Source organism: Streptomyces sp. NPDC102462 (assembly GCF_044765425.1).
Classification (GTDB): Bacteria; Actinomycetota; Actinomycetes; order Streptomycetales; family Streptomycetaceae; genus Streptomyces.
The window spans coordinates 114046-168681 of sequence record NZ_JBIWKB010000010.1 but is presented as its reverse complement, the minus strand read 5'-3'; the positions used below and the strand labels follow the sequence as shown (position 1 = coordinate 168681).

The 54636-nt window shown below is 73.8% G+C and carries 54 protein-coding genes and 2 pseudogenes (2 of these 56 cut by a window edge); 24 read left to right on the top strand and 32 right to left on the bottom strand.

The window, feature by feature from the left end:
• Window positions 1-89, bottom strand: the 5' portion of a protein-coding gene (locus ACIRFL_RS12105) for an acyl-CoA synthetase (RefSeq protein WP_404026904.1). The gene continues 1462 nt to the left of window position 1, outside the view; the window shows 89 of its 1551 coding nt (coding positions 1-89); it begins with the start codon at window positions 87-89; its stop codon lies off the left edge, out of view.
• Window positions 86-1198, bottom strand: coding sequence for a nitronate monooxygenase (locus ACIRFL_RS12100; RefSeq protein WP_404026902.1), 1113 nt, complete (start codon window positions 1196-1198; stop codon window positions 86-88). The genes ACIRFL_RS12105 and ACIRFL_RS12100 overlap by 4 nt, the downstream gene beginning before the upstream one ends.
• 171 nt (window positions 1199-1369) lie before the next feature.
• On the opposite strand from ACIRFL_RS12100, the gene ACIRFL_RS12095 reads away from it, so the two are divergent.
• Complete coding sequence (locus tag ACIRFL_RS12095) at window positions 1370-3154, top strand: serine hydrolase (protein ID WP_404026900.1); 1785 nt, start codon at window positions 1370-1372, stop codon at window positions 3152-3154.
• A gap of 72 nt (window positions 3155-3226) precedes the next feature.
• Here the strand turns inward: ACIRFL_RS12095 and ACIRFL_RS12090 are convergent, their stop codons facing one another.
• The 4 genes from ACIRFL_RS12090 to ACIRFL_RS12075 all read right to left on the bottom strand — a co-directional run bounded on the left by ACIRFL_RS12090 (window position 3227) and on the right by ACIRFL_RS12075 (window position 7955).
• Window positions 3227-4789, bottom strand: a complete 1563-nt coding sequence (locus ACIRFL_RS12090; protein WP_404026898.1) for a phytoene desaturase family protein — start codon at window positions 4787-4789, stop codon at window positions 3227-3229.
• A 226-nt stretch (window positions 4790-5015) separates the two neighbouring features.
• Window positions 5016-6077, bottom strand: a complete 1062-nt coding sequence (locus ACIRFL_RS12085) for a glycoside hydrolase family 25 protein (RefSeq protein WP_404026896.1) — start codon at window positions 6075-6077, stop codon at window positions 5016-5018.
• Between the two features lie 99 nt (window positions 6078-6176).
• Entirely contained in the window at window positions 6177-7355 is a 1179-nt protein-coding gene (locus tag ACIRFL_RS12080; protein WP_404026893.1) for an acyl-CoA dehydrogenase family protein, read from the bottom strand.
• Between the two features lie 225 nt (window positions 7356-7580).
• Window positions 7581-7955: a ferredoxin gene (locus ACIRFL_RS12075; protein ID WP_404026892.1), complete on the bottom strand. Its 375-nt coding sequence runs from the start codon at window positions 7953-7955 to the stop codon at window positions 7581-7583.
• Between the two features lie 166 nt (window positions 7956-8121).
• Here ACIRFL_RS12075 and ACIRFL_RS12070 point away from each other — a divergent pair, with 166 nt between their 5' ends.
• Complete coding sequence (locus ACIRFL_RS12070; RefSeq protein WP_404026889.1) at window positions 8122-8487, top strand: DUF6479 family protein; 366 nt, start codon at window positions 8122-8124, stop codon at window positions 8485-8487.
• 395 nt (window positions 8488-8882) lie between these two features.
• Here ACIRFL_RS12070 and ACIRFL_RS12065 read toward each other — a convergent pair whose 3' ends face one another.
• The 8 genes from ACIRFL_RS12065 to ACIRFL_RS12030 all read right to left on the bottom strand — a co-directional run bounded on the left by ACIRFL_RS12065 (window position 8883) and on the right by ACIRFL_RS12030 (window position 15784).
• Window positions 8883-9338, bottom strand: a complete 456-nt coding sequence (locus ACIRFL_RS12065; protein WP_404026886.1) for an RpiB/LacA/LacB family sugar-phosphate isomerase — start codon at window positions 9336-9338, stop codon at window positions 8883-8885.
• Window positions 9339-9397: 59 nt separating this feature from the next.
• Window positions 9398-10117 (bottom strand): 3-keto-5-aminohexanoate cleavage protein, encoded by a 720-nt coding sequence (locus ACIRFL_RS12060; protein WP_404026883.1) that lies wholly within the window; start codon window positions 10115-10117, stop codon window positions 9398-9400.
• 44 nt (window positions 10118-10161) lie between these two features.
• A complete protein-coding gene (locus ACIRFL_RS12055; protein WP_404026882.1) occupies window positions 10162-10854 on the bottom strand; it encodes an RraA family protein in 693 nt (230 codons plus the stop codon).
• 5 nt (window positions 10855-10859) lie between these two features.
• On the bottom strand, window positions 10860-11651 hold the full coding sequence (locus ACIRFL_RS12050; RefSeq protein WP_404026880.1) for a carbon-nitrogen hydrolase family protein: 792 nt from the start codon (window positions 11649-11651) through the stop codon (window positions 10860-10862).
• Window positions 11652-11703: 52 nt separating this feature from the next.
• Complete coding sequence (locus ACIRFL_RS12045) at window positions 11704-12798, bottom strand: ABC transporter ATP-binding protein (RefSeq protein ID WP_404026878.1); 1095 nt, start codon at window positions 12796-12798, stop codon at window positions 11704-11706.
• A gap of 1 nt (window position 12799) precedes the next feature.
• A complete protein-coding gene (locus ACIRFL_RS12040; RefSeq protein WP_404026876.1) occupies window positions 12800-13882 on the bottom strand; it encodes a PotD/PotF family extracellular solute-binding protein in 1083 nt (360 codons plus the stop codon).
• Between the two features lie 178 nt (window positions 13883-14060).
• The gene (locus ACIRFL_RS12035) at window positions 14061-14876 is read right to left on the bottom strand and encodes an ABC transporter permease (RefSeq protein ID WP_404026874.1); all 816 of its coding nucleotides are present in this window, start codon (window positions 14874-14876) and stop codon (window positions 14061-14063) included.
• Window positions 14873-15784 (bottom strand): ABC transporter permease, encoded by a 912-nt coding sequence (locus ACIRFL_RS12030; protein WP_404026872.1) that lies wholly within the window; start codon window positions 15782-15784, stop codon window positions 14873-14875. Before ACIRFL_RS12030 ends, ACIRFL_RS12035 begins: the two co-directional genes overlap by 4 nt.
• 251 nt (window positions 15785-16035) lie before the next feature.
• Here ACIRFL_RS12030 and ACIRFL_RS12025 point away from each other — a divergent pair, with 251 nt between their 5' ends.
• Window positions 16036-16521, top strand: a complete 486-nt coding sequence (locus ACIRFL_RS12025) for an Lrp/AsnC family transcriptional regulator (protein WP_404026870.1) — start codon at window positions 16036-16038, stop codon at window positions 16519-16521.
• Between the two features lie 57 nt (window positions 16522-16578).
• Here ACIRFL_RS12025 and ACIRFL_RS12020 read toward each other — a convergent pair whose 3' ends face one another.
• Together ACIRFL_RS12020 and ACIRFL_RS12015 are read right to left on the bottom strand one after the other, a co-directional pair.
• Complete coding sequence (locus ACIRFL_RS12020; protein ID WP_404026867.1) at window positions 16579-17049, bottom strand: Lrp/AsnC family transcriptional regulator; 471 nt, start codon at window positions 17047-17049, stop codon at window positions 16579-16581.
• A 243-nt stretch (window positions 17050-17292) separates the two neighbouring features.
• Window positions 17293-18216, bottom strand: coding sequence for an SDR family oxidoreductase (locus ACIRFL_RS12015; RefSeq protein WP_404026865.1), 924 nt, complete (start codon window positions 18214-18216; stop codon window positions 17293-17295).
• Window positions 18217-18302: 86 nt separating this feature from the next.
• Between ACIRFL_RS12015 and ACIRFL_RS12010 the strand changes: the two genes are divergently transcribed.
• From ACIRFL_RS12010 to ACIRFL_RS11995, 4 genes are all read left to right on the top strand, one after another.
• The gene (locus tag ACIRFL_RS12010; RefSeq protein ID WP_404026863.1) at window positions 18303-18908 is read left to right on the top strand and encodes a TetR/AcrR family transcriptional regulator; all 606 of its coding nucleotides are present in this window, start codon (window positions 18303-18305) and stop codon (window positions 18906-18908) included.
• A gap of 565 nt (window positions 18909-19473) precedes the next feature.
• The gene (dhaK, locus tag ACIRFL_RS12005) at window positions 19474-20466 is read left to right on the top strand and encodes a dihydroxyacetone kinase subunit DhaK (protein WP_388708710.1); all 993 of its coding nucleotides are present in this window, start codon (window positions 19474-19476) and stop codon (window positions 20464-20466) included.
• Window positions 20467-20512: 46 nt separating this feature from the next.
• The gene (gene dhaL / locus ACIRFL_RS12000; RefSeq protein WP_404026860.1) at window positions 20513-21112 is read left to right on the top strand and encodes a dihydroxyacetone kinase subunit DhaL; all 600 of its coding nucleotides are present in this window, start codon (window positions 20513-20515) and stop codon (window positions 21110-21112) included.
• A complete protein-coding gene (locus ACIRFL_RS11995) occupies window positions 21105-21515 on the top strand; it encodes a PTS-dependent dihydroxyacetone kinase phosphotransferase subunit DhaM (protein WP_404026857.1) in 411 nt (136 codons plus the stop codon). The genes dhaL and ACIRFL_RS11995 overlap by 8 nt, the downstream gene beginning before the upstream one ends.
• Before the next feature lie 154 nt (window positions 21516-21669).
• On the opposite strand, the gene ACIRFL_RS11990 is transcribed toward ACIRFL_RS11995, so the two are convergent.
• Window positions 21670-22308 carry a TetR/AcrR family transcriptional regulator gene (locus ACIRFL_RS11990; RefSeq protein ID WP_404026855.1) on the bottom strand — a complete coding sequence of 213 codons (639 nt, stop codon included), beginning with the start codon at window positions 22306-22308 and terminating at the stop codon, window positions 21670-21672.
• A gap of 150 nt (window positions 22309-22458) precedes the next feature.
• Here ACIRFL_RS11990 and ACIRFL_RS11985 point away from each other — a divergent pair, with 150 nt between their 5' ends.
• The 3 genes from ACIRFL_RS11985 to ACIRFL_RS11975 all read left to right on the top strand — a co-directional run bounded on the left by ACIRFL_RS11985 (window position 22459) and on the right by ACIRFL_RS11975 (window position 25275).
• Window positions 22459-23220, top strand: a complete 762-nt coding sequence (locus ACIRFL_RS11985) for an SDR family NAD(P)-dependent oxidoreductase (RefSeq protein ID WP_404026854.1) — start codon at window positions 22459-22461, stop codon at window positions 23218-23220.
• 343 nt (window positions 23221-23563) lie between these two features.
• Complete coding sequence (locus tag ACIRFL_RS11980; protein ID WP_404026851.1) at window positions 23564-24556, top strand: fibronectin type III domain-containing protein; 993 nt, start codon at window positions 23564-23566, stop codon at window positions 24554-24556.
• Window positions 24557-24723: 167 nt separating this feature from the next.
• On the top strand, window positions 24724-25275 hold the full coding sequence (locus ACIRFL_RS11975; RefSeq protein ID WP_404026848.1) for a hypothetical protein: 552 nt from the start codon (window positions 24724-24726) through the stop codon (window positions 25273-25275).
• Between the two features lie 121 nt (window positions 25276-25396).
• Here ACIRFL_RS11975 and ACIRFL_RS11970 read toward each other — a convergent pair whose 3' ends face one another.
• Together ACIRFL_RS11970 and ACIRFL_RS11965 are read right to left on the bottom strand one after the other, a co-directional pair.
• Window positions 25397-25771 (bottom strand): hypothetical protein, encoded by a 375-nt coding sequence (locus ACIRFL_RS11970; protein WP_404026846.1) that lies wholly within the window; start codon window positions 25769-25771, stop codon window positions 25397-25399.
• A 127-nt stretch (window positions 25772-25898) separates the two neighbouring features.
• Entirely contained in the window at window positions 25899-26780 is an 882-nt protein-coding gene (locus ACIRFL_RS11965) for a hypothetical protein (protein WP_404026844.1), read from the bottom strand.
• Between the two features lie 392 nt (window positions 26781-27172).
• On the opposite strand from ACIRFL_RS11965, the gene ACIRFL_RS11960 reads away from it, so the two are divergent.
• Complete coding sequence (locus tag ACIRFL_RS11960; protein WP_404026841.1) at window positions 27173-29254, top strand: SpoIIE family protein phosphatase; 2082 nt, start codon at window positions 27173-27175, stop codon at window positions 29252-29254.
• Between the two features lie 140 nt (window positions 29255-29394).
• Here ACIRFL_RS11960 and ACIRFL_RS11955 read toward each other — a convergent pair whose 3' ends face one another.
• Entirely contained in the window at window positions 29395-30171 is a 777-nt protein-coding gene (locus ACIRFL_RS11955; protein ID WP_404026840.1) for a putative protein N(5)-glutamine methyltransferase, read from the bottom strand.
• 431 nt (window positions 30172-30602) lie between these two features.
• Between ACIRFL_RS11955 and ACIRFL_RS11950 the strand changes: the two genes are divergently transcribed.
• Window positions 30603-31004 (top strand): MarR family winged helix-turn-helix transcriptional regulator, encoded by a 402-nt coding sequence (locus ACIRFL_RS11950; RefSeq protein WP_404026990.1) that lies wholly within the window; start codon window positions 30603-30605, stop codon window positions 31002-31004.
• Between the two features lie 11 nt (window positions 31005-31015).
• On the opposite strand, the gene ACIRFL_RS11945 is transcribed toward ACIRFL_RS11950, so the two are convergent.
• Both ACIRFL_RS11945 and ACIRFL_RS11940 read right to left on the bottom strand, forming a co-directional pair.
• The gene (locus ACIRFL_RS11945) at window positions 31016-31759 is read right to left on the bottom strand and encodes a GNAT family N-acetyltransferase (protein WP_404026836.1); all 744 of its coding nucleotides are present in this window, start codon (window positions 31757-31759) and stop codon (window positions 31016-31018) included.
• A complete protein-coding gene (locus tag ACIRFL_RS11940; RefSeq protein ID WP_404026988.1) occupies window positions 31756-32679 on the bottom strand; it encodes an NADP-dependent oxidoreductase in 924 nt (307 codons plus the stop codon). The genes ACIRFL_RS11945 and ACIRFL_RS11940 overlap by 4 nt, the downstream gene beginning before the upstream one ends.
• Before the next feature lie 170 nt (window positions 32680-32849).
• On the opposite strand from ACIRFL_RS11940, the gene ACIRFL_RS11935 reads away from it, so the two are divergent.
• From ACIRFL_RS11935 to ACIRFL_RS11920, 4 genes are all read left to right on the top strand, one after another.
• Window positions 32850-33455 (top strand): sulfite oxidase-like oxidoreductase, encoded by a 606-nt coding sequence (locus ACIRFL_RS11935; protein ID WP_404026834.1) that lies wholly within the window; start codon window positions 32850-32852, stop codon window positions 33453-33455.
• Window positions 33448-34203, top strand: coding sequence for a ferredoxin reductase (locus ACIRFL_RS11930; protein WP_404026831.1), 756 nt, complete (start codon window positions 33448-33450; stop codon window positions 34201-34203). Before ACIRFL_RS11935 ends, ACIRFL_RS11930 begins: the two co-directional genes overlap by 8 nt.
• A gap of 248 nt (window positions 34204-34451) precedes the next feature.
• Window positions 34452-35036, top strand: a complete 585-nt coding sequence (locus ACIRFL_RS11925; protein WP_404026829.1) for a hypothetical protein — start codon at window positions 34452-34454, stop codon at window positions 35034-35036.
• Between the two features lie 187 nt (window positions 35037-35223).
• A complete protein-coding gene (locus ACIRFL_RS11920; protein WP_404026827.1) occupies window positions 35224-36192 on the top strand; it encodes an acetylxylan esterase in 969 nt (322 codons plus the stop codon).
• 34 nt (window positions 36193-36226) lie between these two features.
• Here the strand turns inward: ACIRFL_RS11920 and ACIRFL_RS11915 are convergent, their stop codons facing one another.
• Window positions 36227-36952: a class I SAM-dependent methyltransferase gene (locus ACIRFL_RS11915; protein ID WP_404026824.1), complete on the bottom strand. Its 726-nt coding sequence runs from the start codon at window positions 36950-36952 to the stop codon at window positions 36227-36229.
• Window positions 36953-37436: 484 nt separating this feature from the next.
• On the opposite strand from ACIRFL_RS11915, the gene rho reads away from it, so the two are divergent.
• Together rho and ACIRFL_RS11905 are read left to right on the top strand one after the other, a co-directional pair.
• Window positions 37437-38585 (top strand): transcription termination factor Rho, encoded by a 1149-nt coding sequence (rho, locus tag ACIRFL_RS11910; RefSeq protein ID WP_404026822.1) that lies wholly within the window; start codon window positions 37437-37439, stop codon window positions 38583-38585.
• Between the two features lie 182 nt (window positions 38586-38767).
• Window positions 38768-39703, top strand: a pseudogene (locus ACIRFL_RS11905) (D-alanyl-D-alanine carboxypeptidase family protein); the annotation flags it as partial.
• Between the two features lie 35 nt (window positions 39704-39738).
• Here the strand turns inward: ACIRFL_RS11905 and ACIRFL_RS11900 are convergent.
• From ACIRFL_RS11900 to ACIRFL_RS11870, 7 genes and pseudogenes are all read right to left on the bottom strand, one after another.
• Entirely contained in the window at window positions 39739-41106 is a 1368-nt protein-coding gene (locus tag ACIRFL_RS11900; protein ID WP_404026821.1) for a glycosyltransferase family 87 protein, read from the bottom strand.
• Window positions 41103-42497 (bottom strand): polyprenol phosphomannose-dependent alpha 1,6 mannosyltransferase MptB, encoded by a 1395-nt coding sequence (gene mptB, locus ACIRFL_RS11895; RefSeq protein ID WP_404026818.1) that lies wholly within the window; start codon window positions 42495-42497, stop codon window positions 41103-41105. The genes ACIRFL_RS11900 and mptB overlap by 4 nt, the downstream gene beginning before the upstream one ends.
• A 113-nt stretch (window positions 42498-42610) precedes the next feature.
• On the bottom strand, window positions 42611-43549 hold the full coding sequence (locus ACIRFL_RS11890; protein WP_404026817.1) for a glutaminase: 939 nt from the start codon (window positions 43547-43549) through the stop codon (window positions 42611-42613).
• 36 nt (window positions 43550-43585) lie between these two features.
• A pseudogene (gene aspA, locus ACIRFL_RS11885) lies at window positions 43586-43840 on the bottom strand (aspartate ammonia-lyase); the annotation flags it as partial.
• A gap of 27 nt (window positions 43841-43867) precedes the next feature.
• Window positions 43868-44884, bottom strand: coding sequence for an asparaginase (locus ACIRFL_RS11880; protein ID WP_404026815.1), 1017 nt, complete (start codon window positions 44882-44884; stop codon window positions 43868-43870).
• Between the two features lie 169 nt (window positions 44885-45053).
• Window positions 45054-45731: a FadR/GntR family transcriptional regulator gene (locus tag ACIRFL_RS11875; RefSeq protein ID WP_404026985.1), complete on the bottom strand. Its 678-nt coding sequence runs from the start codon at window positions 45729-45731 to the stop codon at window positions 45054-45056.
• 711 nt (window positions 45732-46442) lie between these two features.
• Window positions 46443-47279, bottom strand: coding sequence for an undecaprenyl-diphosphate phosphatase (locus ACIRFL_RS11870; protein WP_404026813.1), 837 nt, complete (start codon window positions 47277-47279; stop codon window positions 46443-46445).
• 371 nt (window positions 47280-47650) lie between these two features.
• Between ACIRFL_RS11870 and ACIRFL_RS11865 the strand changes: the two genes are divergently transcribed.
• From ACIRFL_RS11865 to ACIRFL_RS11850, 4 genes are all read left to right on the top strand, one after another.
• On the top strand, window positions 47651-49216 hold the full coding sequence (locus tag ACIRFL_RS11865; RefSeq protein WP_404026812.1) for an FtsX-like permease family protein: 1566 nt from the start codon (window positions 47651-47653) through the stop codon (window positions 49214-49216).
• A gap of 92 nt (window positions 49217-49308) precedes the next feature.
• A complete protein-coding gene (locus tag ACIRFL_RS11860; RefSeq protein WP_404026811.1) occupies window positions 49309-49707 on the top strand; it encodes a MarR family winged helix-turn-helix transcriptional regulator in 399 nt (132 codons plus the stop codon).
• Window positions 49708-50544: 837 nt separating this feature from the next.
• Entirely contained in the window at window positions 50545-51504 is a 960-nt protein-coding gene (locus ACIRFL_RS11855) for an adenylyl-sulfate kinase (protein WP_404026809.1), read from the top strand.
• Between the two features lie 67 nt (window positions 51505-51571).
• Window positions 51572-51964, top strand: a complete 393-nt coding sequence (locus tag ACIRFL_RS11850) for an SCO5389 family protein (RefSeq protein ID WP_404026806.1) — start codon at window positions 51572-51574, stop codon at window positions 51962-51964.
• A gap of 27 nt (window positions 51965-51991) precedes the next feature.
• On the opposite strand, the gene ACIRFL_RS11845 is transcribed toward ACIRFL_RS11850, so the two are convergent.
• The gene (locus tag ACIRFL_RS11845; protein WP_404026804.1) at window positions 51992-52960 is read right to left on the bottom strand and encodes a threo-3-hydroxy-L-aspartate ammonia-lyase; all 969 of its coding nucleotides are present in this window, start codon (window positions 52958-52960) and stop codon (window positions 51992-51994) included.
• A 298-nt stretch (window positions 52961-53258) separates the two neighbouring features.
• On the opposite strand from ACIRFL_RS11845, the gene ACIRFL_RS11840 reads away from it, so the two are divergent.
• Together ACIRFL_RS11840 and ACIRFL_RS11835 are read left to right on the top strand one after the other, a co-directional pair.
• Entirely contained in the window at window positions 53259-54056 is a 798-nt protein-coding gene (locus ACIRFL_RS11840) for a thioesterase family protein (RefSeq protein WP_404026802.1), read from the top strand.
• A gap of 91 nt (window positions 54057-54147) precedes the next feature.
• Window positions 54148-54414, top strand: a complete 267-nt coding sequence (locus ACIRFL_RS11835) for a DUF1876 domain-containing protein (protein WP_404026800.1) — start codon at window positions 54148-54150, stop codon at window positions 54412-54414.
• A 112-nt stretch (window positions 54415-54526) separates the two neighbouring features.
• On the opposite strand, the gene ACIRFL_RS11830 is transcribed toward ACIRFL_RS11835, so the two are convergent.
• A protein-coding gene (locus ACIRFL_RS11830) for a glycoside hydrolase family 65 protein (protein WP_404026798.1) crosses the window boundary here: on the bottom strand, window positions 54527-54636 show its 3' portion. Its footprint extends 2260 nt past the window's final position; only the last 110 of its 2370 coding nucleotides appear in the window; the start codon falls outside the window, past its right edge — the gene reads right to left on this strand; its stop codon occupies window positions 54527-54529.

Sequence of the window (54636 nt, the reverse complement as noted above, 5' to 3'; positions counted from 1 at the left end):
CGCCAGTCCTCGCCGTCGGGGGCGACGAGGACGGTGCGGTCGGGCTGCTGGGCGGCCTGGGCCCAGAAGCCGGTGGGGGGTGTGGTCACGACTGGCCGCTCCTTCCGGCGATGCGGTTGATGCGGTCGACGGCCCGCTCGAAGCCGCGGGTGAGGTCGTCGAGGACGGCCCGGACGTCGCGCCTTTCGGTCATCCGGCCGACGATCTGACCGACGGGGGTGCCGAGCAGCGGCTCGACCTCGTACTTCTGGATGCGGGAGACCGCCTCGGCGACCAGCAGTCCCTGCAGCGGCATGGGCAGGGTGCCGGGCCCGTCCGGGTCGTCCCAGGCGTCGGTCCACTCGGTGCGCAACTGGCGCGCGGGTTTCCCGGTGAGGGCGCGCGAGCGGACGGTGTCGCCGGACCCGGCCGCGAGCAGCTTGCGGGTGAGAGCGGGGGATTGCAGCTCCGCCTCTGTGGTGGTCAGCCATATGGAGCCCAGCCACACTCCTTGGGCGCCCAGGCTCAGTGCCGCCGCCACCTGCTGGCCGCTGCCGATGCCGCCGGCCGCCAGCACGGGCAGCGGGTCGACGGCGTCCACCACTTCGGGGGTCAGCACCATGGAGGCGATCTCCCCGGTGTGGCCGCCCGCCTCGTAGCCCTGTGCCACGACGATGTCGATGCCCGCGTCGCGGTGTTTGCGGGCGTGCCGGGCGCTGCCGGCGAGCGCGGCGACGAGCACGCCCCGGTCGTGGGCGCGGGCCACGACGTCGGCGGGCGGGGAGCCGAGGGCGTTGGCGAGGAGCCGGATCGGGTAGTCGAAGGCGACGTCGAGCTGGCTGCGGGCGACCTGTTCCATCCAGCCGGTGATGCGCCAGCCGGACGGCTCGCCCGCGGCGAGTTCGGGCACGCCGTACTTGGCGAGGGTGTCGGCGACGAAACGGCGGTGTCCCTCGGGGATCATCGCCTCGACGTCGGCCTCGGTGACGCCCTCGACCTTCTTGGCGGGCATGACGACGTCGAGGCCGTAGGGCCGGCCGTCGGTGTGCGCCTCGATCCAGTCGAGGTCGCGTTTGAGGTCGTCGGGTGCGGTGTAGCGGACCGCGCCGAGCACGCCGAATCCGCCGGCCCGGCTGATGGCCGCGGCGACGGCGGGGAACGGCGTGAAGCCGAAGACGGCGTGCTCGACTCCCAGTTGCTTGCTCAGCTCCGTCTGCATGGGCGCAGGATGCCGCAGTCCTCGGAACGACGGAAGCCCTTTTCTGATACAGCGTCAGATTCTTCGGGGGCCGCGCCGGGGTGCGCGCACCGTTGACACACTCCACGTCTGACAGGAAAGTTTCACCGCGCACGGCAAACCCCGAAAGTTACTTTCAGACGGGAGCCCCACATGACCGACGACGTGCCGGGCACTACGGCGGCCGGGCTGACCCGGCGCCGACTGGGCATCGGCGCCCTGACGCTGGGCGGCGCGCTCACGCTCGGCCCCTGGCCCGCGGGTCCGGCCGCCGCCGCCCCGGCGGCCGGCCACCCCACCCTGCGCTACGGCTCGGCCGAACGCGCCGGCCTGCTCGCCGAGCATCTGCGCCTGCTCGTCGCCGACGCCGAGACCTTCCTCGGCCCCTCCCCCGCGCACCCCTGGTACGCGGGCGCCGTCCTGCTCGCCGGGCGCGGCGGCACCGTGGCCCTGCACCGGCCCATCGGGACGGCCGTGCGCTACGCGGCCTACGACGAGAAGACCGACACCGGCGTGGAGTTCCCGGCCGGCCGGCAGATCCCGATGGCCAAGGACACGGTCTTCGACCTGGCCTCCGTCTCCAAGCTCTTCACCTCGCTGCTCGCCGTCCAGCAACTGGAGCGGGGCACCATCGAGCTGGAGCGGCCCGTCGCCTCGTACCTCCCGGAGTTCGGCGCCGCCGGCAAACAGGAGGTGACGATACGTCATCTCCTCACGCACACCTCGGGGTTCCGCGCCTGGATCCCGCTGTACGACGCCCCCGCGTACGAGGACAAGCTCCGGCTCATCTGGAACGAGGCGCCGGTCAGCCCGCCGGGCACCGCCTACCTCTACTCGGACCTGAACCTGATCTCCCTCCAGCTCGTCCTCGAACGGGTCACCGGCCGCCCGCTGGACGTCCTGCTGCGCGACGGGATCACCGCCCCGCTCGGCCTGCGCCGCACCCGCTACAACCCGCCCGCCTCCTGGAGGCCGCGGATCGCGGCGACGGAGGACGCGCGCAGGCCGTGGTCCGGCCTGGACCGGGGGCTCGTTTGGGGCGAGGTGCACGACGAGAACGCCTACAGCCTGGGCGGTGTCGCGGGCCACGCCGGGGTGTTCTCCTGCGCCTGGGACCTGGCGGTGCTCGCCCGTACGCTGTTGAACGGCGGCGTCTACGGGCGCACCCGCATCCTGCGGCCGCAGTCCGTGGAGCTGATGTTCACCGACTTCAACACCGGCTTCCCGGGCGACGAGCACGGCCTCGGCTTCGAGCTGTACCAGCACTGGTACATGGGTGCGATGGCCACTCCGCGCACCGCCGGGCACACCGGCTTCACCGGCACCTCCCTGGTGCTCGACCCGACCACCGACTCCTTCCTCGTGGTGCTCGGCAACTCGGTGCATCCCGTGCGCACCTGGCGGTCCGGTTCCGCTCCCCGGGTCGCCGCCGGCACGCATCTGGCGCGGGCCGTTCCGGTCCGTCCCGCCGAGGGCCGCACGGCCTGGTTCTCGGGCCTGGCGAACGCCACGACCGCCACGCTCACCCTGCCCCCGCTCGACACCCGTGCCGGCGGGGCGCGGCTGCGCTGTGCCCTGTGGTGGGACACCGAGCCCCGCTCGGACACGCTGGTCCTGGAAGCCTCCGCGGACGGCGGCGGCTCCTGGCGTCCGGTGCCGTTCACCACGGCCCGACCCGGCGAGGAGTCCCGGGAACACCCGGACGGCACGGCCACCGGCTGGTCGGGCCGCGTCTGGCACCGGCTGACCGCGGACCTCCCGGCCGACCGGCGGCTCGTGCTGCGCTGGCGGTACAGCACGGACCGGCTCTATGTGGGCCGCGGCGCCTACGTCGACGCGCTGCGCGTGGAGGCCGGCGATGCCGTGGTCTTCGACGGCGCGCGCCCGGCGGACGCGGCCCGCGTCACGGCGGCGGGCTGGCGGCCGTCGGCCGACTGACGGTGCGGGCCGGGCCTCGTGGCCCGGCCCGCACCGCCGTGCCCGCCCGTCTCCTCTGGCTCCCCCGTCTTTTCAGCCCCGCTCCAGCACCGCCATCGCCGCGTTGTGTCCCGGCACTCCGCTCACCCCGCCGCCGCGCACCGCTCCCGCCCCGCACAGCAGGACGTTGGCGTGCCGGGTCTCCACGCCCCAGCGGCCGGTGCCCTCCTGGGCGTAGGGCCAGGCCAGCGCGCGATGGAAGATGTTGCCGCCGGGCAGGCGCAGGTCGCGCTCCAGGTCGAGCGGGGTCTTCACCTCGATGCACGGGCGGCCGTCGGCGTCGGTCGCCAGGCAGTCGACCAGGGGCTCGGCGAGGTGGGCGTCGAGCTGCGCGAGCGTCGCCTTCAGCAGTTGACGGCGTGCGGCGTCGTTGTCGCCGGCGAACAGCCGGGCGGGGGTGTGCAGGCCGAACAGGGTGAGGGTCTGGTAGCCGCGGGCGGCCAGGTCGGGGCCGAGGATCGAGGGGTCGGTCAGGGTGTGGCAGTAGATCTCGCTGGGCGGTGCGGCGGGCAGCCGGCCCGAGGCGGCCTCGGCGTGGGCAGCGGCCAGTTGCCCGTAGCCCTCCGCGATGTGGAACGTGCCGGCGAACGCCTGCCGGGGGTCGACGGTGGGGTCGCGCAGCGCGGGCAGCCGCTTGAGCAGCATGTTGACCTTCAGCTGGGCGCCCTCGGCGGGGGCGGGCGGCGCCTCGCCGGTGAGGGCGGCGAGTTCCTGCGGCGATGCGCCCACGAGGACGTGCCGGGCGGCGACGACGCCCTCGCCGTCGGCCGTACGGTAGGCGACCTCGGCGCGGTGTCCGTCGGTGTCGACGCGGACGGCCTCGTGCCCGGTCGCGAGGGTGGCGCCCGCCGTGCGCGCTGCGGCGGCCAGCGCGTCGGTGAGGGCGCCCATGCCGCCGACGGGCACGTCCCAGGCGCCGGTGCCGCCCCCGATGACGTGGTAGAGGAAGCAGCGGTTCTGCGGCAGGGCGGGGTCGTGGGCGTCGGCGAAGGTGCCGATGAGGGCGTCGGTGAGGACGACGCCCCGGACCAGGTCGTCCTCGAACTCCCGCTCGATCGCGGTCCCGATGGGCTCCTCGAACAGGGCGCGCCAGGCGTCCTCGTCGTCGATGCGGCGGCGCAGCTCGTCGCGGGTGGGCAGCGGTTCGGTCAGGGTCGGGAAGACCCGCTGGGCGACCTTGCCGGTCATGCCGTAGAACCGCTGCCAGGCCGCGTACTCGTGCGCGCCGCCGGTCAGCCGGGCGAAGGACTCCCGGGTGCGCCGCTCGCCGCCGCCGACCAGCAGCCCGGTGGGGCGCCCGGCGCGCACCGCCGGGGTGTAGGAGGAGATGGTGCGGCCGCGGACGCGGAAGGTGAGGCCCAGGTCCCGCACGATCTTCCGGGGCAGCAGGCTGACCAGGTAGGAGTAGCGGGACAGCCGGGCGTCGACACCGGTGAACGGGCGGGTCGACACGGCCGCGCCCCCGGTGCGGCCGAGCCGTTCCAGGACCAGCACGGACCGTCCGGCCCTGGCCAGATAGGCGGCCGCGACCAGCCCGTTGTGGCCGCCGCCGACGATGACGGCGTCGTACGCGCGGGATCCCTCGTGTGCAGGCATGGTTCTTCGTAACACGTGATGATCTACGTCGGCCAGAGGCGTGCCGGGACGCGACGGCTGACGGTGCGGTGTCCCGGGTCGGCCGCGTCGACCCGCCCGGCCCGCCTCACCCGCGTGGCGCGCCACGAGCCGGGGTTTCGGGTGCCCGCGCGCCGGTGTCAGATGCCGACCGGTGCCGCGGCGGCGGCCCGGCCCGGTGCGTTTCGTGCCGGGCCGGCGGCGCGGGTCAGCTCTCCTTCCACACGAGCAGGGTCAGTACGGCGCTGCTGACGGTGACCGGGGAGCCGGACTGGTTGAGCAGCCGGACGCGCATGCCGCGGCCCTTCGCGAGCCGCTTCGTCAACGGGATCACGGCGAAGGTGCCGCCGGCGGTGCCGATGATCTCGTGGATGGGGTGGTCGGCCTCGTGCTTGTCGCCCTGGTACTCGGACATGCGGGCCTGGACGACCGCGCCGGCCGGCAGCCCGGTGAGGTACAGGCTGACGCTGCCGGTGAAGCGGGCCGGGCCGCGCGCCCAGACGCTGCCGTCGGTGGCGTGGTCGCCGGTCTCGTCCGACCACTCCTTGGTGAACTCGATCGAGTCCCAGGCGCCAGGGCTCAGCTTGTAGGGCTTTGCGAGCCCGAGGTTCACGTACTGGGGCATCTCGTCCTCCTCGGAGGTGTCGCCCGCGGCCCAGGCGCGCAGGCCCGCCTCGGACAGATAGGCGATGGATCGGTCGACGGGCAGGCTGGTGAACTGCCAGATGAGCGGGGCCCGTCCGCTGGGCCGGGGCCGGGCCGCGGCCTCCGCCCTGCTGTACGAGGCGGCGCCCCAGGGGTAGGCCGGGTACCAGAGGGGGACGCCGTCGGGCACACGGCCGGCGGCGAGGTCGTCGCCGCTGGTGTAGACACCGACGCGCTGCCCGGGGAACGCGGCCCGTACGGCGGCGATCCAGGCGGCGGCCCAGGACTTGATCTGGGCGGCGCTGCGGCCGCTGTAGTTGCGGCCGTCCGCGTAGCGTTCGAGGTCGAGCCAGTGGGTGAACCCCTTCTTCGCATGGGCCCGGACCGCGCCGATGTAGTTCGCGGCCTCCTCGTCGACGTCCTGGTTGGGCCAGGCGAAGTGGTAGGCGCCGGGCACCAGTCCGGCCTTGATGATCCCGGTGATGTGGCTGTCGAACTTCGCGTCCCGGGAGCGCCGGCCCTCACTGGCCTTGGCGAAGGCGAACACGACGCCGTCGCCCTTGTGGGCGGCCCAGTTCTGGGTGCCCTGGTAGGCGGACACGTCCATGCCGCGGCAGGTGGCCATCGGCACCTCCTTCTGTGTCGGGCGCAGCGCGGACCCTTTGCGTGCCGAACCACGCCCAGGCCACAACTGACGTGTCCGTGAGCCTACTTGAAACGATCCTCAGCGCCGCACCCGTGGCATCCCCAGGCCGATCCACGAGATGATCTCGCGCTGGATCTCGTTGTTGCCGCCGCCGAAGGTGAAGATCACCGCCGAGCGGTAGCCGCGTTCCAGCTCACCGTGCAGGACCGCGCCGGCCGAGCCCTCCTTCAGGGGGCCCGCCGCTGAGACGACCTCCATGAGCCAGGCGTAGGCGTCGCGGCGGGCCTCGGATCCGTACACCTTGACCGCGGAGGCGTCCTGCGGGGTGAGGCTGCCGTCCTCGACGGCGTTCACCATCCGCCAGTTGAGCAGCTTCATCGCGTCCAGTCTGGTGTGGGTCCTGGCCAGCCGGTTGCGCACCCAGGAGAGGTCGATCACGCGGCGGCCGTCGGCGAGCTTGGTCCCTCTGGCCCAGCGCTGGACGTCGTGCAGGGCGCGGATCGCCATCGTGCCGTGCGCGGCGAGGGTGACGCGTTCGTGGTTGAGCTGGTTGGTGATCAGCCGCCAGCCCTGGTTCTCGGCGCCGACCCGGCGGGAGACGGGGACGCGGACGTCCTCGTAGTAACTGGCCGTGGTGTCGTGCGAGGCGAGGGTGGTGATGACGGTGCAGGAGTAGCCGGGATCGGAGGTCGGCACCAGGAGCATGGTGATGCCCTTGTGCGGCGGCGCACCCGGATCGGTGCGCACGGCCAGCCACACCCAGTCCGCGGTGTCGCCGTTGGTGGTCCAGATCTTCTGCCCGTTGACGACGTACTCGTCGCCGTCGCGCACGGCGCGGGTCTTCAGGGACGCGAGGTCCGTGCCGGCGTCCGGCTCGCTGTAGCCGATGGCGAAGTCGATCTCGCCGGAGAGGATCCGCGGCAGGAAGTACGCCTTCTGTTCGTCGCTGCCGAACCGCATCAGGGTCGGGCCGACCGTGTTCAGCGCCATGAGGGGCAGCGGTACGCCGGCCTGCGCGGCCTCGTCGAAGAAGATGAACTGCTCCATCGCCGTCAGCCCGCGCCCGCCGTACTCCTCGGGCCAGCCCACGCCGAGCCAGCCGTCCGCGCCGAGCCGCCTGATCGTGTCACGGTAGAACCGCTTCTGCGCGGCCGGGTCGGCGTAGCGGGCGTACGCGTTGTCCGGCACCAGGCCGGCGAAGTAGGCGCGCAGTTCGGTGCGCAGCCGCTGCTGCTCGGGCGTGTGGTCGAGGTGCACGGCGCCTCCAGGTTCCCGTCGGCCGGTCCTGACGGCGCACACCGTAGAACGTGTTACAGAAATTGGGAATGGCGGCCCTCGGAGAAGTCATGGGGAGCCCGGCGGGCGCACAAGAGCGGGGAGGGTCGTGCGCCTCGCCGGGAGGCCGTGGGAAGACGCGCGCTCCGGGCATGCCGAGAGCACGGCCGGGGCGGCGGGGCGATCTCGGGCGGGCGGTCGCGGAAGTCAGCCGAGTGCCGCCACGAAGTCGGCGCAGGCCCGGGCGCACGCCCGGCACGCCTCCGCCGCCGCCCGCGCGCCGGACCGCCCCTCGAAGGCCACGGCGCTGTCGAGGCAGACCGCGCGGCACCACTCCAGCTGGATCCGCAGCCCCGTCTGGTCCTGGCAGTTCTGTTCGGACAGCATGCGGCAGGTGGTGTCGCACACCTCCGCGCACAGGATGCCCTGCCGCCGCACCCGCTCCGGCTCGTCGGTCCCGTCCGGGTCCAGAAGGCTCGCGCGCACCGCGCAGGCCCGGGCGCACTCGGTGCACGCCTGCGCACAGGCGAAGCGGTCCTCCAGGAAGCGGTACAGCTCCTGCTCGGAAGTCGTCGGTGTCACACGCGCCGGGTAGCCCGGTCGGGGCGGGTCAAACCCGGGCCGGTGCGGGTTGCGCGGCGGCGGCCCGGCCCGGTGCAAACCGTTGGGGGGCAGTGTCACCGGGCGTAGGCGACGAGCGACGGAAAGCGTCCGGTTCACCCCGTTATGACAGGGGTATTCCCTTGCTATGAGTACCGTATCGATGCAGATGGCCGCGCCGAGCGGCCTGCTGAGTCTCGGGCTCTTCGTGGTGGCTGTGGCCGTCCTCGCGCTGCTCGCCGGGGGCTTCTGGCTGGGCTCCCGTGTCAAGTACCGCGAATCGCCCCGGCCGCGCCCCGAAGAGCAGCCGCATCTGCCTCCGGGCGGTGCGGTGCACGAGGTCCGGCAGAACCGGGAGTCCGAAGAGGTGCCGAAGACTCCGGAGGGCGGGCGTCCGCTCACCCCGTACGAGTTGGGCAATCAGCAGACCCGGCCCAGCGAGTCGAAGGACCGGCCGCGGTGGAGCAAGGGGTCAAGCGGCTCGTTCGGTGGGGGTGGGTTGGGGGCCCACTGACACCTACGGCGTTTTGGCGGCGTTCTTCGGGGTCGGCGCGGTGAGTTTTTTGGCGGGTCGGGGGCTCGTCGTGGTGCGGCGCGTCGGTGGCCGGGTGCGGGTGGGTTGTGGTTGAGCGCGCAGTTCCCCGCGCCCCTTTGGGGCGCCAGTGCAGCCCTGTGCCATCCCGCTTGGGTCCGGGGCCCGCCGTCGTGGGCGCGTCCGTGGCCGGGTGCGGGTGGGTTGTGGCCGGGCGCGCAGTTCCCCGCGCCCCTATGGGGCGCCAGTGCAGCCCTATGCCATCCCGCTTGGGTCCGGGGCCCGCCGTCGTGGGCGCGTCCGTGGCCGGGTGCGGGTGGGTGGTGGCCGGGCGCGCAGTTCCCCGCGCCCCTTTGGGGCGCCAGTGTGGCTCCGGGTCATGGGTTTGGGTGGGGGGTGTCCAGGTGGGTGAGGTGGGTCATGTTGGTGCGGTCCTCGGGGGCCTCGCTGGGGGTGGTCGCGAACCAGGCGTCGAGGATCTCCTTGAGGACCGGCTCGGAGGTCAGGCGCAGACCGAGGGCCAGGACGTTGGCGTCGTTCCAGCGGCGGGCGCCCTCGGCGGTGTAGGCGTCCGTGCACAGCGCCGCCCGTACGCCCGGCACCTTGTTCGCGGCGATCGAGGCGCCGGTTCCGGTCCAGCAGCACACGACGGCCTGGTCCGCCGTGCCGGCGGCGACGTCCCGGGCCGCCGCCTCGGAGCAGACCGCCCACTGCGGGTCGGCCCCGGGCCGAAGCGCGCCGTGCGCGCGCACCTCGTGCCCGCGCCGGCGCAGCTCCGCGACAACGAGCCGGGCGACGGGTTCGTCCATGTCCGAGGAGACGGAGATCCGCATGCCGCGGAGCCTAGCCGACCGGGCGCCCCGCCGCCCGGGCCGGACCGGGGCGGCCGGTGTCAGTGCGCGGCGAGGGCGCGGGCGGCCCTGACCAGGTCGGCGTTGCGCCCGGCCGGGGTGGCGTCCGGGAGGTGGACGCCGTCCTCGAAGCCGATGCGGATCTGGTGCCCGTCGTGGACGGCGGCGCGCAGCACGGGCCAGGTGGTGGCCGCCTCGCCGTGGTAGAGCAGCGGGCAGCCGACCCCGGCGGCGCGGATGCGGGCGGCCATCTCGCGCGCGTGGGCGACCGCCGTGTCCGGGTCCTCGTCCATCGGCTCGATCAGGATGCGCGTGTTGTCCGCCAGCGTCGGCGAGGCGAGCAGCGCGGGCACGTCGTCCGTGCTCCACACGGCGCTCTCCAGGGTCATGCCCCGGGCGGTGACGAGCGCGGCGGTCTCCGCCGCGCCCTCCTCGCTGAAGGCCACCGAGGCGAAGTCCGGCAGTACCTCCCACGCCTTGACCAGGTCGTACCGCTCCTGGGGTCCGGAGCAGGTCCACAGGCCTGTGGTGGTGCCGACGACCGCGGCGGGCGCCGCGGAGCGGATGGCGCGCAGGACGTCGGCGAGGGCGTCGGGCTCGATCGTCTGGCCGCCGTCCGCGGTGCGGACGTGGAAGTGGACGACATCGGCGCCGGAGGAGAGCACCGCGGCGGTGTCCGCGGCGATCTCCTCGGGGGTCAGCGGCACGGCGGGGTGCTCGGTACGGGTACGCCCGCCGTTGATGGCTGCCTTGAGGAACATGGGTGCTTCCTTGCGAAGGGGTGGGTGGCCGAAAGGGGCCGTGGTCACGCCGGGGTGGAGGCGGGGTGCAGCAGGTTCTCGACGGTGCGGGTGGCCCCGGTGAGGTCTCCCAGCCGCTCTCCCCGGTGCAGCGCGGCGATGAGGTCCGGCTCCTCGGCGTCGTCGGCCAGCGCCTCGTCGACGACGGCGGCGAGCCGGGCGGCCGGCGCGACGAGCAGACCGTTGTCGTCGCCGAGGACCAGGTCGCCGGCCCGCACCGGTACGCCGCCGCAGCTGACGGGCGCGTTCAGGGCTCCGTCTGCGATGCCGTGCAGCTTGGTGGTGAGCAGCGAGGTGCCGTACGCGTGGACGGGCAGGCCGATCTCGCGCAGGGCGCCGATGTCGGTGCAGACGCCGTCCACGACGGCGCCGGCCGCGCCGCGGGCCGCCAGGGCGTGCGCCACGACCTCGCCGAGCGGGGCGTGGCGGCGGTCGCCGCCGCAGTCCACGACCACGATGTCGCCCGGTCCGACGAGGGACGCGGCATGGTGCAGCAGGGTGGAGTCGGTGGCGGTGATCCGTACGGTGACGGCACGGCCGACGAGCCTGCCGCGGCCGGCGAGGCGGCGCAGCGCCGGATCGCAGAAGCCCTCCTCCAGGTAGTGGCCGAGGGTGGGGAAGTCGACGTCGGCGAGGCGGGCCGCCAACTCGGCGTCCAGGGGCGGTATCTGCGCGAGATCGCGGATGTCCAGGGGCATGGTCGTCACCTCGGTCCGATGATGATGCGGCGGTTGCGCAGGACGGGCAGGATGGTGCGGGCCCGGTCGATGCGGTGCTTGTCCGCCTCGACCACGCACAGGGCGCGTTCCTCCTCACCGAGCGCGGCGCGCACGACCCCCAGCGGGTCGATGGCCATGCTCATGCCGATGCAGTCGGGGGTGGTGAGCGAGGCGGCCACGACCCAGCAGGTGTTCTCGATCGCACGGGTGCGCAGCAGCGTCGTCCAGTGGTCCTCCTTCAGCGGGCCGCGCACCCAGGCCGCGGACACGGACAGCAGGTCGGCGCCCATCTCGACGAGGGTCCGGGTGAACTCGGGGAAGCGCAGGTCGTAGCAGTTGACCAGGCCGACGTTGAACTCCCCGATCCGCACCACGCAGGGGCCCTCGTCGCCGCGCTGCACCTGACGGGACTCGCGGTAGTCGAAGGCGTCGTAGAGGTGCATCTTGCGGTAGCGGCCGAGGAGTTCGCCGTCCGCGGAGACGGCGGCGATGGTGTTGTACGGCAGGGAGTCGCCGCTCGGTTCGTAGCCGCCGGCGATCACGGCGATGCCGTGGGCGGCGGCGATCCGCGACAACTCGCCGAGGAAGAAGGGCCAATGGGCCTCGGCGGTCAGATGCAGTGGCCCGTCGGCGGCCTCCGCGGGGATCATCGCCTCCTCGGGGAAGACGACGAGTTCGGCGCCGGCGGCCACGGCTTCACCGGCCATGGTCTCGACGACCGCGAGGTTCCCCGCGATGTCGGCGGTGGGGGCGTACTGGGCGGCGGCGACCTTCACGGTCGTGTCTCCTTGCTGTGGTGGTGGTCGTGCGGGACCGGGAGCGGGGCGGTCATTCGGCGAGCAGCCGGGAGGCGTCCGGGTTCCAGTGCGCCCACACCGGGCTGCCGGGCGCCGGATGGGCCGCTTCCGTGGGATGTGTCTCGGCGACGAACGCGCTGCCGTCGTCGAGGGTGAGGTGGTGGCGCACGGCGCTGCCGAGGTAGACCGACTGCCGCAGGGTGCCCCGCAGCGCGGCGCGGCCGGCCGGGATCCCGCTCTCCTCGCCGCAGACCCGGATGTGTTCGGGGCGCACCGCGAGGTGTGCCTCGCCCGTGCGGTCCGTGCGGGGCACCGGCAGTGTGCCGAGCCCCGGCACGGCGAGACGGGTGCCGTCCGCGGTGCCGGTGAGGAAGTTGGAGGTGCCGATGAAGGAGGCGACGAAGCGGGTGGCGGGCCGCTCGTAGACGCCCTCGGGGGTGTCGACCTGGACCACCCGGCCGCCGTTCATGACGGCGATCCGGTCGGACATGGTCAGCGCCTCCTCCTGGTCGTGGGTGACGGTCACGAAGGTGACCCCGACCTCGCGCTGGATCTTCTTCAGCTCCAGTTGCATCTCGGCGCGCAGCTTCTTGTCGAGGGCGCCGAGCGGCTCGTCGAGCAGCAGCAGGGAGGGCCGGGCGATGAGTGCGCGGGCGATGGCGACGCGCTGTCGCTGGCCGCCCGAGAGCTGGGCGACGGCCCGGTCGCCGAAGCCCGTCAGCCGGACCAGGGCCAGGGCCTCGTCCACCGCGGCGGCGATCTGCGCCCTCGGCCGCAGCTTGCGCACCTTCAGTTCGAACGCAACGTTGTCGGCGACGCTGAGGTGCGGGAAGAGGGCGTAGCTCTGGAAGAGCATGTTCAGGTCGCGTTTGTGTGCCGGGAGACCGGTCGCCGGGGTGCCGCCGAGTTCGATGCTGCCCTCGGTGGGCTCCTCGAAGCCGGTGATCATCCGCATCAGCGTGGTCTTCCCGCAGCCCGACGGGCCGAGGATGGAGAAGAACTCGTTGCGGTGGATGTCGAGGGTCACGTCGCGCACGGCGTGCGTGCTGCCGAAGATCTTTCCGACGCCGAAGAGACTCACGGCCGCGGTCGTGGGGTCGGCGGACACAGGGTGAGGCGCTGCCATGTCAGGACGCCTTGACCTTGGTCCAGCCCTGCTGGAAGTACTGCATGGCGGTGCCCGGGTCGAGCAGGAAGTCCGCCTTGGCGATGGCCGCGTCGGGCGCGTAGATCGCGGTGTTCTCCAGGGCCGCCTTGTCCTTGATCAGCTTGCGGGCGGCCTGGTTGGCGCTGGCGGAGGAACCGTCGTCGGTGGCCTTCGCGGCGACCTCGGGACGCAGCGCGTAGGTGATGAACTTGTACGCCGACGTCAGGTTCTTCGCGCCCTTGGGGATGGCGAGGCCGTCCGTCCAGATGGAGCCGCCCTCCTCCGGGATGACGTAGTGCACATGGGGGTCGGAGGCCACGACCTTGGCCATGGCGGTGCCGCTCCACGCCTCGGCCGCGCACGCCTGGCCCGTGGACAGCAACTGCGGGTAGTTGGTGGAGTTGTAGCCGGCGAGTATCTTCTTCTGCTTCTGCAGCGCCTCGGTGGCCTGCGCGATCTCGTCCTTGTCGGTGCTGGTGGCCCGATGTCCGGTGACCTGGAGGCCGGCGATGTAGGCCGCGAGCATGTTGTCGAGCATGTACAACTTGCCCTTGTACGTGCCGTCGAAGAGCGTCTTCCAGCTGGTCGCCGACTTGATACAGGTGTCGTTGTAGGCGAAGCCGGTGGTGCCCCAGATCCACGGGACGCTGTACTTGTTGCCCGGGTCGTAGGACGCGGTGCGGAACTTGGGCGCCAGGTTGCCGAGGCCCTTGATCTTCGAGTGGTCCAGCTCCTGGATGAGGTTCTGTCCGATCAGCTGCTGCACCGTGTACTGGCTGGGTTCGACCAGGTCGTAACCGGAGGAGCCGGAGCCGAGCTTGGCGGTCATGGTCTCGTTGCTGTCGAAGGTGTCGATCGTGACCTTGATGCCGGTCTCCTTCTCGAAGCCCTTGACCACGGAGTCGGGGATCTCCCCGGCCCAGGCGTAGACGTGCAGTTCCTTGCCGCCGCCGGAGGACGAGACGGCGTCGGAGCCGGAGCCGCCGCAGCCGGTGGCGAGCACGGCGGTGGCGGTGAGCACGCCGGTGGCGAGAAGGGTTCTGGGGACGGTGGTACGGGGCATGACGAGGCCTTTCGGGAACGTGCCGGGGTGTGCGAGGACGCACGGGCGCGGATGTGCGTGCGGGTGCAGGTGCGGGCGGGGCCAGAGGCGGTGGGGCGCGGCGGGCGCGGGAGGGGCGGGACCGCGCCGGCGCGGTCGGGAGCAGGGTGCGCGGGAGGAACGCGGGGTGCGGCGGCCGTCAGGTGGGGTCGTCCACGAGGACGCGGCGCATCTGCCGCAGCCCGGCGCCGAGGATGATCAGGAAGGTGAACAGCACCAGGAGGGTGCCCAGCGCGTTGATCTCCGGGGTGAGGCCCGTCTTGAGCAGGGAGTACACCCGCAGCGGCAGGGTCGTGGTGCCGACGCCGCCGGTGAAGGTGGACATCACGATGTTGCCGAAGGAGATCGTGAAGCACAGCAGCCAGGAGGCCAGCAGTGCGTGTTTCAGCAGCGGCAGGGTGATCAGGCGGAACCGCTGCCAGGCGCCGCAGCCGAGGTCGGTGGCGGCCTCGTCGAGGGACGGGTCAAGGGCGCGGTGCGCGCCGATCACGATCAGGGCCGCGTAGGGCAGGGTCACCACCAGATGGCCGAGGACGAGCGAGGTCATGCCGAGGCTCGCCCGCAGGGTGCCGAACACGGACAGCAGGGCGACGCCGAGCACGATCTCCGGGATCACCAGCGGCAGGAACAGGCTGCCGGAGAACAGCGCCCGCCCGCGCGGGCCCAGCCGGGCCATGCCCATCGCGGCGAACAGTCCGCCGAGGGTGGCGAGCGTCGCCGAGACCACCCCGGCCTCGGCGCTGACTCGCAGCGCGGCGAGCAGATCGGTGTCGCCCGCGAGCACGCCGTACCAGCGGGTGCTGAACCCGCCCCACTTGTAGGTGAGTTCGGAGTCGTTGAAGGAGAGCACCACGACGACGACGATCGGCACGTACAGGAAGACGATGACGCCCCGGGCGAGCCAGCCGGTCACGGCGTCGGGCAGGCGCCCGGTGCGGGCGGCGCGGCTTTTCATGACGCCTTCCTCCTCAGCCGGCGGGCGGCGGTGCCGAGGACCGCCACCGACACGGTCATCAGGGCGAGCAGCACGACGGAGGCCGCCGCCCCCATGGGCTGGTTGCGGAACTCGGTGTAGAGCGTGACGATCAGGTTGCCGACGAGCTGGTCCTTGCCGCCGCCGAGCAGGACCGGGATCACGAAGACACCGAGTGTCGGGATGAAGGTGAGCAGCGCCGCGGCGAGCAGACCGGGCCGTACGAGGGGCAGCAGCACCTTGGTGTGCACCCGCCACCAGCCGCAGCCCAGGTCCCGGGCGGCCTCCCCCAGCGACGGGTCGACGCCGCGCAGCGTGGCGTAGATGGGGAAGACGGCGGTGGGCAGGAAGGCGTAGACGAGTCCGATGAACGAGGCGCCCTGGCTGGGGATCCACTGGGCCGGGCCGTCGGTGAGACCGGCGGCGTCGGTGAGCGTGTTGACCGGGCCGCCCGGGCTGAGCAGATTGATCCAGGCGAAGGTGCGCACCAGGAAGTCCGTCCAGAACGGCACGATGATCAGCAGGAGCAGGATGCCCTGCCGCCGCGCCGGACGGCCGGCCAGATAGGTGGCCACCACATAGCCGAGGACCAGGCACACAGCGGTGTTCAGGGCCGCCATGCCGAGGCTGTAGCCGAAGACCTTCAGGTACACCGGGTCGATCAGCTCGCGGTAGTTGGCGAGGGTGAAGCCGCCCTGTACGCCGCCGTAGGCGTCCGGCGCGGCGAAGCTGTTGCGCACCACCAGGGCCAGCGGCAGGAGCACCAGTGCCACGACGGTGATACCGGCGGGCGCCAGAAGGGCGAGGGTGGCCCCGTGGTACCGCAGGCGGCTGCGGGACGCCGGGGCGGTCGGCGGCGCGGTGGCGAGCGCCGGCGGCGTCGCGGTCACGGTCACCGCGGACGCCGCGCGGCGAACGGGGGTTCCTGCATGGGCTGTGCCTCCTCACGGGCGGTCCCGCACGGCCCAAGTGATCACCCGGCCGTGGTGTGCGCACCAGCTTCCGCCCGCCCGTACGGCCCTGAACAGGGGCGTCGGCATCGAATCCAGTGGAAACGCAGCCTGAATTCCGCGCATCTCGCAATCGCCGCGCAACAACGGGGGGTGATGATGGCGGGAAGCACGGGAGTGGAGGTACCACGGTGATCGACGACCTGGACCGGCAGATCATCGACCAGTTGCGCGTCGACGGCCGGCGGTCCTTCGGGGAGATCGGCCGCTCGATAGGTCTGTCGGAGGCCTCGGTGCGGGCGCGCTTCCAGCGGCTGCAGCGGCGCGGCGCGATTCAGGTGGTGGGCATGACGGACGCCGTCCGGCTCGGCGAGGTGGAGGTCCATCTCGCGGTGCGGGTGCAGCACATCCCGGTGGCGCTGGTCGCCCGTGAGCTGTCGCGGATGCCGGAGGTGCGCTATGTGGCGTCCTGCGTGGGCCCCTACGATCTGATCACGGATGTCCGCTGCCGCGATCTGGCGCATCTGTCCGAGTTGCTGACCGAGCGGGTGCGGCGGGTGAACGGCGTCGCGCACGCGGAGGCGCTGACCGTGCTCGAAGTGGTGAAGGACAGCTATCTGTGGGCGGGCTTTCGTGATCTGCCCGCCTCGCCCGAACAGCGCATCCTGCCGCCGTGAGCCGGGCGGCGGCCGCCGGCGGGCCGTTCACTCGCCGGCGACGGCCTGTCCCGCGGCTCAGTCGCCGGCGACGGCCTGTCCGACGGCGCTGTTGAGCCCGTTCCAGGAGTAGTCCTTGAACAGCTCCAGGAGCAGCAGCACCTGCACCCGGGACACCCCGGGGAGCATCCTGATCTCGTCGAGCAGCTGCACCAGCTGGGCCTGGTCCCGGCAGGTGCCCTCCAGGAAGATGTCCTGGCTGCCCGCGCAGAGCGCCACGTGGTTGATCATCGGCATGTCGGCGAGGCTCTTGGCGACCGCGCGAGGGGTCAGGTCCCGCACCCTGATCATCAGGCGGACGGACTGGTGGCCCAGGGTGAGCGGGTTGCACAGCGCGACGATGCGCAGCGCGCCGCTGTCCTGGAGCCGCGACACCCGCTGACGCACGGTGGCCTCGGAGACCCCCAGCTCACGGGCGAGCGTGGTGTAGGGCGTGCGTCCGTCGCGGGTGAGGGCCCGGACGATGTTCCGGTCGAGTTCGTCGATCAACGAAGCCACCTCCTTCCGGCGCGTCCCCTTCTTGCGCCCCCGGTTTTCCCGACCGTACGCGTACCGCCGTTAGCGCGGTACGCGGGGGTCAGGAAAACGGCGGGGAAGCGGATGCGCCCGCCGGGAGGCCGGATCCGGCCGCGCGAGCGGGGACGGAACCGGCCGCACGGCGGGCGGGGCGGCACGGGTGGCGCCGGGCGGCACGGGTGGCGAGTCGTCGGGGCGTGCGGCCGGGCCCCGCGGTCAGGAGGCGGTGGCGGGGGTGCGGAAGTAGTGGCCCTTGTCGAGGTCTTCGAGCAGCCCGGGACCGGTGGGCCGCCAGTCCAGCAGCTCGCGGGTCAGGGTGTTCGACGCCGGGGCGTCGAGTTGGACGAAGCCGCCCAGCCAGGCGAAGTGCTCGGCCGCGGCCTTCGGGGCCACGGAGGTCACGGGCACACCGAGGTGGCGGCCGATCACCTCGGCGACGTCACGGATCGCGACGCCCTCCTCCGCGACGCCGTGCAGCACCGTCCCCGCGGGTGCCCGCTCGACGGCCAGGCGGAACAGCCGGGCGGCGTCGAGGCGGTGGACGGCGGGCCAGCGGTTGGCGCCGTCGCCGACGTAGCCGGAGACGCCCTTGGCGCGGGCGGTGGCGACCAGGGCCGCCATGAATCCGTTGTCCCCGTCGCCGTGGCAGGTCGGGGAGAGCCGCACCACGCAGGAGCGCACGCCCCGTGAGGCGAGGCCGAGCACCGCCGCGGCGGTGGCCGCGCGCCGGGACACCGGCGAGCCGTCGACGGTGGGCACGTCCCGCTCGGTGGCCACCTGCCCCGGCTTGAGGCCGGCGAGGCCGGAGGCGAGGACGAAGGGGCGGTCGGTGCCCGCGAGGGCGTCGCCGAGGACGTCCACGGCGCGGCGGTCGGCGTCGGCGGCGCCCTCGAAGTCACCGCTGAAGGCGATGTCGTGCTTGAAGGCGAGATGGATCACCCCGTCCGACGCGGCGGCGGCGCCGGCCAGGACGTCGAGGTCGTCCAGGGTGCCGCGGACCGTTTCCGCCCCGGCGGCGGTGAGAGCGGCGGCGGAGGCGTCGGAGCGGGCGAGCCCGACGACCCGGTGGCCCGCGTCGATCAGGTCGGGGACGAGGGCGGAGCCGATCCAGCCGGACGCTCCGGTCACGAAGATGCGCATGGGAGAGACCTCAGAAAATTGACGTCAGTGACTGTCATCGACACTAACACGCGATGTCAGCCACTGCCATCACGTAGGATCCGGCCATGGGCAGATGGGAGCCGAACGCGCGCGGGCGCCTGGCAGAGGCGGCTTTGGCGCTCTACAGCGAGCGGGGCTACGAGCAGACGACGGTGGCGGAGATCGCGGGGCGGGCCGGTCTCACCGAGCGGACCTTCTTCCGGCACTACGCCGACAAGCGCGAGGTGCTGTTCGACGGCTCGGGCGCGCTGCAGGAGCTGTTCGTGGACGCGGTCGCCGGGGCCACGCCGTCCGCGGCGCCGATCGACGCGGTCGCGGCGGGGCTTGAGGCGGCGTCCGCGCTCTTCCACGACCGCCGCGACCATGCCCGGCGGCGCCAGGCCGTGGTCATGGCGAACCCGGAACTGATGGAGCGCGAGCTGATCAAGCTCGCGTCGCTGTCGGCCGCGCTCGCCGACGCCCTGCGCCGGCGCGGCATCGCGGAGCCCGCCGCGAGCCTGACCGCCGAGGCGGGGGTGGCCGTCTTCAAGGTCGGCTTCGAGCGCTGGACCGCGGCGGCCGAGGAGCGCGCGCTGTCACAGGTGCTGCGCGAGTCGCTGGCCGCGTTCCGGGCCGTGGCCGCGGGCGGCGAGGCCGGTCCGGCGCTCCAGCCGAAGCCCGCGACCCACTGACCGCCACCCCGCCTCGCCCCTGCGGCCCGCCACCCACCTCGCTCCGGCGCCCCACCGACCGCGCCCCGGCAACACACCGCGCACCCCCGAGCCGCCCCCCAGCCCCCACTGGACCGACGGCGACACAGCCGCCCCCAAAGGGGCGCGGGGAACTGCGCGACCAGCCACAACGCACCCGCACCCGACAACGCACCACGCACCCCCAACCCGTCCCCCGACCCCCACTGCACGCGACGGCGACACAGCCGCCCCGAAAGGGACGCGGGGAACTGCGCGACCAGCCACAACGCACCCGCACCCGACAACCCACCGCGCACCCCCGACGCCGGCGCCCGCCTCGCCCCCGCGGCCAGCGACCGGCACCCGTCTCGCCGTCCGCCGTGACCTTCGCTGCCCCAAGGCCGATACTGCCAGGGGAACACCTGCGCCAAGTCCGTACGTCCACCCCGACCACCTGACAGGCCATCACCACGACAGCACCGAGTCCGCCGGCACCGCCCACCCGTACCGACCAGCTGAAAATGCAGGTCAGAGGGCCATCTGTTAGCGTCAATTGGAGGTACCCATGAGGATGCTCATCAACGTCCCGGAGACCGTGGTGGCGGACGCGCTGCGGGGGATGGCGGCAGCCCATCCCGAGCTGACCGTGGACGTGGAGAACCGGGTGATCGTACGGCGGGACGCCCCGGTGGCCGGACAGGTCGCGCTCGTCTCCGGCGGCGGCTCCGGGCACGAGCCACTGCACGGCGGCTTCGTGGGGCCCGGGATGCTGTCGGCCGCCTGCCCGGGCGAGGTGTTCACCTCGCCGGTGCCCGACCAGATGGCGCGCGCCGCAGCGGCCGTGGACAGCGGGCAGGGCGTGCTGTTCGTCGTGAAGAACTACACGGGCGACGTCCTCAACTTCGACATGGCGGCCGAACTGGCCGAGGACGAGGGCATCCAGGTGGCGAAGGTGCTCGTCAACGACGACGTGGCGGTCACCGACAGTCTCTACACGGCGGGGCGGCGCGGTACGGGAGCCACCCTGTTCGTGGAGAAGATCGCGGGCGCCGCGGCCGCCGAGGGGCAGCCGCTGGAGCGGGTCGAGTCCATCGCGCGGCAGGTCAACGAGAACGCCCGCAGCTTCGGCGTCGCCCTCAGCGCCGTCACCACCCCCGCCAAGGGCAGCCCCACCTTCGATCTGCCGCCCGGCGAGCTGGAGTTGGGCATCGGCATCCACGGCGAGCCGGGCCGCGAGCGGCGGGCCATGATGACCTCGGGTGAGATCGCCGACTTCGCGGTGGGCGCGATCCTGGACGACATGCCCCCGCGCAACCCGGTCCTCGCCCTGGTCAACGGCATGGGCGCGACCCCGCTGCTGGAGCTGTACGGCTTCAACGCCGAGGTGCAGCGGGTGCTCGGCGAGCGCGGTGTGACGGTGGCCCGCACGCTCGTCGGCAACTACGTCACCTCCCTGGACATGGCGGGCGCCTCGGTCACCCTGTGCCAGGTCGACGAGGAACTGCTGCGTCTGTGGGACGCGCCGGTGCGGACGCCGGCCCTGCGCTGGGGGATGTGACCCGGCGTTCGCAGCGACCAACGTACCTACGACGCAAGGAGATCCCGTGCTCGACGCCGCTTTCTTCCGCCGCTGGATGGCCGCCACCGCCGCGTCCGTCGACCGTGAGGCGGAACGGCTCACCGCGCTCGACTCGGCCATCGGGGACGCCGACCACGGCGCCAACATGCACCGCGGGTTCACGGCCGTGACGGCCGCGCTGGAAAAGGCGGCGCCCACGACACCGGGCGACGTCCTGACGCTCGCCGGGCGGCAGCTCATCTCCACCGTCGGCGGCGCGTCCGGGCCGCTGTACGGGACGCTGCTGCGGCGCACGGGCAAGGCGCTCGGCGACGCCGCCGAGGTCAGCGAGGAACAGCTCGCGGACGCGTTGCGGGCGGGCGTGGAGGGGGTCATGACGCTCGGCGGGGCCGCGCCGGGCGACAAGACCATGATCGACGCGCTGCGGCCGGCCGTCGACGCGCTCGGCGACGGCTTCGGCGCGGCGCGGGCCGCCGCCGAGGCGGGAGCCGTGGCGACGGTTCCGCTGCTGGCCCGCAAGGGCCGGGCGAGCTACCTCGGGGAGCGCAGCATCGGGCACCAGGACCCCGGGGCCACCTCGTCCGCGCTGCTGATCGCCGGGCTCGCGGAGGCCGCCGATGAGTGACGGGCAGCGAGTGGGCATCGTGCTGGTGTCGCACAGCGCCGAGGTGGCCGCCTCGGTCGGCGAGCTGGCCAAGGGCCTGGCGGGCGGCGCCGCGGAGGTGCCCGTCGCGTCGGCGGGCGGCACGGAGGGCGGCGGGCTCGGCACCAGCGCCGAGCTGATCTCCGCCGCCGCGGCTGCCGTGGACCGGGGCGCCGGCGTCGCCGTCCTCACGGACCTCGGCAGCGCGGTGCTGACGGTGAAGGCGCTGCTCGCGGAGGGCGACGAACTCCCGGCCGGTACGCGGCTCGTGGACGCCCCGTTCGTCGAGGGCGCCGTGGCGGCGGTCGTCACCGCGTCCGCGGGCGGCGACCTGGACGCGGTGGAGGCGGCGGCACAGGAGGCGTACACGTACCGGAAAGTGTGACCCTTCCGGTGGCCCGGTCGGCGGGCGAGTTCCCTCGCAGGTGCTGCCCCGGCACCCACGAACCCGGAACCCACGGACAGCCCGGAACCCCCGTGCCCCGCTTGACGAAGGACGTGGGGGACGAAGAGGCAGCCCCCTCCCGGGACGGGGGCGCTCAGGCGAGTCCGGCCGCCACGAGGGCGAGGGCCGAGCGCAGGGTCGCGGTCAGCTCGGCCTCCGCCGTCGTGGCGTCGGCGGACTCCCCCTCGATGCGCCAGGCGTAGTGCTCGATCGCCGCGCGCAGCGCCGCGTTGAACATGGCGGCCTGGACGGTCGGCGCCAGCTCGTCGGCCGGGACCCCGGCGCGCTCGGCGAGGGCGCGGGCGAACGCCGGCTCGGCCTCGTCGTACGTCTGGAGCCAGACCGCCCGCAGCCCCGGCTCGTCGCGGGTCAGCCGGACCAGTGCGCCGAGGGTGGCGCGGTCGGGGCCTGTCACCAGGCGGCTGTCGGCGGGCACCGCGCGGACGAGGACGTCCTCCAGCGGCCGGCCGGGGCGCCAGGCGCGCAAAGTGGCGGCGATCTGCTCGATCCCGGCCTCGAACAGCGGCCGTACGCAGGACTCCTTGCTCGGGAAGTAGCGCCACACGGTGCGCGCGGAGACGCCGACGGCTCGCCCGATCTGTTCCCCCGTGGTCGCGGCGACGCCCTGTCCGACGAACAGGTCGACCGCGGCCTGCGCGATCTCCAAGCGGATCTCCGCCTTGCGCTCCTCGGTCAGGGGCGGTCGTCCCGTGCGTCCGCTGGCTGCCGTCATGCGTCCCTCCGGCTCGGGCTGCTGCTACCAGGGGAATTCTCCACCACCACTTTATGTCACTCACAGACAATAAGTCGTAGGGTGGGCGCGTGCGCCGGGCGCTCGGCCCGGCGCGTCACGTGAGAAGAACCAAGCGATGGGGAGCGGATCATGACCAGCGGACTGGACGGCCGGAGCATCGTCGTCACCGGCGCGGGGTCGGGGATCGGGCGGGCCGCGGCGCTCGCCTTCGCGGCACAGGGCGCGCGGGTCGTGGTGGCGGACCTCAACGCCGAAGGGGCGGGCGCTGTCGTCGAGGAGATCACCCGGGCGGGTGGCACGGCCGTGGCCGTGACCGGCGACCTCAGCGAGCAGGCGGTGGTGGACCGGCTGGTCGCGACCGCCGCGGAGCGCTTCGGCGGGGTGGACGTCCTGGTGAACAACGCCGGGATCATGGACCGCATGTCGGCCCTCGCCGAGGTGAGCGACGCCGAGTGGGAGCGGGTCCTGCGGGTGAATCTGACCGCACCCTTCCTGCTCACCCGGGCGGTGCTGCCGCACATGCTCGCGGCGGGGCGGGGCGTCGTCGTGAACACGGCCTCCGAGGCCGGCCTGCGGGGCAGCGCGGCGGGCGCGGCGTACACGGCCTCGAAGCACGGGGTGATCGGCCTGACCAAGTCCCTCGCGGTGATGTACCGCAACCAGGGCATCCGCGCCAACGCGATCGCGCCGGGCGGGACCAGGACCGCCATCACCGTGGACACGCAGGACGGGGCGCACGGACCGGCCGCCCTCGGCCCGTACTTCGGCAACATCGGCCGCGCCAGTGAGCCGGAGGAGCAGGCGGCCGCGATCGTGTTCCTCGCCTCGGACGCGGCGAGCAACATCAACGGCGCGATCCTTCCGGTGGACAACGGCTGGTCGGCCGTCTGACACCACCAGGGCCCATGGGCGCGCGCACCACGGCGCAGGGCACGAGAGTGTGTTCGCGCCCTGTGGCCGGGGCCAACAGGGGCCGGGGGCCGGGCCCGTGTCGGCCCGGCCACCCCGACCACCCGCGCACGGCGCGGGACCAGCGACGACAGCTTTCCGCGCCACAGGCGCGAACTCCCCTGTGTTTCCGGAGAGTTCGGCCGTGAGGAGCTTCAGCATACGTAACACCCCCGGGTGGTCACCAACACGGCCCTGTGGAACACGGCCCTCTTGATGAGGCCGCACCGGCCGTGCATATTGGTCCGGACCATTGCCGTGTTGCCGTCCCCGGGGAGGCACAGCCGTGCGACGCGTTCCCGTACCCCACGCACTGGCCCTGGCGGCACTGGCGCTGGTCACGGCCTGCGGCTGGGGCGGAGCTGCGGACGACGGGGGCGAACGGCCGCCCGGGGCGCCGACGGGTGTGACCGCACAGGCCGGCAGTGCCACGAGCGTGCATGTCATGTGGAACGCGGTGTCGAGCGAACCGGGCGTCGACTCCTACGCGATCTATCGCGGCACTACGAAGGTCGGCGAAGTGCCTGGTTCCGAGCACATGGTGGACGTCACCAGGCTCAGGCCGTCCACCATGTATGTCTTCACCGTGCGGGCCCGGGACGGCGAGGGGCGGCTCGGCCCGAGCAGCCGGCCGGTACGGGCGCGGACACCGGCCGCCGTCGCCGCGGACCGCTCCGCGCCCTCCCGCCCGGCGAAGCCGACGGGCCAGGCCGTCGGCAGCCGAGCGGTCCAGCTGTCCTGGGGGGCGGCGCGGGACGACCGGGCCGTGGTGTCGTACGACGTCTACCAGGCGACCGCCAAGGTGCACAGCGTCGGCGGTGGCCAGACCGCGACGGTGGTGACCGGGCTGCGTCCCGGCACCCGCTACACGTTCACGATCCGGGCCCGCGACGCGGCGGACAACGTCTCGCCCGCGAGCGCCGCCGTCCGGCTGACCACACCCGGAACCGACGACGGGGGCGGCACCGCGCCGACCGGCTTCCGCGTACGGAGCCACCGCGCGGACGGGGCGTACTACCTCGATCTGTCCTGGGTCCCGCCGCGCACCGACGGCGTGGTCACGGAGTACCAGATCCAGCTCGACCGCGGGCAGCCGACCTCGCTGGTGTGGGGTGCCACCCCGCCCGAGGGCCGGGTCACGCACAGCTTCTACGTCGGCCGCGAGGCCGGGGCCGGGCACCGGGTGCGGATCCGGGCGAGGCTGCCGGACGGCACCTGGGGCGGGTACTCGGCGGAGCGGACGGTGACCACGGGCCCGGGATCCGGGGCCGCTCCCTAGACGCGCCGAAGTTGCCCCGGACGGAGCATCCGCTCACCCGGACGGTACCGGTCCGGCTGCGGGACGGCCCGGCGCCGCATGGGATGCCGGTGAGGCAGCACGGACGTTTCCCGACCCTCGGCGGCGCATGGGACGTTCCGCCAACCGTGCCGCCGGAGGGCAGCCCAATGCGCACTACTCGACTCCTCTCCCGCTCCGGCCCGGTCCTGGCCGCTGCCGCGGCGCTGCCGATCGGGCTCGCCGGGCCGTCCCCCGCGGCCTCCGGCATCTCGGTGAGCACCAACGGGTCCACCGTGTCGGTGGTCACCAGCGCCTGCACCCAGATCAACGGCAGTTGGGGCAATGCCTCCCTGCTCACCGGAAACCAGGCGAACTTCGCCGAGGGGCGCCAGGCGGCGCTCACCGGCACGACCGTCAGCCAGTCCGCGGCCTGGTCGAACGTCTCCCCGGGGACCTACACGGTCGTCGTGGTGTGCTCGAACGGCGGCACCGCCGGTTCCCAGTCCGTCATCGTCTCCTCCGCGAAGGCGCCGAACCCCTCGAAGGCCCCCCAGGCCGCCGCGACTCCCGCCCCGCAGCGCGGCGTCGCGGGCGGCGAGGGCGGCACCGTGCACGACTACGGACCACTCACCCTCGGCATCGGCGCGACCCTCGTGGGCGGCGGGGTGATCGCCGCGGCCTGGTACCTGCGGCGCCGGTCCAAGCCCCGCCGCCTGTGAGACCCACCCGGGCCGGGGACGCGATCGGTCCCTCACCGACGGCGGCGACCGGGCGAGGACCCGGCGACGTACGGCGCCCCGGTCGGCGAGTGGCCGGCCGGGGCGCGCGGGTGACGGGACGTCAGCGGCTCTCCAGCCGCAGGTGCAGGTCCCGTTCCTGGTCACCGGAGGCCGTGCAGGTCTCCTGGACGGAGAACAGGGAGCCCAGGGTGGTGCGGAACCGGTCGACGGCCCAGTAGCCGCCCTGGACGTCCGCGAGGACGGGCGACCTGAGCCGGGCGGGCGGTGCGGGCACCCCATGGGCGTCCGCCACGTCGTAGGTGCCGAGCCACACCATCGGACGCGTCTCGTGGAGCTGCTGCGGCACCTCGTCGGCACCGCGGTCGGACGTGAAGCAGGCCCTCAGGGCGTCGAACACGATCCGGGCGTCCTCCTTGGAGCACCCGCTGATCTCCACCGTGACGGATTCCGGGTGCGACCGCTGCGTGTTCTTCATGATCGCTCCTCTCGTGGCCGCGCTGCGGTGGAACGGGGGGTACCCCGCGCAACCGCGCCCATCCCTCAGCAAAGCACCCTCCGCCGCCGAGCACTACCGGTGCCCGGCGCCGCGCCGGCGCGCGGGGTCATCCGCGGGTGAACCGGTACGTCTTGCTGTCCGTGAGCACACAGAAGCCGGGCGAGACGACGATCACGCGCAGGGTGCCGGTGCGCCGGTCGTAGTCGATGCCCTCCGCCTCGAAGGAGCCGGAGCAGGCGCTGCGCAGCGGGAGTTGACGCAGCGCCGTGACATGTCCGGACACGTTCGACGTGCCGTTCGGTTCGGCGGACAGATCGATCTGCAGGAGCGGCTTGGTGACGCCGAAGAGGCTGCCCTCGGGGTCGTCGGACGAGCACAGCAGGGTCGTGGGTCCGGAGAAGTCGCAGCCCTGGACGTCGCGCACGGCATGGTCCAGGGTGACGGTGGCGGCCCGCGGAAGGTTCGCGGAGGGCGACGTGCCCGGGTTGACGCCCGGCGTCGGGAAGACCAGGAGGCGGCTCATCGTGCCCCACTCGCCCGCGAGCATCCACTGCCCGCCCGGCGAGACGGCGACCCAGGAGTTGTTCAGCGCCTCGCCGGGATCGAGCGTGTGCACGTACTCGGACCAGGCACCGCCCGGCGCCTGGACGCGGAACATCTTGGTGGTGCCGGAGTCCCGCTGGTAGGGCTCGATGTAGTAGCCGTCGTAGGAGGCGTCGGGGTCGCCCACGTGGTTCCAGCCGCGGGTGGCGACGCCGACCGGGATGGTGCCGATGCCGGTGTACCGGTTCGGGCTGCCGGCCGGGACCTCGACGGAGGTCAGGCCCTGGCTCTCGGTGAGCGGGTCGGCGCGGTCGGAGCCGACCTCGGTCCAGGTGTCGGCTGCGGAGGCGGGCGGGGCGGCGGACACGGACACGACGACGGCGGTGGCGAGGGCGACGAGTCCGGTCAGGACTGCGTGACAACGTTGCCGGGCGGACACGGGCATGGAGGCCGACTCCTCGGTGGTGGGGGGTTGCTGGCGCGTTCGGCGGACAGTCTGGCCCGAACGCGATGAGCATGTACAGACCAATGGAGGAACGCGGGGGTGAACACCCGCGTGGCGACCCGTGAACGCACCGATCGACCGGACAGGTGAGCGGGCGAACCGATGGCCGGCGGCGGCGCTGCGCGACCAACACCCCGCCGACGATCCGGTGGCTGCCCGGTTCGCCGTACACCGGCTCCCGTGTTGAGGGATGGTGGAGATAGCGGACGGCGGCGTCGGAGAGTCGGGTGTGGACGCGGAACACATGGGCCCGGAACACATGGGGCCGGAACATATGGGGAGCCGGCACGGGCGGCGCTGTGCCGCAAGGACGGTCTAAGGCGGTGCGTGCGATGAGTGCAGCCGAGGCTCCCGTGGCCGAGGGCGGCGGCCCGGTCCGGCCGAGCGGGCTGCTCGACGTGCTGGGCGTGGCCTCGGTCGTGCTGGACGTCGAGGGGCGCATCGTGCTGTGGAGCCCCCAGGCGGAGGAGCTGTTCGGCTACTCGGCCCGGGAGGCCCTGGGCCAGTACGCGGCCCGCCTGATGGTGCACGAGGAGCACATCGCACTGGTCCGCAAGCTGTTCGCCGACGTGATGGCGACCGGCCGGAGCTGGGCCGGCGCGTTTCCCGTCCGGGCCAAGGACGGCGGCACGCGCCTGGTGGAGTTCCGCAACATGCGGCTGACCGACGACCGGGGCGACGTGTTCGCACTGGGGCTCGCGGCCGACCGCTCCACGGTGCGCCGGCTCGAACAGGACGTGGCCCTGTCGGAACGGATGGTCAAGCAGTCACCGATCGGGCTGGCCGTGCTGGACACGGAACTGCGGTATGTCTCGGTCAACCCGGCGCTGACCCGGATCAACGGCATCCCGGCCGATGAACTCCTCGGCCGGACCCCGCACGAGGTGCTGCCGCTGCTGGACTCCGACGCCCTGGAGAACGCGCTGCGCAGGGTCCTGGAGACCGGCTGCCCGCTGGTCGACCAGGCCACCGTGGGCCGGACGCCGGCCGACCCGGGCCAGGAGCACGCCTGGTCCGTGTCGCTGTACCGGCTGGAGGACGCCATGGGCCGGGTGCTCGGCGTCGCGGCGTCGGTCGTGGACATCACCGAGCAGTACCGGGCCCGTGTCGAGACCGAGGCCGCGCGGCGCAGGCTGGCCGTCGTCGCGGACGCCTCCGCGCGCATCGGCACCACCCTGGACCTGAACCGCACCGCCCGTGAACTGGCCGACGTCGCCGTGCCGGAACTGGCCGACATCGCCGCCGTCGACCTGCTCGACGCCGTCGTCGAGAGCCGCCGCAGCACCCTCGGGCCGGCCGAGTCCGCGGTGATCCGGCCCCTCGCGGTGCGTGCGGAGCGGGAGACGGACGCGCTGCGGGCCGCCGACACGCCGGGAGAGCGGGTACGGTACGCCCCCGACCGGCTGGTCACCGCGTGCGTACGCACCGCGAGCCCGGTCGTCGTGCCGCGGGTGACGGACGGCGACCTCGAACGCATCGCCCGCTCCCCGGAGGCGGCCGAACTGCTGCGCCGGGCGGGCGTGCACTCCTACCTGGCGGTGCCGCTGATCGCACGCGGCGAGGTGCTGGGCGCCCTCGACCTCAAGCGGGCGGACAATCCGCTGCCCTTCGGCGAGGACGACGTACTGCTGGCCCGGGAGCTGGCCGCCCGCGCGGCGGTGCAGATCGACAACGCCCGCTGGTACCAGAACGCCCGGGACACCGCCCTGACCCTGCAGCGCAGCCTGCTGCCCGGCCGGCCGGGCAGGACGACCGGCCTCGAGGTCGCCTCCCGCTACCAGCCGGCGTGTGCCGCCGTCGAGGTCGGCGGCGACTGGTTCGACGTGATCCCGCTGGAGGGCGGCAGGACGGCGCTCGTCGTGGGGGACGTCATGGGCAGCGGCATCGGCGCGGCGGCCACGATGGGCCGGCTGCGCACCGCCACCACCACCCTCGCCTCGCTCGGCCTCGACCCGGCCGTGATCCTGCAGCACCTCGACAAGATCACCCCGGGTCTCGAGCACTCCATCGCGACCTGTGTGTACGCCGTCCACGACCCCGGGCCGCGCCAGTGCCGCATCGCCAACGCCGGGCATCTGCCCCCGGTCCGGATCCGCGCCGGGCAGCCGCCGGAACTGCTCGCGCTGCCGACCGGCGTGCCGCTCGGCGTCGGCGGCGTCGACTTCTGCACCACCACGGTCGACTTCGCCCCCGGTGACCGGCTGGTCTTCTACACCGACGGGCTGGTGGAGACCCGCCGGCACTCGCTGGACGAGCGGCTGGCCGCGCTGCTGGCCCTGCTGGAGGGCCCGGACCGCCCGCTGGAGGACGTCTGCGACCTGCTGCTGCGGACCCTGCACCACCCCGACAACCCCGACGACGTGGCGCTCCTCATCGCCCGGTCCCTGGACCCCGGGACCGCCGACGAGCGGTGAGCAGCGTGCATTGAGCGGTGAGCCGCGTGCGGTGAGCAGTGAGCGGTGAGCAGTGAGCGGTGAGCGGTGACGGGCGGTCCCGCCGCCGGGCACCGCTCACCCGGTACCTGCGGCCGGGCCCGGCCGCAGGTACCGATCGCCTAGGGGCGGGCCCCGATCACCACGTGCGCGTGCAGTTCCTCGGAGACCGCGAGGGAGGTGGCAAGACCGGCGCGGGTGAAGATCAGTGCGGCCTCTTGTGCCTGCTGTTCGCTGGTCTCGATCAGGAGGCAGCCACCGGGGGCGAGCCAGCCGGGCGCGGCGGTGGCGACGCGGCGCAGCACGTCCAGGCCGTCCGCGCCGCCGTCGAGGGCGCGCAGCGGCTCGTGCTCACGGGCCTCCGCGGGCAGCAGCCCCACCTCGTCGCTCGGGACGTACGGCACGTTCGCCGCGAGGATGTCGACGCGGCCGAGGAGCGTGCGGGGCAGCGGCTCGAACAGGTCGCCCGCATAGGCGTGTCCGCCGTGGTCGGCGAGGTTACGGCGGGCGCAGCGCACCGCGGCCGGGTCGACGTCGGCGGCGTGCAGTTCGACCCGGCCGAGCGCCGCGGCCAGGGCGGCGCCGACGGCGCCGGAGCCGCAGCACAGGTCCACGACGACCCGGGCGCCCGGCAAGCGGGCGAGGGCCTGGTCGACAAGGAACTCGGTGCGGCGGCGTGGCACGAAGACGCCGGGTTCGACGGCGATCCGCAGCCCGTGGAACCGGGCCCAGCCGAGGACGTGTTCGAGGGGCAGTCCGGCGGTGCGCCGTTCCACCATGGCGGTGAGTTCGTCCGGGGTGCGGGCGGTGGCGAGGATCAACTCCGCCTCGTCCTCGGCGAAGACGCAGCCGGCGGCGCGCAGCGCGGCGACGACGGCGGAGGGGATGAGCAGGGGCATGGAGGCCGAGAGCCTTTCGGTGACCTGGGGCCGAAGGGCGCTCCCGCGGGCACCGGCTACCGGTGACGCACGCCGCGGTGAGGGGTGAGCACCCGAGCTGACACAGCGGTAATGGGTCTCACCTCCTTCATGGCACGGCCGGGACGTTCCAGGGCCGGACGGCCACCTTACCCCAACGGTCGGACAGCGGCGGCCGCTTCGAGCCCACGGCGATCCGGTCCGCCTCCTCGCCGCCGCTCCCTCCTCGTCGCCCGGACCGCGTCCCGGCGCCGGCCGGAGCGCGGGCGGACCGCGGCCGGATCAAGTTGTACGGTGCAACCAGAGGGGGCGGAGTGCCGGGACGGACGGGGGCGGCCGGGGACGCCCGGGACCGCACAGGAGGGATCACCGTGACGACAGCGGAGACGGCCATCGAGACCATCCAGCGCGAGATGACGGTCTTCGCCCGCCGGGCCCGGGCCTCGGCCGGACGCATGCACCCCGAGCTGTCCCTGGTGTCGTACACCCTGCTCGGCCACCTGGAGGAGAGCGACGGCTGCCGGGCCACGGACCTGGCGGCGCACTACGCCCTGGACAAGTCCACGGTCAGCCGCCAGGTGACCGCCCTGCAGCGGGCCGGACTCGTCGAGCGCCGGCTGGACCCGGGGGACCACCGGGTCCAGTTGCTGCATCTGACGCCGGCGGGCCAGGAGATCCTCGCCCAGGTCACCCGGCGCCGCCGGGCCGCGTTCCGCAGGCGGCTCGGAGACTGGCCCGAGGAGGATCTGACGCGGTTCGCCGGCTATCTGGAGCGCTACAACGCGGCGGCCTCCGGTCCCGTCGCCCCGAACTGACCGGGTCCCGGTCAGACCGGCACGGCTTCCCGGCCGTCCGTCAGGCGCTGCGGCACCCGGACCGCGAGGAACACGGTTCTGCGCCGCAGCCGGAAGCCCAGCGACTCATAGAGCCGGATGGCGTTGGTGTTCTCCGCGCTCGCGTGCAGGAACGGCGTCTCGCCGCGTTCCCGGATGCCGTGCGCCACGGCGAGGATCAGCCGGGTCGCCAGGCCCTCGCCGCGGAAGAGCGGATCGGTGCAGACCGCGCTGATCTCGGTCCAGCCGGGCGGGTGCAGCCGCTCCCCCGCCATGGCGACCAGGGCCCCGCCGCGGCGGATGCCGAGATAGGTGCCGAGTTCGACGGTGCGCGGCAGGAACGGGCCCGGCTTGGTGCGCTCGACCAGGTCGGTCATCTCGGGGACGTCGGCGGGCCCGAGGCGGACCGCCTCCGCGTCCGGGGCGGCGGCGAGTGAGTCGTCGACCAACTGGACGCCCGCCATCCGGAAGGTGACCTCCCATCCCCGCGGCACCTGTCCGCGGAAGCCGGCCAGCGGCACCTCGGCGCCCGGTCCGGCGAGCGCGGCGAGGTCCGCCCAGTCGCCGGCGTCTGGGTCGTCGGGCAGCGCGAGCCACGGGGACACGTCGAGCGGGTAGCGCAGCACCCGGCCGCGGCGCTCGGCGAAGCGGGCGTGCGGGCCGGTCAGCGAGGCCAGGGCCGGGTTGTCGAGGACGTGTTCGGTGCCGGCGCCGGCCGGCGGGTTCGGTGCGCTCACCGGGCGACCTCGATCACGATCTTGCCGCGGGCGTGGCCGTCCTCGACGGCGCGCAGTGCCGCCGCGGCCTGTTCCAGCGGGAAGGTCCGGGTGACGTGCGGGTCGAGCACGCCGGTCAGCACGAGCCGGGCCACCTCGTCGAGGACGGCCGCGGTGCGGGCCCGGGCGACCCGGGCGCCGCCCAGCGCGGCGACGGTCTCGGGCGGTGCGCCCGCGGTGATCAGCCGGGTCCGGTCGGTGAGCAGGGCGGCCACCTCGGTCAGCACCTCGCCGCCGACCAGGTCGTAGACGGCGTCGATCCCGTCGGGCACGGCGGCCCGGACCCGGTCGGCCAGGTCCGGTCCTGAGGGCACGTGCACGGCGCCCAGCGACTCCACGAAGTCCTTCTTGCCCTCGCCCGCCACGCCCACCACGCGCACCCCGAGGGACCGGGCGATCTGCACGGCCGCCGCGCCGACGCCGCCGCCCGCGCCGGTGACCAGCAGCGTCGCTCCGGCGGGCAGGTCGAGCTGGCGGATGCCGTCGTAGGCCGTGGCCGCGGCGACCGGCAGGGTCGCCGCGTCGGTGAAGGACAGCCCGGCGGGCTTGTGCGCGGTGACCGCGGCGGGCAGCAGCGCGTACTCGGCGTAGCCCCCGGCGACGGTGTTGCCGAACACCTCGTCCCCGACGGCGATCCCGGTCACGCCGTCGCCGACCTCGGCCACCACGCCGGATGCCTCGCTGCCGAACACGGCCGGGAAGGCGCGGTCCGCGTCGCCGGGGCGGCGCAGGCCCTCGCGCAGCTTCCAGTCGACCGGGTTCACCCCGGCCGCGCGCACCTCGACCAGTACCTCTCCGGTGCCGGGCCGGGGCCGGGCGACGTCCGTGAACGCCTCGGTCTCCGGCCCCCCGTACCGCGTGAAGACGTACGCCTTGGGCATCTGCTTCCTCACTCTCCTTGCGCTGTCACCGGCGTACCGGTGCCGGCACTCAGCGGCAAGGACGGGCGTGCGGCGGCTATTCCCCGTCCGGCGCGCCGTTCACGCGACCGCAATGTTCGGGGGACTGACCTGGGACGGAGCACGGCCGGCGGCGGCGTTACGGTTGCCTCATGAATGTCACCCGAGGCTTCACCGGGCGCCCGCGCGTCCTCGATCCCGGACTGCCGCCCGGCCAGTACGACGCGGGGGACGACTGGCCCGTGCTCTCCGCGGAGGTCACCCCGGAGCTGGCGCCGGCCGACTGGTCGTTCCGCGTGGACGGGCTGGTGGCCGAGCCGCACACCTGGGACTGGGACGCGGCACACACGCTGCCCGCGTCCGTGTACGAGGGTGACATCCACTGTGTGACCGGCTGGTCGAAGTTCGGGGTGCGGTTCGGCGGCGTGTCACTGGACTGCTTCCTCAGTGTGGTCCGGCCCCATGGGTCCGCGACCCATGCCGTCGCGTACTCGCACACGGGCTACACCACGAACCTGCCGCTCGCCGACCTCACCGGCGGGCGCGCCTGGATCGTCTGGGAGTACGACGGCATGCCGCTGGGGCCGGAGCACGGTGGCCCGGCGCGGCTGCTGGTGCCGCACCTGTACTTCTGGAAGAGCGCCAAGTGGATCGCCGGTCTCACCCTGCTCGACCACGACGAGCCCGGTTTCTGGGAGGGCAACGGCTACCACGCGCGCGGCAACCCCTGGGAGGAGCAGCGGTACTCCGGTGACTGAGACCTTCGCTTCCCGTACCCGTTTCGCGGTGCCCGGGCGCATCGTCGTCGGCCATCAGGCGGCGTCCATGTGGCAGACGGCCACCGTCACCGAGGTGCGGCGCGAGACCCCGCGCGCGGCCACCTTCCGGCTCGCGGTGCCGCACTGGGCGGGGCATCTGCCCGGCCAGCATCTGATGCTGCGGCTCACGGCCGGCGACGGCTATGTGGCGCAGCGCCACTATTCGATCGCGTCGGCGCCGGACGATTCCGGGCACATCGAGCTGACCCTGGACCACATCGAGGGCGGCGAGGTGTCCGGCTGGTTCCACACGGTGGCAAGGCCCGGGGACACGGTCGAGGTGCGCGGCCCGCTGAGCGGCTTCTTCGCCTGGCCGGGCGACCGTCCGGCGCTGCTGATCGGCGCCGGGTCCGGGGTCGTACCGCTGATGTCGATGGTCCGGCACCACCGGGCGCGCGGGCTCACCGTGCCGCTGCGGCTGCTGGTGTCCGCGCGCCGCCCCGAGGAACTGATCTACGCGCGGGAGCTGGGCGCCGAGACCACACCCGTGTTCACCCGGAGCGCACCGCGGGGTGTGCCGGTCGGACGTCTGGCGGCCACACATGTGGCGCCGCTCCTGGCCGAGCGGCCGCCTGGTGGGTGGGAAGCCTATGTGTGCGGCTCCAACGGGTTCGCCGAGCATGCCGCGCGGCTGCTCGTCGAGGCCGGTCAGCCGGTGGACCGCATCCGCATCGAGCGCTTCGGCTGAGGCGGGGGCCACTGCTTCTCGGACGGGTGCTGCTTCCGCGGACCGGTTCGGGGGCGCGTCCGCGGGTGCCGGGCGCCGTGGCGGGCTCCCTCACGACGACCGCACCGTCCCCTATGTGCGCGAGGTGAGCGAGCCGCACCGGACGGGGTACGAGAGCGGTGTGGACGCTCGCAGGTGTGCGCGGTGCGCGGGCAGCGGCGGCGCAGTGCCGTGCGCCGGCCGGCGCCGCTGATGGCGAGGAGGTCGGCATGCGGGTCCTGGTGCGCGGCCGGCACCGGCGTGGCAATCCGCTGCGGCGCCGGTCGGACGTCGTGGAGGCGTGGACGGCGCTGGGCGTCGCCGTGCTGCTGGCCGTGGGCGTGCCCCTGGCCGGGGTGTGGGCGGGACGGTGGGCGCACGACCAGGCCGCGGCGATCGCCGCGGCGCAGCGGGCCGACCGGCACCTCGTGCGCGCACGGGTGGTCGGGGGCACGGCCCTGCCGCTGCCCGGGACCGCGGACGGCCGGGCGGGCGCCCGCCGGGCCGTGGTGCGCTGGACGGAGCCCGGTGCCCGGGAGCGCACGGCCGTGACCCGCGTCCCGGCGGGCGCCCGCACCGGGCAGTTGGTGGACGTCTGGTTCGACTCCCGCGGGCGCGGCGTCGGCGCGCCGCCCGATGACACCGCGGTCCGGCAGCACGGCGTCGTCGTCGGCATGTGCACGGCGGGCGGGGCGGCGGCGGTGATCCTCCTCGGCCACGGGGCCGCGCGCCGTGTGGCGCTGCGCCACCGGCTGCTGGAGTGGGAACGGGAGTGGGCCCGCACCGGTCCGGACTGGAGCCGCGGCCGGACCTGAATCCGCGGGCCGCACCGACCGCGGGCCGGGCAGTCGGCCGTCGCCCGCAGCAAGCGGTTCCTGCGTCTTGACCAGCGGTTCGACGGCGGTCACGGGGCCGGCAGCGCGCGCACGGCTCTGGCGGTCGCCGCGGCCACGGACGTACGGTGTGATCACCCGCACTCACCCTTCACAAAGGCGGCTGCTGATGGCCCTGTTCGACCTACCGCTCGACGAACTCCGTGAGTACCGCAGCGCGTCCGCGGAGCCCGAGGACTTCGACGCCTTCTGGTCCAAGACGCTCCAGGAGGCGCGCGAGCACGACCTCGACGCCCGCTTCGAACCGGTCGACACGGGTCTGTCCACGGTGCGGGTGCACGACGTGACGTTCGCCGGGTACGGCGGCCATCCGGTCAAGGGCTGGCTGGTGCTGCCCGCCGACGCCGCCGAACCCCTGCCGCTGGTCGTGCAGTTCGTCGGCTACGGCGGCGGTCGAGGACTGCCGTACGAGCATCTGCTGTGGGCGTCGACGGGCCGTGCGCACTTCGTGATGGACACCCGCGGGCAGGGCAGCGGCTGGGGCGGCGGGGGCGGTACCGCCGATCCGGTGGGCGCGGAGCCCGCGTACCCGGGGTTCATGACCCGGGGCGTGGACGCGCCCGAGAACTACTACTACCGGCGGGTGTTCACGGACGCCGTGCGCGCGGTCGAGGCGGCCCGGTCGCATCCGCTGACGGACGCGTCCCGGACCGTGGCCGTCGGCGGCAGCCAGGGCGGTGGCATCACGCTCGCCGTGGGCGGACTGGTGCCCGACCTGGTGGCCGTCGCCCCGGACGTGCCGTTCCTGTGCGACTTCCCGCGTGCGACGAAGCTGACGGACCGTCACCCGTACCGGGAGATCGGCCTCTACCTCAAGACGCATCGCGGGCGCTCCGCCGATGTGCTGCGCACCCTGTCCTACTTCGACGGCGTGCACTTCGCGGCCCGCGGCCGGGCACCCGCCCTGTTCTCGGCCGCGCTGGAGGACCAGACCTGCCCGCCGTCCACGGTGTTCGCCGCGTACAACGCCTGGGCGCACGACGACAAGTCGATCGAGGTGTACGAGTTCAACGACCACGAGGGCGGCGGCCCGTTCCAGGACGCGGCGAAGGTGCGCTGGCTGCGCTCGTACGCCTGAGCGCGGGGCGCCGCGCTCAGGTTGTCCGGGGCGCTCAGGGCAGCCGCCGGGCCATGACCAGGCGGGCGCGGGGGCTGCCGTCGGCGCGATGGCCGAACTCGGGCAGGGCGTACAGCCGCGCGCCGAAGCCGGCACGCTCCAACTCGTCGAGCACGGTGCCGAGTCGGAAGGCCCGGTAGTACATGACGAACGGCGGGCGCCACACGGTGTTGCGCACCCGCATCACCGTGTCGAAGCCCAGCAGGATCCAGAACCAGGGGCTCGTGGGGCGGGGCGGGGCGAGCACCGGGAACGCGAAGCCGCCGCCCGGCCGCAGCACGGAGTGGACCTGCCGGAACAGTCCCGGCAGTTCGCGCGGCAGGAAGTGGCCGAACGCGCCGAAGCTCACGACCAGGTCGAAGGCGGAAGTGAACGGCAGGGCACGCGCGTCACCGCGCACCAGGTGGCGGCGCGGCCGGGCCGGGTGGGCCTGCCGGCCGGCCACGGCGAGCATGCCGGCGCTGAAGTCGACACCGGTGACGCTCCGCCGGCACACCCGCGCCAGCATCTGTGTCCCGGCGCCCGTGCCACAGCACAGGTCGAGCCCGTCGTCGAACGGGCCGAGCCGGCCGAGCGCCGTGGCCACGGCCTCCAGGATGTCGTCCGGGGTGCGGAAGGGGGTGTGGTCGAACTTCGGGGCGAGCAGGTCGTAGCCGCGCTCGACCGACGACAGCGCCTGGACGGCGAGCTCGCGCAGGCTGGGACCCTCGGGGCGGAACATGCGTTCAGCGTAGGGGCAGTCGCCGGTCCGGCGCCGCTCGCAGGGGTGCGCGCCGGCGCGGGTGCTCCTCCTCGCGGCGGGCGAGCGTGCCGCGTCCGGGCCGCCGTCACCCATGGCCTGGATCTCGGCCGACAGCTCATGACCGCCTCGCGGGCAGCCGCAGCCGCAGCCGCTTGGTGCCGGGACGTCGGCGCGCAGCGCGTGGTAGGGTCTAGGCAGCACTTGTGTACGCCCCGTCGTGGGCGCCGGTGTGGTTTCCTTCAGTTCTCTTCTGGGTTCGCCGATGTGGCCGCCGTCTTCCGGTCGGCGCGCCGGCTTCCCGCACACCTCGTCGGCAGTGGCCGTGGCCCTGCCCCCGCCGGGGTGTTGTCCGCCGCCAGGCGCTCTCGCGCGCCCTTTCCGCGGCCCTCTCCTCCCTTCCCTCGCCCTTCTCTTCCCTCACCCTCCTGATGCCGGGCCCCGCGTCCGCGAAAGGACCACCCCCATGACCATCGCACTCGAACATCCCCCGGTGCCGGCACAGCACGCGGCCGACCGGACCGTCGCCGGTGTCCTCGACATCGACGCGCAGGGCAAGGGCAGGCTGCGGTCCGAGGACTGCCTGCCCACGCCGTCCGACCCGCAGGTGCCGGCCGCGCTGATCGGCCGGCACGGCCTGCGCAAGGGCGACCTCGTCGAAGGGGTCCGCGGCCCGCAGCGCGCGCTCACCGCCGTCGGCCGCGTCAACGGCCGCGCGCCCGAAGAGCTGCGCGGCCGGCCCCACTTCCGCGACCTCACCCCGCTGCACCCGCACCGACGGCTCCGGCTCGAGCACCCCGCGTCCGGCCCGGCCGGCCGGGTCGTCGACCTGTTCACGCCCGTCGGCAAGGGCCAGCGCGGGCTCCTCGTGGCCCCGCCGAAGACCGGCAAGACCGTACTGCTCCAGCAGCTCGCCGCCGCCGTCGCCGGCAACCACCCCGAGTGCCGCCTCATGGTCGTACTCCTCGACGAGCGCCCCGAGGAGGTCACCGAGATGCGGCGCTCGGTGCGCGGCGAGGTGTATGCCTCGACCTTCGACCGCTCTCCCAAACAGCACATCGCGCTGGCGGAACTCGTGATCGAACGGGCCAAGCGGCTCGTCGAGGACGGCGCTGACGTCGTCGTCCTGCTCGACTCGCTGACCCGGCTGTGCCGGGCCCACAACAACGCGGCAGCCGGCAGCGGCCGCACCCTCAGCGGCGGCGTCGACGCGGCGGCGCTGCTCGGCCCCAAACGGTTCTTCGGCGCCGCCCGCCAGGCCGAGGAGGGCGGGTCGCTCACCATCCTCGCCACCGCGCTGGTGGAGACCGGCTCCCGCGCCGACGAGTTCTTCTTCGAGGAGCTGAAGAGCACCGGCAACATGGAGCTGCGCCTGGACCGGCAGCTCGCCGCGCGCCGCGTCTTCCCGGCCGTCGACCTGCCGGGCTCCGGCACCCGCCGCGAGGAACTTCTCCTGGCGCCCGCCGAGTTGACGACCGTACGCGGCCTGCGCCGGGCCCTGCGGGGCAGGGACGGCGGGCCGGCACACGTGGAGACCCTGCTGGAGCGGATGCGGGAGACCCCCGACAACGCGACGTTTCTGCGCCGCGTCCAGCCGACGCTGCCGTCCGGGTGAGCCGTCCGGCCGAACCTCCGGCGTGGCGGGCCGCCGGAATCGCCGGAATCGGAGTGCGTGTCCCGCGGCGGCCGACGTGCCGGCCGGGCATCCCGATTCTGCCGGACGGGCGTCCCGGTCCGCGCGGGGGACGGCGGGCCCGAGGCGCCCCGTGTGGGGCATCCGGGTTGCTCCGGGACTCCATGCGGCCCAGACAGCGCGCGCCACGGCACCTCCGTTCCTACGTTTCTCATATGGAAATCGGACCTTCTTCCCGGTTGGCCGTGTCGGCCTGCGCCCTCTGTGTGGCGGGCATGCTGACCCTCACGCCCACCGTGGCCGCCGCCCAGCCGAGCACCGCCGCCCCCGCGCCGCCGGGCGCGCCCCAAGCCGCGGTGCCCGAGCCCTCGGTCCTCTTCGGCGACGGCACCCAGGTCAGGCCGCACCGCGACGCGCCCGAACTGCCCGACCTCACCGCGCTGTCCTGGCTGGTCGCCGACGCCGGCACCGGCGAGGTGCTGGCCGCGCACGACGCGCACCGCAAGCTGCCGCCGGCCAGCACCCTGAAGACGCTGTTCGCCCTCACCGTGCTGCCGGTCCTGCCGGGCAGCACCCGGCACACGGTGACCGCGAAGGAACTGGCGGACATCGGGCCCGGCAGCAGCCTGGTCGGCGTCCAGGAAGGGGAGAGCTACGAGGTGTCCGACCTGTGGCGCGGCGTCTTCCTCAGTTCGGGCAACGACGCCGTGCATGTGCTGGCCTCGCTGGGCGGCGGCTTGGACGCCACGGTCGCCCGGATGCAGGCCAAGGCCCGCGCCCTGGGCGCCCGCGACACCCACGTCGTCTCGCCCGACGGCTACGACGCCCCCGGCCAGGTGTCCTCGGCGTTCGACCTGGCCGTATTCGGCCGGGCCGGACTGCGCAACCCCGACTTCGCCCGCTACTGCTCCACCGTGTCGGCCGGCTTCCCCGGCCTCGGCGGGTCGTACGGGATCGAGAACACCAACCGGCTGCTGACCGGCGAGGACGGCGTCGAGCGCTACCCCGGCCTGCTCGGCATCAAGAACGGCTACACCAGCGATGCCGGCAACACGCTGGTGGCCGCCGCCCACCAGGGCGACCGCACCCTCGTGGTGACCGTGCTCAATCCGCAGGAGGACGACGGCCTCACCGTCTACGAGGAGGCGCGCGCGCTGCTGGACTGGGGTTTCGCCGCGGCCGGGCGGGTCGACCCGGTCGGCTCGCTGGACGCGCTGCGGGACAGGCCGCGCCCGGCCGCGGCACCGTCCGCCGCGCCGTCCCCTGCTGCGGTCGCCGCCTCCGTGCCCGACACCGGCTCCGGCTGGTCGGAGACCGGTGTCATCGCGGGCGTGGCCGGGCTGGGCGCGGGCGCCGTGGCCCTGGCGCTGCGGGCCAAGAACCAGCGGGGAGCGCGGGACTGACCCGCCGGCAGGCCGAGCAGCAGGCCGAGCGTGATCCAGGTGTAGAGGTTGCTGCCCAGGAACCCGTCGACGCCGGAGGCGTCCTCGAACCACAGCCACACCACGCTGGTGCACAGCACCGCGTACAGGGCGCCCGCGATCCGCGGGTGCCCGGTGCGGACCAGCACCGCGAAGGAGGGCAGCAGCCACACCAGATGGTGCACCCAGGTGATCGGGCTGACCAGGCAGGCGACCAGGCCGGTGAGGGCGAAGGCCGCCGTCCACTCCCCGGCCGCGGCGGCCCGGCGGGCCCGCCACGCCCACACGCACAGCACCAGCAGCACCGCCGCCGCCCACAGCGGGCGGCCCGGCTCGCCGAGGCGGGCCAGCACGCCCTGCACCGACTGGTTGGAGACATAGTCGAGGCGCCCCACCCGGGTGGTGTCCCACAGCGCCTCGGTCCAGTAGAAGCGCGAGGCCCGCGGGTCCGCCCAGGCCGCGAGTGCGGTGGCGGCGAGGGCGACGGCCGTCGCGGTCGCGGCGGCCCGCCAGCGGCGGGTGAACAGCAGCAGACCGATGAAGACGGCGGGCGTCAGCTTGACGGCGGCGGCCAGGCCGATCCCCACGCCGGCCCAGCGGCCTCGGCCGGTGGCCAGCAAGCGTGCGTCGAGCAGGACCAGGGCCAGCAGCAGCAGGTTCACCTGGCCGAAGCTGAAGGTGTCGCGCAGCGGTTCGAACAGCGCCAGCAGGCACGCGAGCAGCGACCAGCCGAACCAGCCGTGACGCCGCCAGTCGGGCCCGGCCAGCAGGCGCAGCACGACGGCCAGCGCGCCGAGGTTGAGCAGCAGACAGACCGCGATGGCGGTGTGCAGTCCCAGCAGGGCCATCGGCAGCATGGCGAGGGCCGCGAACGGCGGGTAGGTGAAGCCGTACGTCGTACCGGGGACCCGGTAGTCGTAGAGCCCGCCGCCGTGGTGGACCCAGGTGTCGACGGCCCCCTGGTAGACGCGCAGGTCGAAGAAGTCGCGCAGCAGCGGCACGGTGGCCGTGAACGCGGTCACGGCGGCGGCGAGGACCAGGACCAGCAGCAGCCGGCCCCGTCCGGTGTGCGGCGGCCTCATGCGGCCCGGCCCAGCGCCGGGGCCTGCGCGGCCTGGCGGGCCTGCCACAGCACCACCACGGCGAGCACACCGCCGGAGACGGCGAGCACCAGTTGCCCGGTGTCGGCGGGGGCGCCGCTGGGCAGTACGGCCAGGGCGAGCAGGGCCGTCACCGCGGCCACCCGGTGCCGTACCGAGGTGCTGGGCGCGGCGGCCGCGATCAGGAACAGACCCCACAGGGCGTACCAGGGGCGGATCGCCGGGCCGAAGGCGGCGACCGCGGCGAGGCTCAGACCGAGCGCGTACACCGGGCGCGGGCGCAGCCGCAGCCAGATGACCAGGACGGCGACGGCGGTGGCGGCGAGGCCGAGCGCATGCCAGAAGGGGACGGCCAGCGGCGCCAGATCGCTGCCGAGGTGGGCGAGCAGCGCGCCGGTGGCCCGGCCCAGCAGGCTGGTGAGCGCCCAGTTGTGCGAGGAGACCGGGGTGTCGAGGGCGCCTATCCAGCCGTAACCCGTGCCGGCCACGGCCGTCGCGACGACCGTGGTCGCCGCGGCCGCGGCCGCCGTGGTCAGCAGGGCACGCAGCGGGCCACGGCCGGCGCGTGCCTGGAGCGCCACGACGGCGAGCAGGCCGAGCGCGGCGGGCGCCTTGACCAGGGCGGCCAGCGTGACCAGGACGGCCCCGACGGCGGGCCACCGGCCGAGCGCCGCGACCAGGCCGGCACCGAGCAGACCGAGCATGATCGCGTCATTGTGGGCGCCCGCGACCAGATGCAGCAGGACCAGCGGGTTGAGGGCGCCCAGCCACAGCGCGGCGGCCGGGTCGGCGCCGCTGTGCCGGGCGAGCCGGGGCAGCGCCGCCGCCATCAGCGCGACACCGAGGAGCGCCACGACGCGCATGCCGACGAGCCCGGCGGGCAGTTCACCGCGGGTCGCACCGGACAGGGCCGAGGCGACGGCGAGGAAGGCCGGGCCGTAGGGGGCCGCGGTGTTCTGCCACACGGGGGCGACCTCGTCGGCGAGCGGCCCGCCGAGCTGTGCGGGCCCGTACGCGTAGACGTCCATGTGGGCGTCGACCATGGCGCCCTGCGCGAGATAGCTGTAGACGTCCCGGCTGAACAGCGGCGGTGCGAGCAGCAGCGGGCTCGCCCAGGTCACGAGGACCAGCAGCAGGGCGCGCGGGCCGGGCGGTTCGGGGCCGCGGACGACCCGGCCGAGCAGCGCCCAGGCCGCGATCAGCAGGACGACGCCGAAGTACACCCCGACCAGGCCGAGGGCCGCCCTCGCCGATGCGGGGGCCACGAGTTCCTGGACGGGCAGGGCTCCGGCGCTCTCACCGCCCAGCGCGAGGAAGGCGGTACCGGCCAGGCCGAGCATCTGGCAGCGGCGGAGATCGACGGGAAAAGCCATGGCCAACACTGGGCAAGCGTGTCAACGCCGGGTGGCCGCGAGGCGACGGGCCACTCACCGGTGGGAGACCTGCTCGTGACCGGCGTGTGACCGGGGCCGCGCTCCGTGCCGGTTCAGAAGACGGACAGCCCGGTGAGCGTGGTGAAACGGTCGAGGGCCGCCACCCCCGCCACGGAGTTGCCGCGCTCGTCGAGGCCCGGGCTCCATACGCACAGGGCGCACCGGCCCGGCACGACTGCGATGATCCCGCCGCCCACGCCGCTCTTGCCGGGCAGGCCCACCCGGTAGGCGAAGTCGCCCGCCGCGTCGTAGGTGCCGCAGGTCAGCATGATCGCGTTGATCTGTTTGGCCTGGCTGCGGGTGAGCAGCCGGGTGCCGTCGGCGCGGACGCCGTGCCGGGCCAGGAAGGTGGTGGCGAGGGCGAGGTCGGCGCAGGACGCGGCGACGGAGCACTGCCGGAAGTACTGGTCGAGCAGGACGGGGACCGGGTTGTCGATGTTGCGGTAGGCGGCCATGAAGTGGGCGAGGGCCGCGTTGCGGTCGCCGTGCGCGCTCTCGGAGGCGGCGACCTCCAGGTCGAAGTCCAGGTCCGGGTTGCCGCTCTCGGCGCGCAGGAAGGCCAGCAGTTCGCCGGCCGCGTCCCCGGTGCGGGTCTGGAGCCGGTCGGTGACGACGAGGGCGCCCGCGTTGATGAACGGGTTGCGCGGGATGCCGTTCTCGTACTCCAGCTGCACCAGGGAGTTGAAGGGGTTGCCGGAGGGCTCGCGGCCGACGTGCTCCCACAGTGCGTCGCCCTCGCGGGACAGATCGAGGGCGAGCGTGAACACCTTGGTGAGGGACTGCGCCGAGAACGGCCGGCGCCACTCCCCCACCCCGTACACCGTCCCGTCCGGTTCGGCGACGGCCATGCCGAAGCTGCGCGGGTCGCGGGCCGCGAGCGCCGGGATGTAGTCGGCGGGGCGCCCGCGGCCCGGGGTGCGTTCGATCTCCTCGGCGATGCGCTCCAGGACCGGCAGGAAGGCGGGTGACGACGTCGTTGCCATGATCGCCATTGTGCCGCCGGAGGGGTCCGGGTGCGCCGCCGAGGGTCAGGCGGTGCGTGCGCCGTGGCCCGCGACGGTCTCGGGGCGCAGCAGTCCGGCCAGGGTCGCGGCGGGCAACAGGCCCTTCTCCAGGACGAGTTCGGCCACGCCACGGCCGGTGGCCGGGGCCTCCTTGGCGATGTCGGTGGCGGCCGTTTGGCCGATGTGCGGGTTGAGCGCGGTGACCAGGCCGATGGAGTTCTCCACGTTCTCGCGCAGCTCCTCGGTGTTCGCGGTGACACCGGCGACGCAGCGCTCGGCGCAGGGGCGTTCGCCCGGGGCGGGGTGTCAGGCGCGGGCCGGCAGGGGCCGGGGGGCGAGCGCGGGCACCGGGCGTACGCGGCCGACCGGTGTCCCGCCGCCGAGTTGGGGCTCGCCCGCGAACCGGGTGAGCAGCGCCGGGTCGACCCCGGCCAGGGCCAGGGCCGCCGCGGCGACCGGGATCCGGGCCCGGGACGCGCCGTCGGCGATCTTGACGGCGATCGCGCGTCCGTCCGGCAGCGCGGCGACCTCGACCCCCTCGAAGCCGTCCTTGGCGAGCAGCCCGGGCACGGCCCGCATCAGCGCGGCCACGTCCCGCCCGGACCCGGAGGCCATCTCGGGGTGCTCGCGCATCGCGTCGGCGACGCGCGCCTCGGGCGTGCCGGGCGCGGCGGTGGCGATCCGGGCGGCGGCGCGGGCCAGTCCACGCAGGGAGACGGCGAACAGCGGGGCGCCGCACCCGTCGACCGTGACCCGGGCGATGCGCTGCCCGGTCAGGTCCTCGACGGTCTCGGCGATCGTCTGCTGGAGCGGGTGGGCCGGGTCCAGGTAGTCAGGCAGGGACCAGCCGTTGACGCGCGCGGTGTGGAGCATCGCCGCGTGCTTGCCTGAGCAGTTCTGGGCGAGCCGCGAGGGCGGTCGTCCCTCGCGCACCCAGGTGTCCCGGACGACGGGGTCGTACGGCATGTCCGGCACGTTGCGCAGGTCGTCCTCGGTGAGACCGGCCCGTTCGAGGATCCGCCGGGCACCGGCGAGATGGCGCTGCTCGCCGGAGTGGCTGGCCGCGGCCAGCGAGAGCAGGGCGCCGTCGAGCGGCAGCCCGGCCCGCACCATGGCCACGGCCTGGACGGGCTTGACGGCCGAGCGCGGATAGAACGCGGCCTCGATGTCGCCGAGTTGGAAAAGGACCTCGCCGTCGGGGCCGAGCACGACGACGGAACCGTGGTGGATGCCCTCGATGACCCCGCCGCGCAGGACGTGGGCGACGGGGACGTGGAGGGGTGCGCGGACGACGGGCGCGTCCGCGGGCGAACTGGTGTGCATCACTGCCTGGTCATGGGTGAGTCGGGACGAAGCGGCGCGGGTTTCCCGCGTCGGCTCCGATGGACGTGCGCGCCGTCCGGCCGCGGAGGGCGTACGAGCCCGCCACGGGGCCTGCGACGATCGGCGGCGGGCAGGGCGCGGGTGTGGCCCGTCTTGGGGAACCGCTCGCTCACGCCTCGGGTCCGCCTTCCGTGGGGAGGTCGGCGCGACCGCGGCGCACGATGTCGGTGAGGGTGTTCTCGACGCGGTCCAGATGGTGGGACATGGCGTCCACCGCGTCGCGCTCGGAGCCGTCGGTCAGCGCCTCGACGATCGCCCGGTGCTCGCGGTTGGACTGCTCGCGCCGGCCGCCGAGTTCGTTGAGGAACGCGGACTGGCGGGCCAGCGCGTCCCGGATCTCCTCGATGACCCGGCGGAAGACGGGGTTCTGGGCGGCCTCGGCCACCGCGAGGTGGAAGAGGGTGTCCATGGCGACCCAGGCGGTGGTGTCCGTCTCCCGTTCCATGCGGTCGAGGAGGTGCGCGAGGTGGTCCAGGTTCTCCGGGGTGCGGCGCACGGCCGCGTATCCGGCGACCGGGATCTCCACGTGCCGGCGGACCTCCAGCAGATCGCTGGCCGCGTAGTCGCCGAAGGTGGGGTCCTCGACGGCGTTCGCGACGACGAAGGTGCCCTTGCCGGTCCGGGAGACCGTGAGGCCCATCGTCTGCAGCGCCCGCAGGGCCTCGCGGAGCACGGGCCGGGAGACTTCGAGCGTGCGGCACAGCTCCGCCTCGGAGGGGAGCTTGTCGCCTATCGCGTAGGTGCCGCGCTCGATGGCGCCGCGGAGGTGGGCGAGCACCGCTTCCATCGCGCTGACGCGCCGCGGGGCCGGTCCACCTGTCTGGCTGTCTGACAGGTTCACGGGAGAGATGGTCCGGGTGACACCGGCGAAATGTCAAGGCCACCGGTTCCCTCCGGGGGTGGGGCCGTTCTTGGCTGGGCTCACGGTTCCTCCCGGCCTGACTCCGTCGGGTCGGTGCGGGCGGTCGCTGTAGTGCGGCAGGGTGGTGGCCGGGTGCGGGTCTCGGCGTGGCTGAGCGCGCAGTTCCCCGCGGCCTGACTCCGTCGGGTTGGCCCCGGGCGGGCGGTCGCCGTAGCGCGGCAGGCTCGTGGCCGGGTGCGGGACCCGTCGTGGCTGAGCGCGCAGTTCCCCGCGGCCTGACTCCGTCGGGTTGGCCGGGGGCGGCCGTTCGCCGTAGTGCGACAGGGTGGTGGCCGGGTGCAGGCACCGTCGTGGCCGAGCGCGCAGTTCCCCGCGCCCCCTACGGGGCCACCTGACTCCGTCGGATCACCCCCGGGCGGGCGCACGCCGTAGTGCGACAGGCTCGTGGCCGGGTGCGGGACCCGTCGTGGCCGAGCGCGCAGTTCCCCGCGCCCCCTTCGGGGCCACCTGACGCCGTCGGGTTGGCCCGGGGCGGGGGGTGCGGGCCTCGTCGTGGCAGGTCGGGGAGGGGCCGGCGGGCCCGGCCCGGCGGGGCCATGGGCCCCGCGCTTGGCTGGTCGTGCGGGCCCTGGGGGGTCAGCTGCCGAGTACGCCTGTGGCCAGCAGGCCGAAGAGGACTACGCCGATGACGATGCGGTAGAGCACGAACGCGTTGAAGGAGTGCCGGGCGACGAACTTCAGCAGCCAGGCGATGGAGGCGTAGGCGACGCCGAAGGAGACCACCGTGCCGATGGCGAGGGGGGCGGCGCCCACGCCGGCGCCCAGGGCGTCCTTCAGTTCGTACAGGCCGGCGCCGGTCAGGGCCGGAATGCCGAGGAAGAAGGACAGACGGGTGGCGGCGACCCGGTCCAGGTCGAGGATGAGCGCCGTGGACATCGTGGCACCGGAGCGGGAGAAGCCGGGGAAGAGCAGGGCGAGGATCTGCGAGCAGCCGACCAGCATCGCGTCCTTGAATGAGGTGTCGTCCTCGCCACGCTTGTGCCGGCCCATCTGGTCGGCGGCCCACATGACGCCGCTGCCGACGATCAGCGAGCCGGCGACCACCCACAGCGAGCCGAGCGGGCCGTCGATCAGCGGCTTGGCGGCCAGACCCACGACGACGATGGGGATCGTGGCGTAGATCACCCACCAGGCGAACTTGTAGTCGTGGTGCACACGCTCCTCGCGGTCGCGCAGACCGCGGCCCCAGGCCGAGACGATCCGCACGATGTCCTTGAAGAAGTACACGAACACGGCGGCGATGGCGCCGACCTGGATGACGGCGGAGAACCCGACGACGGACTTGTCGTCGACCGGGATGTCCATGAGCCCTTCGGCGATCTTCAGGTGGCCGGTGGAGGACACGGGAAGGAACTCGGTCACCCCCTCGACGACTCCGAGGACGACGGCCTGACCGACGGAGATGGCGCTCATGGGATCCAGTTCTGAGGAAGATGGTTGGTCGACAGTGCTGTAGACAGTCTTACTACGCCCGGACGTACCGCAAGCACCCGCACCGGTACGGCCGGCCGGCCGTCGACGGCCCGGGACGGTGCGGCCTGCGGTGTGCGCCGCACGAGCGCCCTGCGAGAGGGTGGGGTCGGGCCGCGACCCCACCGTACGGGCGGCCGAACGGCACGGCCCCGCACCGGGCCCGGCACCGGCGGGCCCCTCGCCGGTTCACAACGACTTCTTACTCTTCACGCCCGTATCGTCCGGCTTTGTCGAACCCAGGGCATGGGCGTGTCACCGACACGGCGCCCCCAAGTCCCCGACGTCAGGCCCGGGCGTACACGCCGTACCTGATGGCCTTTGGCGTTCTCGGCCTCGTGGTGGCGGTGCTGATCGTCGCCAATGTGGTGGGCGGTGCGGTGGTCTCCGGTTTCCGGCACATCGGCATCCTCAAGGCGGTGGGCTTCACTCCGGGACAGGTGCTGGCGGTGTACCTGGTGATGGTCTCCGTACCAGCGGCGGCGGGCTGCGCACTGGGCACGGTCGCCGGCAACCTGCTGGCCCGCCCCCTCCTCCAGTTCGTGTTCACCGGGCCGGACGCGGGCGTGTTCCATGACGACGTCGGCGTCGCGGCGTGGGTGAACGCGGTGACGCCGGCCGGCCTGCTGCTGGTCTGCGTGCTCGCCGCGCTCGCCCCCGCGCTGCGCGCCCGCGGGCTGTCCGCGGCGCGGGCGATCAGCGCGGGCAGCGCGCCGCGGGCCGGTCGTGCGCTCGCCCTGCAGCGGTGCCTCGCGGGCACCCGGCTGCCCCGGTCGGTGAGCCTCGGGGCGGGACTGCCGTTCACCCGGCCCGGCCGCAGCGCGCTCACCCTCGCCGCCGTGGTGCTGGGCGTGACCACCGTGACCTTCGCGACCGGGCTGGCCATGACGATGACCCGGTTCGCAGGCGCGGGCCGGGACGCGTACGACGTCACGGTGTACGCGAGCAACGTCCGGGACGGCAAGGAGATCCAGCCGGTGCACGCCGACCGTGACCTGCAGGCGCTGCTGGCCTCGTTGCCGGGCGCGAGCCGCGCCACGGCCCGGGGCGACCTGGAGGTGGTGATCGCCGGTTCGTCCCGGAAGGTCGTGCTGGAGGGCCGCCGGGGCGACATGGAACTCGGCGCGGTGCTCACCCGGGGCCGCTGGGTGCGCGGGAGCGGGGAGGTCGTGGCGGGTTCGGCCTTCCTGCGGCAGAACGGGCTGCGGGTCGGGGACCGGCTGCGGCTGCAGAAGGGTGCACGCCTGGAAGAGACGACCATCGTCGGCGAGTTCATGATGGACGATCCGCGGCTGGTCGCCGGCGACTGGCGGACCATGACGGCCCTGTCCCCGGACGAGAAGCCCATCGCCTATCACGTCAAGCTGCGCGCCGGCGCGGATCCGGCCGCCTACGTCCGTGCGGCGCGGGCCGTCGATCCGGGGATCGATCCGGTGCAAAACGGCCCGAACAACGTCACCCGCACCATCGTCGGCTCCGCCGGTGCGCTGACCCTGATGCTTGCCGTGGTCGCCTCCCTCGGTGTCTTCAACACCGTCGTCCTCAACACCCACGACCGGCGCCGCGACCTCGGCATGCTCAAGTCGATCGGCATGACGCCACGGCAGGTCACGGTGATGACGGTGACCTCCATGGCGGTGCTGGGCGCGTTCGGCTCGCTGCTCGGGATACCGCTGGGCGTGGCCGGATACGAACTGGTCGTGCCGCGGATGGCGGGCGCCGTGGACATCACGCTGCCCTCGGCGATGACGGACGTCTGGCAGGCGCCGGACCTCGCCGCACTTGCCTGTGTCGGGGTCGTCATCGCGCTGCTCGGCGCGGTGGTGCCGGCGCGGCGGGCGGCTCGGCTGACCGTCGCGCAGGTGCTGCACGGTGAATGACGGCGAATGCGGCCAAGGGGCCGGCCCCGGCGGCATGCGTCCGCACTAGTTGCATACTCAACAATTGGCCGGATCGGTGTTACCGTGCGGGTATGGCAGTCAAGACGGCCGAGGCCCGGCTGGAGGATCGCTGGCGGGACATCCTGTCGGTCCACGCACGCACGATGTGCGAGATCGACCGGGCCCTGCACCCGTACGGCCTGGGCGCGAGCGACTTCGAGGTGCTGGACATCCTGGCCGCCGCGTCGCCCCGGGAGGGCGACCAGTGCCGGGTGCAGAACCTGGTCGGGCGCGTGCATCTCAGCCAGAGCGCGCTGTCCCGGCTGATCGGGCGGCTGGAGAAGGACGGTCTGGTGGAGCGCTCGGTGTGCGCGGAGGACCGGCGCGGTGTGTGGGTCGCGCTCACCCGCAAGGGCCGCGACCTGCACACCGAGGTGCTGCCGCGGCAACGGGCGGTGCTGGCCCGGATGCTGACCGATCCGGCGGGCTAGGCCCGGCCACGGCAGACAGGACCCCACCGGCCGGCCGAGCCCTGCGCACCGGCCGCTGACGCGGGGTCGGTCGGCGGGTTCGAGGCGCCGGTGCGGGTGCCGGCGCTGCGGCGGCCCGGGTGACGGACCGGCCCGGCGGTGCCCCTGCGTGCGCCCGCTACCGGCAGACGCGACCCGCCGGCCGCGCGCCCGGTGCCGTCCGCCAGCAGGCAGCCGGACGCGGCGCACGGCTGTCCGGCACGGGGCTGCGGGCCACGTACGTCAAAACCCCGCCGGGGCCGGGTCCCCGACACGGTGGTCCGTCGCCCACGTGACGTCCGGGGCCGCCGCCGAGACCGGTGCGCACGCCGGGACCCGTACACCCATCGAGTGCGCGGCGCGGACCGGGCCGCGACCGGCGCGAAGCCGTCACCGGCCAGAGGGCCGTCCCAACTCCCAAGGCGCGTAGCGGCGGCATGGTCGGCTCCGTCCGTCGGGAGCGCGCCGGGCAGCGGGGTCCATACGGTCCGGCGCCCGGGCACGACCACACGCCGAGCCGGGCGCGAGCGGCCCCCGGTCACGCCGACCGCCAGTGCGGACGGCGCACTCCCGGTGCCGTGGTCGTTCTGTGCGTCTACCAAGAACCTCTGCCGCCGCCGCCCGCTTGCGCCGCGGCGCGCGCCGTCGCGCCCTGCGGCGGGCCGGACCTCTCAGCGGGGCTCGGTCCGGCCCGGTGGGCGCCGGGTCTCCTCAACTGGGCTCCTCCGCAACCCGGTTGGCCCCGGTCGATTTGACAGCCGCTCCGCGCCCACAGCACGCTACGCTCATGAATTCCATTTCCAATAGGAACGGCTAGACATGCGCGTGGCATTCGTCGGCAAGGGCGGCAGCGGCAAGACCACCCTGTCGGCCCTCTTCTCCCGCCGTCTGGCCCACTCCGGCGCGCCGGTCGTGGCCATCGACGGCGACATCAACCAGCACCTGGCCCACGCCCTGGGCCTCGCCGAGGAGGAACGCCTCGCGGTACCGCCGCTGAGCGCGCGCACCGGCGAGATCAAGGACTATCTGCGGGGCACGAATCCGCGGATCCCCTCGCGCGACGCCATGGTCAAGACGACCCCGCCCGGCCGCGGCTCGCGGCTGCTGCGGCCGCTCGGGGACGACGAGATCCACTCCCGTCATCTCCAGGTCGTCGGCGGCGTACCGCTCATGGTCACCGGCGCGTTCGACGAGAGCGACCTCGGCGTGGCCTGCTACCACTCGAAGCTGGGCGCGGTCGAGCTGTATCTCAACCATCTGGTGGACGGGCCCGGCGAGTACGTCGTGGTCGACATGACGGCGGGCGCCGACGCCTTCGCCTCGGGCCTGTTCACCCGGTTCGACCTCACCTTCGTGGTGGTCGAACCCACGCGCAAGAGCGTCTCGGTGCTCCGCCAGTACCGGGAGCACGCGGCCGAGTTCGGCATCCCGGTCGCCGTGGTCGGCAACAAGGTCACGGACGCGGCAGACCTGGACTTCCTGCGCCGGCACGTCGGCGAAGGACTGCTCGCGCACTGCGAGGTGTCGCCCTTCGTACGCGCCCAGGAGCAGGGCCGCGGCCAGGGGACGCTGGAGCGGCACAACGCCGACGCCCTGGACCGGCTGCGCGCCGCCGTGGACGCCCGTCCCAAGGACTGGACGGCCTTCCAGCGGCACGCCGTCGACTTCCATCTGCGCAACGCCGCCGCCTGGGCCGACGCCGCCACCGGCCATCGCCTGGCCGACCAGATCGACCCGGAGTTCGAGCACGGCCCGGCGGCCCTCGGGGCGCTCGTCTGACCCGGCCCGCCAGGACCGGCCCCTCGCAGCACCGCAGATACACCAACCCCACAGAACAGGACACCTCATGTCGCTCGACGTCTCCCCGCAGCTGCTCGCCGAAGCCGAGAACGGCGACGTACGGGAGGAGGACTTCGTGGCAACCGTCCGCGCCTCCCTGCCGTACGCCTATGACCTCATCGCCCGACTGACCGCCGAACTGCAGGGCGGTACCGCGGAGTTCGCGGACAACCAGACTCCGCCGCCCTCGGAGCGGGAGCGCGGGCAGCTGCTGCGGGCACTGTCCAGTGACGCCATCCGTGGCTGCCTGGAGCGCCACTTCGGCGTCGCCCTGGCGTTCCAGAACTGCCACCGCGTCGCGGTCTTCCGGCCCGGGGCCCGCGGCGGGGCGGTCCACAGCCGCTTCACCTCGCCGCGCGCCCAGGTCCTCAACCAGTCACCGGAGCTGCGCGACTGCTGAGCCGGCAGGGGGCCGGGCCGTCCCTGGTCAGCCGTCGAGGAGTTCGGTGAACCGCCGGACGTCGATGTTCCCGCCGGAGACGATGACGCCGACCCGGCGGGGAAGCGGCTCGACCCGGTGCGCGAGCAGTGCGGCCAGGGCGCTCGCGCCGCTCGGCTCGACCACGGTCTTCATCCGCTCGAAGGCGAACCGCATCGCCTCCCTGATCTGGTCGTCGCTCACCAGCGCGATGCCGTCCAGCAGGCGCCGGTTGAGGGCGAAGGTGAGTTCGCCGGGGATCTCCGCTGCCTGGCCGTCGGCGATGGTGCGGGGCACCGGGACGGCGATGCGCCGGCCGGCCTCCAGGGACCGCCTGGTGTCGTCGCCGGTCTCCGGCTCCACCCCGACGACCCTGATCCCGGGGAGCAGCGCGGTGGCCGCCACCGCGCTGCCCGCGATCAGCCCGCCGCCCCCGACCGGCACCACCAGCGCATCCAACTCCCCCACTTCCTCGATGAGTTCGAGGGCCGCCGTGCCCTGTCCCGCGATGATGTGCGGATGCTCGTACGGCGGCACGAGCGCCAGAGCGCGCTCCGCGGCGAGCGCCTGCCCGATCGCCACCCGGTCGCCGGTGTACCGGTCGTAGGTGACGATCTCGGCGCCGTAGCCCGCGGTCGCCTCGCGCTTGGAGCGCGGGGCGTCCTCGGGCATCACGATCACCGCGGTGGTGCCCAGCTCACGGGCGGCCAGCGCGACGGCCTGCGCGTGGTTGCCGGAGGAGTAGGCGGCGACGCCCTTGGCGAGCCGGTCCGCGGGCAGCCGGGAGACGGCGTTGTAGGCGCCGCGGAACTTGAACGCGCCGGCGCGCTGGTGGTTCTCGCACTTCACATGGACCTCGGCGCCGACGAGCCGGTCCAGGGTGCGTGAGCGCAGCACGGGGGTGCGGTGGGCCACCCCGGCGAGCCGGGCCGCGGCGTCCCGGACGTCCTGGAGGGTGACGGGCATCCGGCCGGGCATGTGCGTCCTCCGTTCTGTGCGGGGCGTCGGGACGCCGGTGCGCCAGGCCCCGTCCACGGGAGAACCCTGCACCGCGGTGCCCCGCCCGGGCAATGCCCGCCCGCACCGGTGCCGAGACCGCGCCGCCCGGGGCCGTACTCGGCCGGCCTGCGCACCCCGGGGTACGCGCCGCTCGTCGCGGCGGTCACCATAGGGTTCGACCGATGTCCGGCCGGCGCACCATCGTGGGCGTGGGCTCGGCACCGCCGTCCATGTGGCCTGCTCGACGCCCTGCGAGCGGCCCGGGAAGAGGAGTCCGTTGAACACCGGCAGCTACTACGAGCGCATCGACGAGCACCGCTTCAAGCCCACCCCGCACGCGAGCGGCGCCTGGGGCCCCGACGAGCAGCACTTCAGCCCGCTCGGCGGGCTCGTCGTGCACGCCGTCGACGAGTATCTGGCCGGGCGCCCGGACACCGGCCTGGTTCCGGCCCGGATCAGCTACGACATCCTCGGGCGTCCGGCGCTCGACGAGTGCGAGATCCAGGTGGAGAGCGTACGCCCCGGCCGCACGATCGAACTGCTCGAAGCCGTCGTCCTGATCGCGGGCCGCCCGGTGGTCCGGGCCCGCCTGTGGCTGCTGGCCGGCCTGGACACCACGGGTGTGACCGGCGGCGCACCCGACCGGCTCCCCGCGCCGGACGAGTGCGACCGGTGGGCGATGAGCGAGCTGTGGCCCGGCGGCTACATCGCCTCCCTGGACGTCCGCACCGTCACCCCGCCCCGGCCGGGCCGCACCACCGCCTGGGTCACCACGGACCTCGACCTGGTGGCCGGCGAGCGGGCCAGCTCTCTCGCCCGGTACGTCACCCTCGTCGACACGGCCAACGGCATCGCCGTACGCCAGCCGCCCACGGCCTGGATGTTCCCCAACGTGGACCTGACCCTCCATCTGCACCGCCGCCCCGCGGGCCGCTGGGCCGGCCTCGACACGACGGTCGTCTTCGGCCCCACCGGGCAGGGGCTGACCAGCACGGTCCTGCACGACGCCGAAGGACCGGTCGGCCAGGCCCAGCAGATCCTCACCGTCCGCCCCCTGCCCGACCACGACAGCTGACCGCCCGGCGGCGCGGAAAGGGCCGTTCGGCACTGGACCCGGGTCGTGCAGGCGCGACAGCGTAGACGGGGAGAGGGCTGTTTCGCGGGAGGTGGACGCGGTGGAAGCCAAGCAGTGGACCGTGCAGATCTACATCACCGAGGAGGGTGACGACACGCACGCGCGTGCCGTGCTGACCACCCGGGACACGTCCCGCCTGACCGGGCGGGGCCTCGCCCGGCGCAATCCGGTCGACCGGCCGATCCCGGAGGTCGGCGACGAACTGGCCGCCAGCCGGGCCCTTGAGGACCTTGCCGTACGGCTGCACGACGTGGCCGCCGACGACATCGTGCAGATGGCCGGGCCCGTCCACCGCTGACGCCACCGGGTGCCGGGCACATGGGCGCCCCCAGCGGTCCGCGGACAGCGGCGCCGGCGCGTGGGCGCCCCGGCGCGTGCGCGGGTGCCCCCGCGTGCGCGGGCGCCGGCGGTCAGTCCGGGAGCATCAGGAGGAACGTCTCACCGGGATGGACGCCGACCGTGCGGTCGGGCAGCCGGAGATCGACCGGGGGAAGGTCGGACGGCGGGACGGCGACCTCCA

What these genes read in the sequence shown, in the direction of transcription:
- ACIRFL_RS12100 (WP_404026902.1), bottom strand. Translation starts at nt 1,198, where the DNA reads ATGCAGACGGAGCTGAGCAAGCAACTGGGAGTCGAGCACGCCGTCTTC.
- ACIRFL_RS12095 (WP_404026900.1), top strand. Translation starts at nt 1,370, where the DNA reads ATGACCGACGACGTGCCGGGCACTACGGCGGCCGGGCTGACCCGGCGC.
- ACIRFL_RS12090 (WP_404026898.1), bottom strand. Translation starts at nt 4,789, where the DNA reads ATGCCTGCACACGAGGGATCCCGCGCGTACGACGCCGTCATCGTCGGC.
- ACIRFL_RS12085 (WP_404026896.1), bottom strand. Translation starts at nt 6,077, where the DNA reads ATGGCCACCTGCCGCGGCATGGACGTGTCCGCCTACCAGGGCACCCAG.
- ACIRFL_RS12070 (WP_404026889.1), top strand. Translation starts at nt 8,122, where the DNA reads ATGAGTACCGTATCGATGCAGATGGCCGCGCCGAGCGGCCTGCTGAGT.
- ACIRFL_RS12065 (WP_404026886.1), bottom strand. Translation starts at nt 9,338, where the DNA reads ATGCGGATCTCCGTCTCCTCGGACATGGACGAACCCGTCGCCCGGCTC.
- ACIRFL_RS12060 (WP_404026883.1), bottom strand. Translation starts at nt 10,117, where the DNA reads ATGTTCCTCAAGGCAGCCATCAACGGCGGGCGTACCCGTACCGAGCAC.
- ACIRFL_RS12055 (WP_404026882.1), bottom strand. Translation starts at nt 10,854, where the DNA reads ATGCCCCTGGACATCCGCGATCTCGCGCAGATACCGCCCCTGGACGCC.
- ACIRFL_RS12045 (WP_404026878.1), bottom strand. Translation starts at nt 12,798, where the DNA reads ATGGCAGCGCCTCACCCTGTGTCCGCCGACCCCACGACCGCGGCCGTG.
- ACIRFL_RS12040 (WP_404026876.1), bottom strand. Translation starts at nt 13,882, where the DNA reads ATGCCCCGTACCACCGTCCCCAGAACCCTTCTCGCCACCGGCGTGCTC.
- ACIRFL_RS12035 (WP_404026874.1), bottom strand. Translation starts at nt 14,876, where the DNA reads ATGAAAAGCCGCGCCGCCCGCACCGGGCGCCTGCCCGACGCCGTGACC.
- ACIRFL_RS12015 (WP_404026865.1), bottom strand. Translation starts at nt 18,216, where the DNA reads ATGCGCATCTTCGTGACCGGAGCGTCCGGCTGGATCGGCTCCGCCCTC.
- ACIRFL_RS12010 (WP_404026863.1), top strand. Translation starts at nt 18,303, where the DNA reads ATGGGCAGATGGGAGCCGAACGCGCGCGGGCGCCTGGCAGAGGCGGCT.
- dhaK (WP_388708710.1), top strand. Translation starts at nt 19,474, where the DNA reads ATGAGGATGCTCATCAACGTCCCGGAGACCGTGGTGGCGGACGCGCTG.
- ACIRFL_RS11995 (WP_404026857.1), top strand. Translation starts at nt 21,105, where the DNA reads ATGAGTGACGGGCAGCGAGTGGGCATCGTGCTGGTGTCGCACAGCGCC.
- ACIRFL_RS11990 (WP_404026855.1), bottom strand. Translation starts at nt 22,308, where the DNA reads ATGACGGCAGCCAGCGGACGCACGGGACGACCGCCCCTGACCGAGGAG.
- ACIRFL_RS11985 (WP_404026854.1), top strand. Translation starts at nt 22,459, where the DNA reads ATGACCAGCGGACTGGACGGCCGGAGCATCGTCGTCACCGGCGCGGGG.
- ACIRFL_RS11975 (WP_404026848.1), top strand. Translation starts at nt 24,724, where the DNA reads ATGCGCACTACTCGACTCCTCTCCCGCTCCGGCCCGGTCCTGGCCGCT.
- ACIRFL_RS11970 (WP_404026846.1), bottom strand. Translation starts at nt 25,771, where the DNA reads ATGAAGAACACGCAGCGGTCGCACCCGGAATCCGTCACGGTGGAGATC.
- ACIRFL_RS11965 (WP_404026844.1), bottom strand. Translation starts at nt 26,780, where the DNA reads ATGCCCGTGTCCGCCCGGCAACGTTGTCACGCAGTCCTGACCGGACTC.
- ACIRFL_RS11960 (WP_404026841.1), top strand. Translation starts at nt 27,173, where the DNA reads ATGAGTGCAGCCGAGGCTCCCGTGGCCGAGGGCGGCGGCCCGGTCCGG.
- ACIRFL_RS11955 (WP_404026840.1), bottom strand. Translation starts at nt 30,171, where the DNA reads ATGCCCCTGCTCATCCCCTCCGCCGTCGTCGCCGCGCTGCGCGCCGCC.
- ACIRFL_RS11950 (WP_404026990.1), top strand. Translation starts at nt 30,603, where the DNA reads ATGACGGTCTTCGCCCGCCGGGCCCGGGCCTCGGCCGGACGCATGCAC.
- ACIRFL_RS11940 (WP_404026988.1), bottom strand. Translation starts at nt 32,679, where the DNA reads ATGCCCAAGGCGTACGTCTTCACGCGGTACGGGGGGCCGGAGACCGAG.
- ACIRFL_RS11935 (WP_404026834.1), top strand. Translation starts at nt 32,850, where the DNA reads ATGAATGTCACCCGAGGCTTCACCGGGCGCCCGCGCGTCCTCGATCCC.
- ACIRFL_RS11925 (WP_404026829.1), top strand. Translation starts at nt 34,452, where the DNA reads ATGCGGGTCCTGGTGCGCGGCCGGCACCGGCGTGGCAATCCGCTGCGG.
- ACIRFL_RS11920 (WP_404026827.1), top strand. Translation starts at nt 35,224, where the DNA reads ATGGCCCTGTTCGACCTACCGCTCGACGAACTCCGTGAGTACCGCAGC.
- ACIRFL_RS11915 (WP_404026824.1), bottom strand. Translation starts at nt 36,952, where the DNA reads ATGTTCCGCCCCGAGGGTCCCAGCCTGCGCGAGCTCGCCGTCCAGGCG.
- rho (WP_404026822.1), top strand. Translation starts at nt 37,437, where the DNA reads ATGACCATCGCACTCGAACATCCCCCGGTGCCGGCACAGCACGCGGCC.
- ACIRFL_RS11900 (WP_404026821.1), bottom strand. Translation starts at nt 41,106, where the DNA reads ATGAGGCCGCCGCACACCGGACGGGGCCGGCTGCTGCTGGTCCTGGTC.
- mptB (WP_404026818.1), bottom strand. Translation starts at nt 42,497, where the DNA reads ATGGCTTTTCCCGTCGATCTCCGCCGCTGCCAGATGCTCGGCCTGGCC.
- ACIRFL_RS11890 (WP_404026817.1), bottom strand. Translation starts at nt 43,549, where the DNA reads ATGGCGATCATGGCAACGACGTCGTCACCCGCCTTCCTGCCGGTCCTG.
- ACIRFL_RS11880 (WP_404026815.1), bottom strand. Translation starts at nt 44,884, where the DNA reads ATGCACACCAGTTCGCCCGCGGACGCGCCCGTCGTCCGCGCACCCCTC.
- ACIRFL_RS11875 (WP_404026985.1), bottom strand. Translation starts at nt 45,731, where the DNA reads ATGGAAGCGGTGCTCGCCCACCTCCGCGGCGCCATCGAGCGCGGCACC.
- ACIRFL_RS11870 (WP_404026813.1), bottom strand. Translation starts at nt 47,279, where the DNA reads ATGAGCGCCATCTCCGTCGGTCAGGCCGTCGTCCTCGGAGTCGTCGAG.
- ACIRFL_RS11865 (WP_404026812.1), top strand. Translation starts at nt 47,651, where the DNA reads ATGGCCTTTGGCGTTCTCGGCCTCGTGGTGGCGGTGCTGATCGTCGCC.
- ACIRFL_RS11860 (WP_404026811.1), top strand. Translation starts at nt 49,309, where the DNA reads ATGGCAGTCAAGACGGCCGAGGCCCGGCTGGAGGATCGCTGGCGGGAC.
- ACIRFL_RS11855 (WP_404026809.1), top strand. Translation starts at nt 50,545, where the DNA reads ATGCGCGTGGCATTCGTCGGCAAGGGCGGCAGCGGCAAGACCACCCTG.
- ACIRFL_RS11850 (WP_404026806.1), top strand. Translation starts at nt 51,572, where the DNA reads ATGTCGCTCGACGTCTCCCCGCAGCTGCTCGCCGAAGCCGAGAACGGC.
- ACIRFL_RS11845 (WP_404026804.1), bottom strand. Translation starts at nt 52,960, where the DNA reads ATGCCCGGCCGGATGCCCGTCACCCTCCAGGACGTCCGGGACGCCGCG.